Here is a 57,671-nt window from a genome sequence, read left to right on the forward strand (position 1 = left end):
GAACAATAATTGCGTAACCACATCGGTCTCCATCAGCATCTGAGCTTTCTGCCATTTATCTTTTAGCCGGAGTTCTTTCTCCAACTGCTCACGCTCTTTTTCAATATCTTCAATCACCCTTCCGATTGTCTGGACGATTTCGGAAGCCTTGCTCGGCTTTAATATATAGTCTCGTGCCCCAAGCTTGATCGCGGCTTTCATGTAATCGAATGTATCGTAGGCTGTCACCATGATGAACTGAGTATCCCTTTGCTCTCTTTGAATCTGTTCCATTGTTTGAAGTCCATCCATACCCGGCATTTTGATATCCATCAGGATCAACTCCGGGGCATGCTCCCTCGCCAAATCTACAGCCATATTCCCATTCTTTGCCTGGTAGAGGATGAGGTCGGGAAAATTCCTTTCAAGGATCGCCTTCACCCCATCCCTTTCCAGTTGTTCATCATCCACTATTAGAAGCTTGATCATATCTTTCCGCTCCTTCCCTTGTGATCCTCAACATAATATTGGTCCCTTCTCCTACTTTACTTTGAATCCGGAGTACATCTTCATATCCATAAAATAATTGAAGCCTTTTCACTACATTGCTGAACCCGATCCCAGTGGAATGTCCTTCCCGGGATACTTCTTCATGGAGGATTTCCCGAATTTTTTCCTGGGGCATTCCGGCTCCATCATCCTGGATTTCAATACAGATGTACGAATCTTCTTCATATACCCGAAACAGAATCGTCCCTCCATCCTCTTTCGGTTCGACTGCATGGATGACGGCATTTTCAATGATTGGCTGCAGTGTCAATGCCGGTATCCTTGCATCGAGGCAAGTCTCATCAATATCCGTATGGAGCTGAAGACGGTCGGTAAAACGTGCTTTCTGTATATGAATGTATTGCTCGAGCACCAGTATTTCATCCCGTAAAGTAACGGAACGGTTCTGGCGTTTCAGGTTATATCGAAGAATGCCTGCCACGCTTACAAGAAGATCGCTCGTTTCTTCCGACCCTTCCAGATATGCTTTCTTTGAGAGTGTGTTCAGTGTATTAAATAGAAAATGGGGATTGATCTGACTTTGAAGGCTGCGAAACTGACTTTCCTGCAACAGAAGCTTGCTTTCCTGCAGTTCCCTCTCCAATGTTGCCTTCTGTTTCATTTCCAGAATAAGATTATTAATGTTGATCCGCATCCGGTCGAAAGTTTTGGCTAAGAAGGCAATTTCACCGCTTCCTTCGACCCTCACCTGCCGGCTGAAATTCCCCTTGGACAATTCATTTGCCGCCTTCGTCAGCTGAAAGACCGGGCGAGTGATACCCAGTGAGAACCAATAAGAGCCCACGAGGAGGATGCACGTGATGAGAAGGAGAACCCAGATGCCAAGCTTGATGACTTCCGCCGATTGTTCCATGATTCCCCTGTACATCCCGTTATACGTCGTCAATTCTTTATCGATGAGGTTCAATGTCATTTCAGAAATATAGCTCGAGATCCGGTTCGCTTCGGCAAACTCTTGCGCCGAGGCTTCAGCATCCCGCTCTTTCTGAAAAAGTATGAAGCGGTCCGTCGTTTCCACGAGGCTGTCAATCAAATGAAGATAGTTGGTCAACGTAAAGTCATTGTCCACATTCCTTAAAGAATAGATTCCTGTTTTCGCCTCTATCAGCTGTTCCTTGCTATTTTCCAGTTTTTGAAGCGTATCATGATTGGTGTCCACCATATAATTATTCAAGTCGGTCACAACCTGCTGACTCGTCCTGGATGCTTCATTCATATCAAGGTAGCGATTCAGAATCTCATTATACTGTTCGTGAGTCCGGTAATTATAATAGGTAAGCGCAAGCCATATCGCTGACATGATGATCATGACCAGCGATGTCAAGGTAAGGATCTTTTTCTGGATGATCGTCATTGGTCCTTCTCCACTCTCATGATTTTCAATCCCGTCATATACCCATTTTCATGAAGGGGGACGGTCTCTCCGTTCAGCCACTCTTCCATCAGCCTGACGCTCCACTGCCCCATCTTCTCCGGCTCCTGCTGGACGACACCGTCGATCAACCCTTGAGACAGCAGCGTCATGGACTCAGGTCCATCATCAAATGAATAGATGTAGTACGCCTCTTCTTGTGAGCGCTTACTTATTTCGTCGATCATTGCCCCCAGATTCCCAGCATTGACGGAGATGAAACCGGTGATGTCTGGATAATGATTCATCACGTCCCTCGTTGCGGTGATGATCTGGTCACGCTCCCATCCGGTTTCCCCGACCACAAGCTCTATGCCGGCATGCCCCTTCATCACGTCCCTGATGCCTCTCACACGTTCCTCCTGATAGTACTCTGGTTCACGGTCCATCATCAGGACAATCCGGCCCTTTCCGTTCATCTTGTGGACGATTTCCTCTGCGATCAGCTTCCCTGCTTCATACTGATCTGATCCTATATATGTACGGCGCAGACTTTCCTCCATCGGCACATCATTGGCGACCGTGATCACCGGTATCCCGTTAAAAGAAGCCTTCACCTTTGTCAGCTCCTTGAATTCAGGTGTATCAAGACCCTGTATCAGGATCCCGTCGACCTTTGCATGAATGGCGACTTCGATATTTTTCAGGAATTCCTCCTGATTTCTGCCGAAGCTCCCCCATACCTCAAGGTTCACCCCTTCCTCTTCCGCCTGCTGTTTCGCCCCTTTGGCCACCTTGTCCCAAAACGGCGTCTGTGTATCCTGGGTTATCAGCACGATCCTGTGCCGGTCTTCACTTGCCGTCCATTTCACCGCGGGGAGGTGGACGTCTGCTTCCAACACTCTTTTCGCTGATAAAAATGTTAAATGACACAATATGAGCATGGCTATCAAAAGCCCTATCAAACGTATTTTACGCACCCTACCGTTCCCTCCCGACAGTGAAAACTCCTACTTTTATCATAGCACAGGGTTCATACCCGGAGTGATGCTGCCAACTATTTTTTCTGAACAAAAGGGAGACGGCCTTCCCGGCTGAAATACAACAAAGCCAGACTCCTTAGGAATCCGGCTCTATCCTATTATCTTTTCTTCCGAGTCATCACATCAAAGATGACCGCACCCGCAAGCACGCCTCCCCGGATCATATATTGATAAGAGATCCCTACACCAAGCAGGTTCATTCCACTCGTCAATGATGCCATGACGATGGCACCGATGATGGCACCTGTCACTTTTCCGACACCGCCGGCCGATGATACCCCACCGACGTAGGCGGCAGCAATCGCATCAAGCTCAAATAATGTACCGGCAGTGGTCGTGGCCGATTGAAGACGGGAGGTGAATAATATCCCTGAAAGTGCGGCAAGCATCCCCATCGAACCGAAGACGATATACGTGATTTTCTTGACATTGATTCCGCTCAGATGAGCCGCTTCCGGGTTGCTTCCAACCGCATAAATATGGCGGCCGAGAACCGTCCGGGATGTCAGGAAGTGGTACAGGATGACGACGATTAGGATGATGATGACCGTCCATGAGAAACCATGGTATCCAGCAAGGATCCATGTCACATAGCCGATGATGGCTGAAACGAATACGAGCTTCAAAGCAAAGATCGGCAGAGAGATGACTTCAAAATCATATTTGATCTTGTTCCGTCGTGTGGAAAATTCACTGTAAATATAAAGAATGATGCCAATTAGCCCCACGAGAAGGGATAGAAGATGCAGTCCGTTCACTTCCATGATGGAAGGGATGAACCCGTTGCCGATGGCATTGAAATGATCATCCTGGATGATGATTGTCCCCGTCTTTTCCGTTACCTGCAAAAGCGCTCCCCGGAAAATCAGCATTCCTGCCAACGTTGCAACGAATGATGGGATCCCGATCTGAGCCACGAGCAGGCCGTTGAACAATCCGACGATCGCACCGATAACAAGGATGATCGGAATCGTCAGCCAGGTTGAAAGTCCGGCCTGTGTGAGCAGAATTGCGGCAATGGCACCGAGGAAACCCGCAGCATAACCGACAGACAGATCAATATGCCTGATGACGATGACAAGGGTCATGCCGACAGCAAGCACTGCGATATAACCTGCAGAATCCAATAGATTGCTAATGTTTCTTGACGTAATGAATAAACCGTCTGTCATAAAAGTAAATGTCAGTATGATAACAAATAGTGCAATATACATGCCGTAATCACGGATATTATCGCGAATCAGCATTCTCGCTTCCTGAAAAATATTCATATGTCTTTACCCCCTTATTGCGTTGCAAGCTCCATTATTTTTTCCTGGTTGGCGTCTTCCACAGGCAGTTCCCCTTTGATTTCTCCCTGGGCCATGACGTACACACGGTCACTCATCCCAAGTACCTCCCCGAGCTCAGAGGAGATCATGATGATGCTTAGACCCTGTTCGATCAGCTCATTCATCACCGTATAGATCTCAAACTTTGCCCCGACATCGATTCCACGTGTCGGCTCGTCAAGGATGAGAAGCTTCGGTCCGACAAAGAGCCATTTACCGATCGATACTTTCTGCTGATTTCCCCCGCTCAAATTCCCGACGAGCTGTTCAAGGGAAGATGCTTTTATATGAAGAGAGGAGTGATAGCGTTCCGCCACTTTGATCTCCTCATTATCATTGATGATTCCTTTGGTAGAGATTCCGCCTAAGTTGGCAGCTGATATATTGCTTTTTATATCCTGAAGGAGGAAAAGGCCGTCATCTTTCCTGTCCTCTGTGACATACGCGATTCCCGCTTTAATGGCATCCTTCGTATGTTTCAGCGTGGTAAGACTGTTATCCCAGACAAGACTGCCTTCAAGCTTATAGGATTTCGCATTGCCGAAAATACTCAGTGCAAGCTCTGTTCTTCCTGAACCCATCAACCCGGCAATTCCGACAATCTCTCCTCTCTTCACGTGGAGATTTACGTCCTTGACCACCTCTCTGCCAAGCTGAGGATCATATGCAGACCAGTTTTGCAGTTCCAGAATAGTTTCGCCGTGGAATTTATTCGGCCGTTTCGGATAGATATCTTCAATATCCCTGCCCACCATGTTCTTGATAATGACTCCTTCTGACACTTCACCTTTTGATGCATCCAGGGTGCAAATGGTCAATCCATCCCGGAGGACGGTCGCCTTGTCAGCGATATGAATAACTTCCTTCAGCTTGTGTGAAATCATGATACAGGTGATGCCCTGCTTTTTCAGATCTTTTAACAATTCAAGGAGATTTTCACTATCGTCTTCATTCAGTGCGGCAGTCGGTTCATCGAGAATCAATAATTTCACGTCTTTGCTTAACGCTTTCGCAATCTCAACGAGCTGCCTCTTCCCTACGCTGAGGTCCCGCACGAGCGTGTCCGGATTCACATCGAGCTTCACCTTCTTCAGAAGCTTCTGCGCTTCCACAATGGTCCGGTTCCAATCGATGAATCCGCCTGCCTTCACTTCGTTTCCTGCAAATATATTTTCATATACTGTCAGATCAGGAAAGAGCGCCAGCTCCTGATAGATGATGGCAATCCCTGCGTTGACACTGTCACTGATTTTGTTAAATTGCTGAACGGACGCGTCGAACACGATGTCTCCCGTGTACGTCCCATAAGGATATACGCCGCTCAGCACCTTCATTAACGTAGACTTCCCGGCCCCGTTTTCACCTATCAAACAATGAATCTCTCCTTCTTCCACTTTGAAATTCACATCACTCAATGCTTTCACACCGGTAAATTCCTTGGAGATATCATTCATTTCCAGCAAATACTTATTCATTACAGTTAACCCCCTTTAACAAAAGCAATGACAATACGGAATGGCGGCGGACACTCCGGCCACCATTCCGCTACCTGTTATTCTTTTAAACCTGTAAATTCTTTCGCTTCGTAATATCCTGAGTCGATCAGCTCCGCTTTCACGTTGTCGCCATCAACCACGATGACTTCCGTTTGTTTCGCTTCCACTTCTTTCTCTCCGTTGTCATAAGATCCTGTCGTTTCAGGCGTTTTACCATCCAGTACGTCAACGGCAATACCCATTGCATCGGTTACGAGCGTACGGACATCCTTGAAGACTGTCATGGACTGCTTGCCATCGATCACATATTGAACAGACGCTTTCTCCGCATCCTGACCTGTCACGACGAAGCTTGTAACTGCCTTGTCGGAAGCAAATACATCGGCGATGGAACGGGCTGTTCCGTCATTCGGTGCAAGCACGGCCACATCACCCTTCATGTCTGCACCTGCGGCTGTCAAATGTGTTTGTGCTTTGTTTTTTGCTTCGTTTGGATCCCAGTTCGTTGTCACCTGACCAAGAATTTTACTCATCTCGTCACGGCTTAGCTCAGCTTTCTCTTTCAAGGATTCTGCTTCGCTTGAATTGGCGATTTTAAACGTTCCATCCGCTATTTTTGGTTGAAGGACGTTCCAGGCTCCCTCAAAGAACAAGAACGCATTGTTATCAGAAGCTGCACCTGCATAAAGATAAAGTGGTACATCCTTTCCTTCAGCGTGATCGATCAAGTATTGTCCCTGGGCTTCCCCAACGGCAACGCTGTCAAATGTGACGTAATAATCAACTGCATCTGTATTCGTGAGCAAGCGATCATAAGAAATGACCGTAATGCCTTCCTTCTTTGCTGATTCGACTGCAGCTGATGCTGCATCCCCATCCTGCGGTGTGATGATGAGCACATCGATCCCTTTGTTGATTAATGTTTCTACATTTTCTTTTTCCTTGGCAGAAGATCCTTGGCTGAATAGAATTTCAGTTGTATACTCTGAATCCTTCAGTGCATCTTTGAAGCGTTTTTCATCCTGCACCCACCTTGGCTCATCCTTAGTAGGCAATACAATTCCTACACTGACACCCTTTTTTCCACCCGTACTGTCGCTGCCGCATGCTGCAAGCAAGCCAATAAATAAAATGAGAATCATGAACATTGAAACCTTCTTCACTTCTTATTCCCCCTTTGTGATCAAGCTCAAGTTTAATTATATGAAGGATTGAAAGTGATTGTAATCGCTTTCACTAGCACTCTTTTGGTATCGTCTGTACTTTTTTGGTGTGGTGCATGAAAAAAAGGACGTTCCGTTTCGAGCCGGAACGTCCTTTTTTACTACAATTCATTGATTTGTTTTGTTAATTCGATAAACCTTTTATCCAGCGCTTCGTACCCTTCGTCACCCGGAAGCATGAAACTCAACCGCCCAAGCACTTCCTGTCTCTCCGTCTCGAGCTTCATCCGCCGATCTTCATGATCATTCCGTTCGGATGCCGGTTCTTCGAGTTGTTTCCTGACCGTCCGATTTTCGATCACAAGCTTCATCTCAGACGTTCTCTCAAGAAAGTAGCGGTCGTGTGAAACGATAATAAGCGTTCCGTTGTATGCGGAAAGCGTTTCTTCAAACTGTTCCCTTGAAGGAAGATCCAGGTGGTTCGTCGGTTCATCAAGGATCAACACGTCTTTTTCCCCGAGTATGTCTTTCATTAGCTTAATTTTCACCCGTTCCCCCATGCTCAAGTTCCCGATAGGCGAATGCCAATGGGAAGCCTGGAATCCAAGGTGCTTCATCAGTGTCTGGACTTTTCCTCTTTTCGCAAAGGTTTCACTGTAAAATAGATCCCCAGGCGTTTCATTGAGGGGAAGATCGAAGACTTCCTGTGTCAGGTATCCGATATGTGCGGAAGGTGACATCCATACCTCCCCTTCGGCGGCTTCCATTCCCAACAGTACCTTAAGAAGTGTCGTCTTACCGCTGCCATTCGGTCCTGTGATCGCAACCTTCTCTCCATGTTGTATGGTAAATTGAACATTTTCGAACAAGGTCCGTCCCTCGAAGCTTTTCTTTAGATTCTTTACTTCGAGGAACCGTTTGCCTGTCTTATGGGTGGCTGGGAGGGAGAATGTTACGGTTGGATCCTCCTCGACCTTGGTCACTTTTGTTTTCTCCAGTTCCTTTTCCAGGCGCTTTTGCTTCGATTTGATTTGGCTGTCCATGCGTTTTGCTTTGACGCGGTAATATTCTTTGTAGCCTTCCTGTTTTGTCGACTGAGCATGGGCTTTGTCTGACCAGGCAGAGAGCTCCTTCATCTGCTTCTCGATCCTCTCTGCCATTTTCTCTTGTTTTTCAAGCTCCCGCTGTTGCGTCAACCTTCGCTCCTTTCGCACTTTGGTATAACTTGAATAATTGCCTTTATGCTCAACCAGCTTCTTCCCTTCAATGGACCAGATCTTCGACACTGCTTCATCCAGAAAATATCGGTCATGGGATACGAGGAGGATTGTTCCCCTATATTCTTTGATCAACCTCGCCAGAAGCTCGAGACTCTGTTCATCCAGATGATTGGTCGGCTCATCAAGGAGGAGCAGATCTGCTTTCTCCGAAAAACCTTTTGCGAGTCTCGCCTTTAGTTTTTCTCCTCCGCTTAACAGCCGGAATTCGTGTTGAGGCACCTGCCATTTATCCAGTAACTTTACTTGCGAAGGGGTCATTCCTTCAGACGGATGGTTTTCGGTTTCCTGCTCCACAAGGATCTTCTTTGCATCATTCAGAAACCACTGAATCTGTCCCTCCGTCGGAATCCTGTTACCGGCAATTAATTGGAGAAGCGTCGACTTCCCTGCTCCATTCATGCCGATTAAACCAATGACATCCCCTTCCTGGATGCTTCCACTCACCTCATCCAATATCTTCTCGTCCATCACTTCATAGCTTACGTTCAATAACTTCATGATTTCTCGCAAAACATCTTCCCCTCTCTTTTAAAAGGGAGAATAAAAAAATCCTCCCAATGATGTTGGAAGGATCAGCCGGCAACGTACACAAAGAAAGCTATCTTGCATTCAATAGCTAACACGTTATTAAAAATGGGCAGACTAATCCTATTTAGGTTCATTTGAAATATGGAATTTCAAACATCTCGAAAATAAGATTAGTTCTTCATTGTCCACCCATCACTCCTGTCATATTCAGTAAATTCACCTTACCACAAATGCAGACTCCCTGGCAAAAGAAAAAAGCCGACACCATGTCCGGCTTCCTTCTTATGATGATTTACCCTTCGCTTGGAAAAATCCGCTTCACCATTTCTGCCATTTCTTCTCCGAATCCTGCTATCGGTTTTCCGTTTTCGGCTTTATCTGCATAATCCCTCATCCGATCGACAAAATCTGGGTTCGTGGAGACATACACTTTGCGGATGCTTCCATTTTGACTTTTCACCTGATCTGATATTTTTTTCTCGAGTGACTTTGTTACTTTCCCGTTCATGCGATCTTCAAGGTTCGCTGCAACATAGGCATGTTGATTCGTCGTCATGACATAAGCACTTTTCACTTCATTAAGCTCGGCTACCGCTTTTGCCTCCCGTTTGGCAAGGGAATACGCTCCATCCACCATTCCGTTATTGACGTAATCCCTGTTTGCCTGGTTATTGTTGTAGTTCACTTTTTCGAGATTCTGATTATTCAATTGCTGCCCTTCTTCAGTCGTATTGCTTGTGCCGCAACCTGCAGCGCTGATCATGACCATCAACCCTGTCACTGAAATCAATATAAACTTTTTCATAGACATACCTCCTGGATTAAAATCATCCTTACTTTCCCCTGCTTTTCAAAAAATATTCAGCCTATGATGTGTGTTTCATCCATGAGAAATAAAGGGAAAACTTGAAGGGCAGAATATGTTTGGAGGTGGAATGATGTTTCAGGCAGCTTTATGGGGAGGAATCACAAGTCTATCTCTCCTGATTGGAGCATTCATGGGGATATTTCTTCATATCCCAAAGCGTGCAGTTGCATATATTATGGCACTTGGTACAGGATTGATCATTGGTTCGAGCACATTTGATTTGTTGGGTGAAGCAGAAGGAAAAGCAAATCTGCTTCTTTTGATTTCAATGTTTTTGCTTGGTGCACTCATCTTCACTGTATTTGAGATTGTCATTTCAAAAAAAGGTGGCAGCGAACGGAAAAGGTCAAAGCAAAATCCCCATGGCCATTCAGGTTTAGCGATTTATTTCGGAACATTGATGGATGCGATCCCTGAATCGATCATTATCGGCGTCAGCTTCCTTGAAAGTGAATCCATGGGATGGATGTTCATCACCGCTATTTTTATCAGCAATCTACCGGAAGCGTTATCGAGCAGCATCGGCCTAAAGATGGATCAATACAGCACGAAGAAAATCCTTTTTTTGTGGGGAAGCGTCGTCATCTTGTCTTCACTCAGCGCGTTACTTGGATACACCCTATTAGAAGGGGCACCTGAAAGCACTTCATACATTATCGGTGCCTTTGGTGCGGGAGGATTGCTTGCCATGGTTTCGTCTACCATGATGCCGGAAGCCTTTGAAGAAGGCGGTCCAGTGGTGGGATTCCTTTCTTCATTAGGCATCATCCTGTCGTTTGTTTTCAGCACGTTATAAGCACATTTAAATCCGGACACACCCGTATTCTCTTTAAAAACACGGATGTTCGTCCGGATTAATGTGTGACGCCTTCATACCCTTTCTTTATTCTTCGTGGTCGATGGTCATGCCTTCAACAAAGCGTTTACCCATCACTTTATCTTTCTTTCTGTACGCTTTGCTCTTAAAGATGATATCAAAATCATACCCGTCCGGATAAAGCTCTTTCGCTGAAACATAAAGATTCAATCGTTTATGATTCACTGTCTTCTTCTCCCCTTTCACTTGCACAACATAATCGCCACGGTCATTTGGCCCTTCGAATATGATGCCAAACTCCCCTTCTGGTGAAACTTTCACATTATCCCCCATCTCAAAAAGCTTCGCGGAATCCATTGCTCTGTTCATCTGGGATTTCCCATGATTCCTCTTCTTATATTTGTTCACGATCACCTGCTTCTCCATTTCTTTCATAACATGATCATCGATTGGTTGAACACGATAGGTTTTCTTTTCTTTATAGGTGATTTCGTGTGCATGTTCGATGATCTCGGGATGCATCCCGAGCTTCAAGGCAATCGAAAATGCCTGGCTCTCCCCGCCTTTGCCAATGATGAGACGGTAAGTTGGCTGCAGCGTCTCGAGATCGAATTCCATGCTGCCATTGGTGAAACCATCGTGCTCTTCCGCGAAATATTTGATTTCACTATAATGGGTCGTGGCGAGGATGGTAGCCCCCTTCTCAAATAACTGATCAAGGATTGCAGTAGCTAGTCCCATACCTTCCAAAGGATCAGTCCCGGAACCCAGTTCATCCAATAACACGAGTGTACGGTCATTTGTTTCTTTTAGGATTTCAACAATGTTCTTGATATGGGAGCTGAATGTGCTTAAGTTTTGCTGAAGACTTTGACCATCCCCTATGTCTAATAAAATCTGCTGAAAGATGCTGATTTCACTGCCGGCTTCTGCAGGAATGTGGAGTCCGCACTGTGTCATGATGGTCAGAAGGCCGACCGTTTTAATGGTAACCGTTTTACCCCCTGTATTCGGTCCGGTTATGACAAGGGCATGGTAGTCTTCCCCGATCTCCACGGATAATGGGACTGCCCCCTTTCCGAGCAAAGGATGGACTGCATTCTTCAACTTGATCCTGTGGTCTTCATTGACGATGGCACTCACCCCATCATAGGAACGGCTGAGTTTCGCCTTGGCAAACAAGACATCGTAGTGAACCATCGTTTCGACGGCGAGCCTTAGTTGCGGTTCATAAGACTGCACCATCCCTGTCAGCGCCCAAAGGATATTCTCTATTTCTCGCTCTTCTTCCACTTTATAAATCAGCATCTGGTCCTGTTGGTTAGCAAGCTCCTCCGGCTCTATATACAGGGTGGAACCGGATGCGGATGTATCCAGGACGGAACCCTTCAGCTTCCCCCTAAACTCTTTTTTGATCGGCAGCACATAGCGGCCGTTCCGTTGGCTCACAATCGATTCCTGCAGGAATGATTTATATTTCGCAGACTTTACGATTGACTGGATTTTGTCTTTCAGTCGTTCTTCCTGTATCGTCAATTGCTTCCTGATCCGCAACAGCTCTTTGCTTGCATCATCATCCACCCGGCCGTTTCTGATGCACCTGTTGATTTCATCCATCAGGTCGGGAAGGTCTTCAATGCTGTGTACATAGGATGAGACCCTGGGCGCCAGCCATTGTTTATCATCCATATACCTTTTTAATTTCTTGCATGCATCCAGAAAATAATACAGGTTCATCAGTTGATCCGGACGGAGGGGTACACCTTTTGTCAGATTCCCCATCATCGTGTGGACACCGTCTAGCGCATGTATCGGGACAGAGCTGCTTTTTTCGAGAATTCTTACGGCTTCTGTCACCTCATCAAGGCGCATGTCGATTTGCCGCTTATTCGTTGAAGGAGTCAGCTTCCACAACTCTTTCTTCCCCTCCTCTGTAAGGGCAAAATGACTCAATGCTTCCTTAACCAAGTGAAACTCCAATACCTGAAACGTTTTATCGTTCATTTTTTCTCCTCCTAATAAATAAAAATAGGCCGCAATGAACAATGTCCATTACGGCCTTCTATCACATGTATACGACTCCCACCGGGCTGCACGTCTTGATCGTTCCCCCCTGATATTTATGAACAGTGGGGAATGAACTTGGATTTTGCGCACAAAAAAAGAGCTGTGCACAAAGACACAGCTCTCCGGATTAAGGAAGTGAGTATGCTATGATCATTGTTCTTAACTACACTGTACAGACACAGCTAAATAAGCTGATCCAATAGCCGCGAAAGGCGATTGGTTGCACAATGTCCGTATTCATTTACGGTTAGTTAAGAACGACACCTAACATATAACATACTCCCTTTTGTATACGAGTTTAATATTCTATTTCAGTGTACGACGGGTACCATTCATTGTCAACAGGCTACTGCAAAGATCTTTTGTACTGGAACCTTTTCCATTGAAAGCGGATAAAGCACCCGATGCAGAATCCTGCAAGTGCAATGGATGCTGCAAGGAATACCATGCCGGAGAAAAGGAAGAATCCAGTGGCCCACCCTGCAAAAGCACTCATGAGGGCAGCGCCTAAACAGATGACTGCGATGATGTTGTTGAATTGCTGCTGATCCGCGTCTTCTGGCGGATACGCTGATAGGTCCTTTTTCAAGAAAGGTTTAGACACCTTCATGACCGGGTTGAACTTAAATATCAGAGCAGACACCCCTGCAAGAAATGGGAGAAATAGTATTGCTTCTATATTGGAAAACCATGAAGCAGCCACTGTTAATACTATGAACCACTGATTGACCTGGACTAACGGTTTGGGTATTGAATTGGGATTCACTTTAATTCATACCTTTCTGATTGGAATTAGTGTATTTATAGTGTAACGGAAAATTTTAATAAAATCAAAAGAAAAAACCGGTATGAGCCGCCCATTTTTTGGAGGATACCGGTTTTCTTCATTATAGGGTTTTCACCAATGCTGCATGATGCCCTTCAGGATTGGCAGCGCCCATAAACATACGTCATGTAAGGGACAGATGTGGTTCATTTTCACTAAGTGAGTCTGTACCTCTCCTTCATTTCAAGGGGAGCCATCTTCACGATCAGCTGTACCATCAATCCAAACACAGCCAGGTCGTCCACAATCCCCACCAAAACCAGCACATCAGGAATCACATCCAACGGAAGCCAAAAATAAAAAACCACCAATCCGATCGATAACAGTTTCTTCCACAGCACTACATCCCGGGAACGGAAGAATTCCACGAGAAATGGAACAGAACGGCGGATATTCAACAGAAACTTTACTCTTTTGATGAATTTCATCATATTCATTTCAACGCCTTTTTCATCCATCATATCATACCATGATGAAGGACCGAGTCACCATTTCTTTCTTATGATAGGAAAAAAATAGACCTTTAACATTGACTAACACAGCCCCACATCAGATTTCGTCTGTTTCCGTAAACACCCGGTAAATTTCGCACAGTTCCTGCCTATCCTCTATCTTTTTCACGCAGTCGCGTGTTATAATCTGTTAGATTGAGTATTAGGAGGTAATTCACACATGATTCAAGTTTCAGATGTAAGTCTACGTTTTGGTGATAGAAAACTATTCGAAGACGTAAATATAAAATTCAACCCAGGGAATTGCTACGGTCTTATCGGGGCAAATGGTGCCGGTAAATCTACATTCCTTAAAATTCTTTCCGGAGAAATCGAGGCGCAGACAGGACATGTTTCAATGGGTTCTGGAGAGCGTTTAGCTGTCTTAAAACAAAACCACTTCGAATATGAAGAACATGAAGTACTTAAAGTCGTCATTATGGGGCATTCCCGTTTATATGAAGTCATGCAGGAGAAAGATGCCATCTACATGAAAGAAGACTTCTCAGATGAAGACGGCATGAGAGCCGCTGAATTAGAAGGTGAATTCGCTGAACTTAACGGTTGGGAAGCGGAATCGGAAGCTGCCATCCTCCTTAAAGGACTTGGCATCAACGAAGATCTTCACAGCAAGCAGATGTCAGAATTGACCGGTGGAGAAAAAGTGAAGGTCCTTCTTGCACAGGCACTATTCGGCAAACCGGATGTCCTCTTACTGGATGAGCCTACCAACCACCTTGATATCCATGCGATCCAATGGTTGGAAGACTTCTTGATCAACTTTGAAAATACGGTCATTGTTGTATCCCATGACCGTCACTTCTTGAATAAGGTATGTACACATATCGCTGACCTTGACTTTGGTAAAATCCAGGTCTATGTCGGTAACTATGATTTCTGGTATGAGTCCAGTCAACTTGCACTGAAAATGGCGCAAGACCAGAACAAGAAAAAAGAAGAGAAAATCAAAGAGCTTCAGGCCTTCGTTGCCAGATTCAGTGCAAACGCATCTAAATCCAAACAAGCGACATCCCGTAAAAAGTCGTTGGAAAAGATCTCATTGGACGATATCAAACCAAGCTCCCGCCGTTATCCATATGTTCAATTCAAGCCGGAGCGTGAAATCGGAAACGATGTCCTCCGTGTTGAAGGCCTGACGAAAACAATCGACGGCGTCAAAGTATTGAACGATGTAAGCTTCATCATGAATAAAGAAGATAAGATTGCGTTGGTCGGTGCAAATGAAATCGCCAAAACAACTTTATTCAAAATCCTTGCTGGTGAAATGGAACCTGACAGCGGTTCTTATAAATGGGGCGTGACGACAAGTCAGGCGTATTTCCCGAATGACAACTCTAAATACTTTGAAGGCAACGAACCTACCCTTGTAGACTGGTTACGTCAATATTCACCTGAAGACGAAAGTGAAACGTTCCTTCGCGGCTTCCTTGGACGTATGTTGTTCTCAGGGGAAGAAGTATTGAAGAAGCCAAGTGTCCTTTCCGGTGGAGAAAAAGTCCGTTGTATGTTATCCAAAATGATGCTGAGCGGTTCAAACGTCCTTCTTCTGGACGAACCTACGAACCACTTGGATCTTGAATCCATCACCGCGGTAAATAATGGTCTGATCAGCTTCAAAGGCGCGATGATCTTTGCATCCCATGACCACCAGTTCATCCAGACGGTTGCCAATCGTATCATCGAAATCACTGAAGATGGTATTATCGATAAAGAAACTTCTTATGATGAATTCCTGGAAATGAAAGCTGCCACTAAAGCTTAATGGAATATCAGTCAAAAAAGCAGACGCCCGTGGGCATCTGCTTTTTTGTTATGGCAGTTTTCGTAAACATTGTTGCTTTATACAAGCGAGATGCGGTTGATTTCCGCTCCAGATGCTCGCTTTCCGCGGGGATGGCGGTGAGCCTCCTCGGACTTCGTCCTGCGGGGTCTCACCTGTCCATCAGTTCCCGCAGGAGTCGAGCATCTTCCGCTCCAATCAACCATCGAAGGTAAAAACCAATATTCACTGTATTAACTGCTTATTCATCTTTTGAATAGTAATGATCAACGTAATTCCAATACATTACCCTTGATCAATTGCTATTTCAATTTTTTTATTCCACAATCTCAAATTACCAAAGATGCTCACATTAACGTTTAATAATAGCAACAATCAATGCGAAAAGAGACTTTGTTATATTCAGGGTTCAATCACTCAAGCCGTTTTTCACTAAATATCCTTTTATTTGAAAATAGCTTATTTCTTTCGGTAATTCTTCTTTAATCGGTTTTAAAGGGGAGGGGCCGACCTTCGAAACGGCTTCACCGATTAAGATTTCCTCCTCCGGTGTAAAGAGAATGCCCCAGTCGTCCATCATTCCTTCCTGATACACACGGATAATGTGATTCTCAATCGTTGCCGTGCTCATCCCCCGCTCCTTCGCAATATCCTTAATTCCTTTATGGTCTTTGAACAATGCAAAGCTGATCAGGTATGAAGGTGTGTCTGAGCTCTGTGCCTTTCGTGGTGAGCTTTTTACAATTTCTGTATGGTGTTCTGGGTTTTCTTTAAGGAAAGCTGCAATCTCCTCTATGAAAATGTGTCCATACCGCTCCATCTTGCTTTCACCCACTCCGCTGACTCCAAGGAATTCTTCAGGCGTGTTTGGTTTCTTTACACACATGTCCTGAAGGGATTTGTCTGAGAAAATGACAAATGGCGGTACACCTTCTGAGTCGGCGATTGTTTTCCGGAGGTTCCGCAATGCCTCGAACAATCCATCTTCTTTATGGATGATACCAGATACGGCAGGCTGCACTTTCCTCATGACCCCACGCTCGCCGGTCAACACCTCTTTACCTTTCGAAGAAACCTTAAGGATCGGATAGCTCCCCCCTTCCACGTGAATGACTCCTTCAGAGATCAAGTAGTCGATGAACAATCCAACTTCTTTTTGGGATTGATCCTTCATCAGTCCGTAGGTGGAGAGTCGGTCAAATCCAAAGTCACGTATTTTCTTCCCTTTCGATCCGGTAAGGACACCGCTGATGAGAGAAGTCCCGAACCGTTCGTTCATCCGCATCATGCAGGAAAGGACCATCTGCGCTTCCCGTGTGACATCCTCTGACTCACGGTCATCGAGACAATTGCTGCAATGGCCGCACGGCTCGTCCACCTGTTCACCGAAATAGGTCAAAATATAGTTTTGCAAACAGGCTTCCGTATGGACAAAGTCGATCATATCCCGGAGCTTCTGCATTTCGTTTTGGTGGAGGTCGGGATTTACGATATTCTGGTCAATGATATAACGTTGCGTCTGGATATCCTGAGGGGAAAACAACAGGATACATTCACTGTCCACCCCGTCACGACCTGCCCTCCCTGCCTCTTGATAATACCCTTCCATATTCTTAGGTATTTGATAATGGATGACGTACCGGACGTTCGACTTATTGATTCCCATCCCAAATGCATTTGTCGCAATCATGATGGTGACCGAATCATTCAGGAAAGCTTCCTGCTCCTCTTGGCGAATGACATCATTCAATCCACCGTGGTATTTTCCGACAGCATACCCCTTTTTTTCAAGATATGCATGAAGATTCTCCACTTCCTTCCGGGTGGCACAATAGATAATGCCTGAATGCATTGCATTCTTCTTTACATAGCTGTCCACCCAGCGCTTGCGGTCTTCGCCTTTTACCACCTGAAAGAAAAGGTTCGTCCGCTGGAAACCGGTTAATACTTTATATTGATCAGGAATATGTAAATGATGAAGGATATCTGCCTGTACTTCCGGAGTAGCGGTTGCTGTCAGAGCAAGAATGGTAGGATTTGATTGCAGTTGATTCACTGCTTTGGATATTCCGAGATAACTCGGCCGGAAATCATGTCCCCATTGGGATAAACAGTGGGCTTCATCGACTGCTACAAGGGGAATCGGCAGTGTATTGAGAAAACGGATAAATCCATATGACTCTAAGCGTTCCGGGGCGATATATACGAGCTTGTAATCCCCTGATGCGATCTCTTCCATCCTCTTGTCTGCTTCACTGTTGGTCAGTGTACTGTTGATATAGGTAGCAGGTATTCCCTGGTGCACGAGCGAATCCACTTGATCCTTCATCAGGGAGATGAGTGGCGATATAACGAGCGTCACACCATCTAGCATAAGGGCAGGCACCTGGTAACAAATCGACTTACCGCCGCCTGTAGGCATGATCCCGACCGTGTTATGTCCCTGGAGTATATATTCTATTATGTCTTCTTGCCCTTCCCTGAATGTGTCGTAACCGAAGTATTGCTTTAAAACCATTTGCGCTTCTTTAATCACAAGCTTCCCTCCATCTGTATATTGTCTCCCTTTATTGTATTTCACAAAAAGGCACGTGCCAATACACTTGGCTGAATTTCCTTAGAGAGTGCCTTCCCTGCACGGTGATTTGCGTCTTAACGAAAAAGGCCGTACATGAGAATTTCATCATGTACAGCCACTTCATTAAAACCATTTAACCGTTTTTTCTTCTTTATTCACTTCAACGGGTTTTGACAGCTTCCAGAAGCTATCCCATACGGTATCCTTTTGATCGGCGGTGGTGTTTTTTGGCTCTTTCTCTTTTTTATTGGACATAGCGCTCCCTCCTTCATGCCTCATTCCCTACATACTATTCAATTTTCAAAAAAGAGTTTAAACAATTTTTAAAAGCGTAAGGCTGTTTTCGTAAACATTGTGGCTTTTAGACAATCGAGGTGCGGTTGATTTCCGCTACAGATGCTCGCTTTCCGCGGGGATGGCGGTGAGCCTCCTCGGCTTCGCCTGCGGGTCTCACCTGTCCATCAGTTCCCGCAGGAGTCGAGCATCTTCCGCTCCAATCAACCATCGAGGATAAAAACCATAAATTCACTGGGTTAAATGCTTATTTATCATCTAAAAAATAGTGATAATCCTAATTCAAGTGCATTGCCTTTGATTTATTGCTATGGCATTTTTTATTCCACAGTATGAAATCACCGAAGATGCTCACATTAACGTCTAATAATAGCAACAATCTATGCGAAAAGAGCCTTACAAAAAGATTCTTTTATAGAACCAAAAAAGAACCGGTCAGCTGACCGGTTCTTACAATCGATTAAGATGATTTCATCGTTGGGTGCGGATTGTCTACCACTTGCAGTACTTTAGTGGATGTGACCATATCTTCTTTACAGAGCGGGCATTTAGGTGTGTCTTCACTTTTGAAATTGTCCCGCATCCAGCCTTTACATCCTTCCGATGAACAGGCCCAGATTTTTGTTTCTTCTGTTTTGATTTCTTCCTCAACTTGATTTCTACGACCAAAAGCCATTGAACGTCCTCCTTTAAGGTAAGTAGGATTTTCTTGCTAAGCTTTCTAACAGGAAAATAATGTTGTGGTAATGTATGCTGCAGATCATATGTGGATATCATCGTTCGATAAATAAATCGGATGTTTTGCTTCGATTATTTCCATTATACCATACTTTTATCCATTTTAATATACGAACACCAAAGTATTGGCATTTATGTACCGTTCCCGATTTTGTTAATTTCTTGTTTGTTTTCTTGATGATGAAGCTTTCACGCCACCTTGAAGCTCCTCGTTAGTCGTTCCTTGTGCTTCCACTTCCGGAGAACCAAGTCCTGCTTTAGACGGATCTTTCTTCTTTTTACCCATCGATATCACCTCCACCCATACTTTTCCCAAATTTATACTTATTTATGTACCAAGTCCCCTTCTATTCTTGTGCTGAATGTGGATATAGCCATTGGTTTGTGGGAACTCTAATGACTAAATTGACATCCAGGGTGTTGAATACATTGTTTAAACGAAGAAAAGTGCAAAAGGAAATCGACGAGGGTCTTCCACACAGCTTCGACATACAAGAGTTCCATGAAGAACTTCTTTTTCTCGTCAGCAACAGTGAGGACTTGGTTTTACGCACCATTACGCTTGACGGGCAGGAAGTGGCGATTGCCTATTTCGAAGATCTGGTCAATGCTTCATTCATGCAGGACAGCATCGTACGGCCCCTTGAAGAATTCACCGGTGAAATTGATTATCGTGGGATCAAAAATACAATAAATATTGCAAAGCTGACCGAGACCAATTCCATCACTGATGTGGTGGATAATTTAGTGAACGGGACCGTTTATATTTTCAAACAAGGCGATACCCATGGCATACTTGCTGATATTGCCGATAAAGGTACACGGGCCCTGGAAAAGGCTGAAACAGAATCACTCGTCTTCGGACCAAAAATTTCCTTCACTGAATCCATTGCAAAAAATTTAAACCTGATTCGTTCCAACGTCAACGATCCTAAACTATGCGTAGAAACATTCATGATCGGGACCAGGACAAAAAAGAAGGTACAGCTGATTTACATAAAAGATATTGCAGAAGAAGACAACGTCAATACATTCCGTCAAAGAATCACCGATATAGAAGTGGACAGTATCATAGACTCGACTGTGCTTGCACAAATGATTGAGGATGACTCCTACACGATTTTCCCTCAATTCATCACAACTGAACTTCCAGACCGCTGCACCATTTCCCTCCTCCACGGGAAGATCGTATTACTGGTTGACAGAAGCCCGACAGCGATCATCGGGCCGTCGACTTTGATGAATTTCTTCGAATCAACCGAAGATATATATATGAGATGGAATATGGGCACTTTCTTGAGGATGATCCGCTTCGTTGCCATCTTTTTCTCGATATTGCTGACACCTGCATACGTGGCAGTGTTAACGTACCATTACGAAGTGATTCCATCCGCCCTGCTCGTATCCCTCGGTCAATCCAGATCCAATGTGCCATTCCCTCCCGTGTTCGAGGCACTGTTATTGGAATTCATCATTGAACTGTTAAGGGAAGCTGGGGCGAGACTGCCTACAAAGGTAGGTCAGACGATGGGAATTGTCGGCGGGATTGTCATCGGACAAGCATCTGTGCAAGCCGGCTTCACGAGCAATATCCTGATTATCATCATTGCCATTTCTGCCCTGGGCTCGTTTACAGCGCCGAGTTATGCGATCGGTACCGCTGTCCGCATCCTCCGCTTTCCGATCATTGTGATGGCGGGTTTATACGGAGGTGTCGGGATCATGTTCTGTTTTTGTTTCTTGTTGATTCATCTATTGAAGATCACGACGTTGGGGAGGCCATATTTGTCCCCTATTTATCCATTCAGGTTCTCTGATTTGAAATACAGCATTTTTCGCCTTCCCTATCAATTTTTAGATAAGCGTCCGGTATCGAACCGGCCGATCGATCAGGGTCGGATCCCGGTTAAGAAGGCACATATGAAGAAAGACGTTGATGAATGAAGGGTGAGTGTATGAATGTAAATGTGAATCCCCATGACCGGTTAATGTTCAATGCTTTTTTAATCATGTTCATCATTCACACCGCCCAGACAGGCGTGGGGATCGCAGGACTCCCACGTGTCATTTTCCTCGAGACGAACCGGGATGCCTGGATCTCTGTCTTTCTTTCCGGCTTCCTTGTGGCCTTCGTCCTTTTCATTATGGTGAAGATGCTTGAAACATACCCCAGTGCTGATTTATACGGCATCCACATGGATGTATATGGAAAATGGTTGAGCAAAGCCTTCAATCTTCTCTATATCCTCTATTATCTCAGCATCACCTATGTGATCCTTATGAACTACATTGAGATGGTACAGGCATGGATATTTCCCAAAATGCCCAATTGGCTCTTGATGGGACTATTGCTCTTTTTACTTGTATACGCCGTACTCGGAGGGATCAGGGTAGTGGTCGGAATCGCATTTCTTGGTCTCATTCTGGCTTTCTGGTTATTATTCATGATCTACACCCCCATAAAATATATGGATTTTAATCATCTTCAGCCGGTTTTGACGTCTTCGCCGAAGGAACTCATGATGGGGGTTTACAAAACAAGCTTTACAATCATCGGATTTGAAATGCTGCTGTTTACTTATCCTTATATAAAAGAAAAGAAACAAGCATTGAAATATGCCCTGTTCGGGACAGCTTACACCACGTTTCTCTACACCGTCGTGACCGTAGTTTGCATCGGGTTCTTTTCGGAAGATGCATTGACCAAGACAATTTGGCCTGTATTGTCAATGTTCAAGATTCTACGAATCCCAAACCTTGAACGCTTCGAATTCATCGCTGTATCATATTGGATGCTGGTGATTTTGCCGAATATCTGCTTATTTTTCTGGGCATCCACACGGGGTATGAAGAGGGTATTTAAGCTGTCACAGAAGAAAGCCATCTTTTTATTCGCCGGGATACTGTGGATATGTTCTATTTTGGTCAAGGACCGGATGACGATGAATATGATTACGGATAAGATCGGAACAACGAGCTTCATCCTCTCTTTCATCTATCCCTGCTTTTTATTCCTTCTTGTGAAAATAAAAAGATTGGTCAATAGGAAAGGAGCGGACATATGAAGAAAAAGCTCTCATGCTTCTTGCTCTGCCTTTCTGTTTTCTTTTTAAGTAGCTGTGTCGAAACCAAGTATCTTGAAAAACTTGGACTCATCACAGCGGTTGGCTATGATCAGGCTGACGGTGAAAGAATCAAGGGAACGATCGTCCTGTATCAGTTTAACCCTGCCATGGAAGATGTGGAGAAAATCCTCACAAGTGAATCCAAGACAAGCAAAGGGATTCGTCTTTCACAAAATTTAGAAACCGACCATAAGCTTGTGTCGGGTCAACTCAGGATCGCTGTATACGGTAAAGAATTGGCCAAGAAAGGCATCGCACATTTAGTGGATACGCTAGAAAGGGATTCAGCAATCGGGAATATGGTGTACCTGGGAATTGCCGAAAACACAGCAGAAGAAATCCTCTCCTATCAAATGGAGGAAACCCCTTCTAACAAAGGAACATATCTATACAATCTAGTGAGACAAAATGTTGAGTCTGAAATGCTTGTGTCTCCTACTTTACAAGAGTTCATCACTGATTACGGCAGTGTCGGGAAGGATCCGATCCTACCCTTACTAAAAGCAGCCGACGGCAAAGTCGGAGTAGACGGGTTCGCACTCTTTTCCAGGGATCGATTCATAAAAGAGATACCTAAAGAAAAAACTTTCTATATACGATCATTAATAGAAGATTATAAATCAGGAAGCGTAGAGGTGGAATTGCCAATCGAAAAGTTCAAGCCATACTTGGCAAGTCTTCACCTCGGGCAAGAAAATGATAAAGTGTTTATGATGATCGACAGCATCCATTCTTCACACAATATCAAAGTGACCGATAAGGAAAAGCCAGAATTCAATATTCAGCTAGATATGAAATCCAGGGTACTGGAGTTATCAGAGGAAATGAGCCTTTCTAAACCTGATGTTTTGCACCTGCTTGAACAAGAGGTAAGTGCGTACATTGAGAAAAATATCAAAGACATCGTCCTCATGCTGCAAGAGGAAGGGACGGATCCGATCGGTTTCGGATTGGAATTAAAAAGCCTCAGGGGAAACCAGCATATGACGAGGAAAGAATGGGATAAGAGATACAGTGAGGCGGTCTTCCATGTATCTGTGAAGAATGAAATCATCCGTACCGGTGTGATTGATTAATCATATGAGCGCCGAGCATTACTATTGATTCCAAAGCTGCGTCTCTCCATGATCAGTTAGTATTCTTTTAAAAAACGGTTATGTATAATAAAATCCGAACGAATGGGGTTTTCCTTGAAAATTTCCCAATTCGTTCGGATTTTTTTAACTGGAGCCAGCTATTTTCCCTCATACTTGGCCAACGGTTCTATTCACTTCAAGAATGATGTCTTCCTCATGGATGTCCATCGGCTTGTTTCCTTCAAAGATGACCAATCCGTGATAGAGCTGAAGGTCATCGTCACAAGCTTCACAAAAAGATATTTCCTCAGGATTCCAAAATGCAATGGTATTTTCACGTTTGCGCTTGGATTCCGGATATTGTCTCTTGAGTGCCTTCATTTCTTCCAAAAATGCATCGAGTGCTGCCTGCCTGCTTTCGAATTTCCGCTCAGAAACGATGTCACGCTCCCAACCTTCAAAAAACCACCATGGCTCCGCATCACTCTTTGTAGTCAGTACTGTCCAAGTCTGTTTCAATGCTTCACCCTCCTATCTTCCTGACCAAATTGTACAAAAAAATCAGTGGAAAGAAAAATATTTTAACCCTTCACCTATAAATGATTGACAAGATCGGCCCTGTACAAGCATAGGCTGAAGAAAAGACTATTTTTCTATACATCGTTGCATCACAAGCGAGAGGTGCTGGATTTCCCTTGTATAGGAGAGCCTTGCCCTTCTTTTCGCTTGATCAACATCCCGATATACTGACCGACATTCCGGGAGGGAAAATTCATGAATTTTATTGTACTCAAAAAAGGCTCCATCATTGCCATACTCGTTGCAGTGTTGATCATTACGGTCGGAACGCTGTGGTCACATTCTTCGAAGAACACTTATCCTACTGTCTCTTTGTCTGAGAAACCTGCCAAAAAGCAGGTTTTCGAGTTTGTGACCGGGGAATACTCATCCACATCCCCGACGGGAGAAAAAATCGAAGTCTACCGTTGGGATCCCGGGACGATCGTCGTGGAAAAGGGAATTGAGGTTGAACTTAGGATCCATGGTGTGAACGGGACCGAGCATCCGTTTTACATCGAAGGAACCGATGTAAAAGGCATCATCAAAAAAGGAAAAGAGACTGTTGTCACGGTGATTTTTCCTGAAGAAGGAACTTATCGGCTCATATGCGAAAGGCACGAAACCATCGAACAAAATGGTCCTATGATTGCTTATATTGTTGTTGACTGAATCATGCAGGTCCCCGTTATTGTAATATTATCGGGGACCTTTAAATTTTTTCAGCATGCAATGAAACCTTTTGTTCACAAAATCGTATAAAGTATTACCATGGATTCTCCAGGTGTTTAGCAGTATACTTGAAGGGTCATACCATGATTTACAATCTCCATATTACTACACGAACCATATAAGGAGTCATTTCCATTGTCTTTCATCTTACTACAAGATCTATTGGATCTTTATCTAAGTCCGATGTACATCAGCATGGTCCTTCTGTTTTTTATGGCATTGATATGGAATCAGCTCCCAGCCGGGTTTCAGATCTTTGCACATCCTCATGATGAAAAAATCGAAGGAACATCCTTACTCGTTAAGCATGTCACCAATCACGACCTGCCTCCTGTGAGGGTTTGGTTTACAACGTGCATGAAATGTCAATTCTATCATCATGATAATGATGAAGAAGCCTCCTCTATTCTTATCTAACCAGAAAGTATAGATACTGAGGAGGAAAAACATTGAAAAAAATATCATTCATATTCGCATTCATTTTAATGACCATGACGGGCTGTCAAAGCGCCACCACGGACGGCGCATTCTTTCATGACTATCTCGTGCAACCATTTTCATTCCTGATTCATGAAATCGGCACATTCCTTGGAGGTAACTTCGGAGTGGCCATCATCGTCATCACATTGCTCATCCGCCTCATCCTGCTCCCCTTTATGCTGAAAACGTATAAAAATCAGCAGGATATGAAAGGAAAAATGGCTCTGGTCAAACCTGAAATGACTGCCATCCAGAATAAAATGAAAGAAACAAAAGATAAAGAAGAACAAAAAAAGCTGCAGCAGGAACTGATGATGCTCTACCAAAAGCATGGCGTGAACCCACTGAATATGGGGTGTTTACCATTACTGATTCAAACGCCTATATTGATTGGATTGTATTATGCGATACGGTCATCATCAGAAATTGCGAGTCATTCCTTCCTGTGGTTCAACCTTGGGCAACCGGATCACATCATGGCAATCATTGCAGGGCTTGTGTACTTACTCCAGTCCCGGGTAACCTTGATGAATATGCCTGCTGAACAACAGGCACAGATGAAGATCATGGGCTTATTATCGCCGGTGATGATCTTTATCTTTTCACTGAACGCACCGGCTGCACTTCCTCTTTATTGGGCAGCGGGAGGAGCGTTCCTTATCGTTCAAACATTGATCGGCAAGACGCTTTATCAGGAAAAACCTTCGATTGGCAGGCAGGAAAGTCAATAACAATAAAAAAACCGAACCCATTCACCCATGAATGCGTTCGGTTTTTCATTATGTTCCATCAGACACTATGTTCAGAGCTTTTACTTGTCTATTGCTTTCTTTCGGAATCGTGTCAGTCCTGCTATCCCTAATAACATCATATAGATCATGAACGGATAATAGAGGATTTGCTGCTCCACGTCACTCCCGAATAATACACCCGAATGGTGACTGGAAGCCACTGCTTCCTTATGGTCTGCCGGTGACATTTTTTCCGGGATGAGGGTTGTCGTCAACATTTTTTGATGGTCTTCCCCCAACAGAGTCAGCATCCCATCTGGTCCTACCTCTTCTGTTATCTTCCCTGAAGCCGGCTGGGTATAGGGTAGATCTTCATGAAGTTCATAAAGAATGCCATCCCGATCGTAGACTGTCCCCTTTGGGATCACGCTCCGTACAAATCCGTTCAGCCCATAATCGAGGAGTTTCGTCGTGTCAGCATATATGGCCCGCTTTGATTGAGCACTCATCGTCACGACGACAACTGATAATTTTTCATTTTCAGCCGAAGTCACGAGTGTGTGCCTGGATTCATCAATGAATCCATTTTTCCCTCCGGTCACTTCTGGATACGGGATTTCCCCTTTCACCATTTTATGGTGATTATATAGGGTTGTATCCCAGCCTTCTGTCTTCCAATCAAGTGAACCGATGTCGAAAAGTGAACGGAACTGTTCATTTTTCAAAGCATAGCTCGTGATTTTGCCCATATCATGAGCTGTCGTATAGTGGTTTTTACCATACAGTCCATGGGGGTTCTCAAAGTGGGTATCACGGACCCCCACTTCTTCTTTCAGGAAGATATTGAGCTTTTCGACAAATTGCTGAACCGATTCTTCTGTATGCTCAGCGATGGCCACAGCAGCATCGTTTCCTGAATTGACCATCAATCCTTGAAGGAGCTGTTCCAATGAAAGTGTCTCACCTGCAGTCAAATAAACGGTGGATCCTTCAGTATTACTTGCTTTTTCACTGATCGTCACCTGCTCATCAAGCCCGCTATGCTCAATCGCATAAATTGCCGTTGCTATTTTGGTGATGCTTGCAGGATTCATCCGCTTTGACGGATTTTTTGCATACAGGACGCTGCCTGTATCCGAATCTATGATAATAGCCGAGTCGCTGTAAAGGTTTTTTGGCTTTTGAATCGTATTTGCTTGTACTGATGCACTGGCTGCAGTGAACCAAAGGCAAGCCAGCACGAAAAATATCCTTTTCATTTATCCACACACCTGTCTTGTCATTATCGACTTACTAACCCATTCTACCAAAAATCCTCCCCCCTTAATCAACGCTTCGACAATTGTTAAGAAATTGAAAGAATGATGTCAATTAATGACAGGTGAGTATCTGCAAATACTGACTATGTAAAGATTGTGGCATCTTCCGCTCCAATCAACGAACGAAGTTAAAAACCAAAAATTCACTGGATTAACTGCTTATTCACCTTTTGAATAGTAGTGTCAAGTAATTCCAGTACATTACGCTTGATTCATTGCTATGGCAATTTTTTATTCCGAAGTCTCAAGTTACCGTATTTGCTATTAATAACAACAAACAATGCGAAAACAGCCAAACAATTTACCTTACATCGTTTCCATTTTCCGTCTGTTTCCACTAAAATGAAGGTATAGGTATGAAACCTTTCGAATAATCAATCGTATGTATAGTAAGCATCTTTCATAAGGGGTAGATGAAATGAATACATTTCTGCAATTCATGTTACGATCGGTCATCGGATTCAGTATGGGGACCAGCAGTTTTATCGCCTACTTACTCCTCTTCGACCTGGGATTCCCGCTGACACTTCTTGCAAGTATCGGGACGGGTTTATTCTTTTACATCACGGTAAAAGCGGTCCAGAAGAAATGGTGGCTTGGTAAAAACGGTCTCTCTTCAAAGGAATTCCGGTATATTAATAGAAATTTAAAAGAAGCGAAAGAAAAAGTGAAGCGGCTTCAACGTCAGCAATTGAAGGTCCGTTCACTCGGTGCTTTTAAACAGATCCTTGAAATCAACCGGCTGAGCAGAAGAATATATGTCCTTGTCAAAAAAGAACCGAAACGCTTTTTTTCGGCAGAGTCGTTTTTCTTCTACCATTTGGATTCGGTTGTCGAGATCACGGAAAAGTACACGTTTCTTGCATCACAACCTGGAAAAAACAAAGAGGCGTTCCTTTCTCTCCAACAAACCCGTACGACGTTGGATGATCTGACAGATTCATTAGAAAAAGATCTGCATAAAGTTTTGGCGAATGATATGGATACGCTGCAATTTGAACTGAACTTCGCGAATCAACATCTTTCTCACAAAAAAGACTTAAAATAGATTTCGGAGGTAATATCATGGAACAACGCAATGAACAATCAGAATTGGATCTGCTCCTTTCAAATCCGTTCGGTGATGAAGTCCCTGCCGTCAGTGAAGGAACGAAATCGCCCCTGCTCCTCGACCGGTTACCCAAGGAACAGCAGGAAAAAGCAAGGCAGCTAGCCGAGCAAATCGACTATAAAGACTATGAGGCCATCTTGAAATACGGTACAGCTGCCCAAACACAGCTGTCCACCTTCTCCCATTCCATGCTTGATCATGTCCAAAAAAGAGATATCGGCCCGATCGGTGATGTGCTGGGGGACTTGATGAAAAAGCTTGAGCAGATGAATCCCGATGATCTTCAGTCTAAACAAAAAGGGGTATTCAAAAAGCTCTTTCGCAAAGTTTCTTCCTCATTGCAGGAAGTATTGTCAAAATATCAAAAAATCGGATCGCAAATCGACCGGATCTCTGTCAGGTTAGAGCATTCAAAGAAAACCCTTCTTGATGACAACCGCCTGCTTGAAACCCTGTATGAGAAGAATAAAGACTATTTCCAGGCCCTTAATATGTACATCGCTGCAGCTGAGCTGAAGCGGGAAGAAATCCAGCACACGCTTCTCCCCTCTTTGCGAAAGAAGGCGGAAGAAACCGATGATGAATTGATCTACCAGGAAGTCAACGACACGATGCAGTTCCTTGACAGGCTGGATAAGCGGATCCATGACTTGAAATTAAGCAGGCAAATGACAATTCAATCTGCCCCACAGATTCGTTTGATTCAAAATACGAACCAGGCACTGGCAGAAAAAATCCAAGCCTCTGTCCTGACTGCCATTCCTTTATGGAAGAACCAAATAGCGATTGCCCTCACCCTTCTCAATCAACAGAAGGCTGTAGCGGCGCAGAAACAGGTATCCCGTACAACAAATGAGCTGCTTCTGAAAAACTCGGAAATGCTCAAAACGAACAGCATAGAAACCGCAAAAGAAAACGAACGTGGCATCATCGACATTGATACATTGAAGAAGACCCAGGAAAACCTTATTACGACAATCGAAGAAACATTGGCGATACAGGCAGAAGGCCGCCAGAAACGTCAACAGGCCGAACAGGAAATGGTCACAATGGAACAGGATTTAAAACAAAAGCTGATTGAAATCAGAAAATAAATAGGTTATAAAGAGGCTCGTTCAAGGGAGCTTCCGCAAAAAAAAGAAAAATCCGAACGAGTGAAGAAATCTGACTCGTTCGGATTTTTCTCTGCCTTAAGGATTTCATCTGCCTTCAGTTTGCAAATCCTTATTTTCCTTCATTATGGACGATGCTGTTTGTAATGGCATCGTACTCCTTTTCTGCTATGGAACTGGAGATGATTTCTTCTTTCTCCAATTTAGTGATGGCTTCGTATTCTGCATACAGAGCGTGCTTCCTCAATGTAGAAATTTGATCTGCTTTTAGCTCAGGATTGCGTTCAAATAAATCATCCAATTGGGCTTTCAGCATATCAATTCTTTTCTTGTACGTATCAATAAGATCGTTGGACACGGGATCGGTAATATAAAGCTTCTGCTTTACCCGGTGTATTTCAGAAATCGCAGTTTCATACCTGTGAAGCTGACTTAACAGCTTCTCAAATTCTTCATGCCCCTCTTCCTTCGGCTTGACACCCAATACATTGATCAACGGCTTGATTGTCAATCCTTGTACAACAAGGCTGAATAACACTACGCTGAATGCAAGCACCAACACATCTTCCCGCCCGGGGAAATCCCTTGGTAAACTGAGTACAAGGGCAATCGACAGGGACCCTTTCAATCCGCCCCAGTTGAGGATATGCTTCCAAAGATGTGGGAAATTCCCGATCAAAGACAAGCTTGTGTAGACGGCTATACTTCTTGCCACCACAACAAGAAGGATCGCCGCAAAAATATACGGCCACTTCTCAATAAGATCGATTCTCGTTATTTCTAGACCGACCATCAAGAATACCAGTGAATTGGCAAGTAGGGCAGCAACATCCCAAAAGCTATTGATATTCAGCTTCGTTGTTGGACTCATGCCGATCTTGCCGCCAAAATTCCCAAAGATCAAGGCCGCGATGACAACCGCAATGACCCCTGAAGCATGAACACTTTCGGCAAGCAGGAAAGACCCGTAAAACAGGATGACGCTGAAGATGATCTCAAGCGGATAATCATCGAAGTACTTCGTTAGTATTGAAAAGCCGTAACCCAGTGATCCACCAATGATCACCCCTAACGAAACAACCCGGATGAACTCCCAAATGCCGCTCCCCAATCCAGCCCAACCGGCATCTATGTATGAGACAAGGTAAAATGCTGAAATATTAAATAATACAACTGCAAGACCGTCATTGAATAAGCTTTCTCCTTCAATGACAACGGCGAGGCGTTTCTTGACCCCGACACTCTTGAATATGCTCAAGACACTGACAGGGTCCGTCGCACTCATAAGCGCACCAAATACGAAGGCGGCCGGAATGGAAAAGTCAAAGAAATAATAAGCAGAAAATCCTATGATCAAAAACGAGATCAGTGTCCCGCCAAAGGCAAGGGCAAGGATAGGCTCCTTATTCTCCCGCAGGTGCGAGTAAGGGAGCTTTAATGCAGCTTCGCCTAATAGTGCAGGAAGGAATAATGTGATGATGACAAAATTAAACACTTCCCCTTCAGTAATGAAATCCTTTAATGGCCCCAATACAGGGATATTAAATAATCCAATCAGTGCACCTACAATGACGAGGGCAATCGGGTACGGCTGTTTGAATTTCTTGGCGACCGCTGTGATCCCGGCTGCGATCATCACTAAAAATAGACCCAGTTCAAAAATATGGTGCATATCCAACTCATGCATGCCTGTCAATTCCTCCCTTATGTGCTGGTTTCAATCATTTCTGTTTACTTACTAACCTTCCCCTACAAGGGCTCGAAGAAACAGAAAAAAATGACTTTTATTATTCAAAAGTCATTCTACTTCATTATACAATTTTTACCTCTGCTTACAAACCTTATCATCATTTGAGATGTACATACCAGGTAGTCCACCAGTATTTTTTCTTATATGGCCTCCCTCTCCACCCTTCTTGATTGATGCACCGATTCAACGTATGATATTCGATGATCCCGACGTGTAAATCAGATTGATTTGTCATCGTCCCCATCCCCTTTTATTTGGCTAACCTCAGTATATAAGAACTGCTTTCCTGCCGGATCGGGAGTATGGATGATTTCTGCTCAATCTTGGGGATGAATGGTTTTCCGGCTTTTGGATGGATGAGTGTCATTCTTTTCCATTAAAAAAATCCGAATTCAACCGACACTAATTCACAATGTCGATTGAAGATCCGGATTTACATGTTGCTAACACGAAAAATCAGATGCTTTTATACAGCAATTTTCTCAGTAGTGGAAACAGCACTTCGGGAAGTTCTTCTACATCCGATACCAGAATGCTGTAGTTTCCATAAATGTTTTGAATCGTCTTTCGTTGACCTTCGTCGATTTCTCCGTTTGCCAGAAAGACGTTGATCACTTCGATCCCTTGTTTTCTAGCGTCGAGGACTGCTTCGTGGGTATCGACGATTCCATTTTGTTCGTATTCCATCGCTGCAGGCTCTCCGTCTGAGAAGACGAGCAGGAACTTTTGTTTTTCATTCCGTCTCAGTATCCTTTCCGTCATTAAACGGATTGCAAATCCGTCACGGTTGTCTTCCTCAGGCTGAAGTTGCATAATTTCTGACCCGCTGTTCGGCTTCAAGGATGAGTAGAAATCCAGGACAGGGTTGAGATAATTTGGCTGACTTGTTTTCGTCGCCCGGTTCGTATCCTCCCAAAACCCTACTACTTCGTGTGGGACACGGACGGATTTTAATGATTCATGAAACAGGGTGATCCCAAGCTTTGTTTGATCCATTTTATCAAACATGGATCCAGAGCAATCCACCAACAGGGAGAAAACTGCGTCAATTTCAGAAGAAGGATTTTGCTTTTTATAGAACAGACGCGGATTGTCGTCAGTAAGGAATCTCAGAAGCTTTTTATTCAGCCTCCCAACATGCAGATCCGTTCTCGGTTGGATCCTTTTATGTTCCAACGTCTTTTCAATCATCTTCTGCAGCTTTTTCTGATAAGGTGCAATCATCCCTTTATATTGGGTGTACATATTCTTTTCATTTGCAGTGGGAATGGAAGGGGTAAGGAAATGAGCGACCGCAAATCGATTGTCTTTTCCATACTGCCCTTCCCCACCTGCAGGTTCATCCTTTTCCTGTTCCTGGGCTTTGACATTTTGATACTGCTCACGGTCTGATTCCTTGGCAGCGCCTTGAACCATTGCCAATGCCTGATCTCCGTCATCGCCTTCACGGACTCCTTCTCCCATGAGGTCAGATTGAGATCCCTGATCGAGATCAAATTGAAGGAAGGATTCCCCTTTTTCCTCTGATTCCCTGTGCCAGGTGCGGAATTCTTCATCAAACACTTCTTCTTCACCAGTACTCTCTTTCTCAAGAACATCCTGATTTGCAAGAGGGTCTTTCCTTTTCAGGTCTTCAAACGTATCACCAAGGGGCTCTTCTTCTTCATAAACATCTTCAGGTAAATGGAAATACTCATTGAGCATGTCTCTTCGGACGATCTCATCCACTACTTCCACGATTTCCAGACAAACCCCTACCACATCCTGGGTCGACCGGGTCTCGAAAAACCGGGTGATCTGTCGATGGATGAACGGCATCGCCAAATCAATTTCTTCGTTTATGTTTACCGGCTCCTCCAGTGGAGATTGTGCATGAAGCAATAGAAAAATTGAATTGAAGAGGGCATCTGTAAACACACTCTTGGTCAAATTCACCTTAAGCTGGGCTTCAAAGTGTTGCCGGTATAATTTCCTCCGGGTGTCAAACGGTTTCTTTGTGCCAGGACGCTTCGATTTACAGATTTCTTCCAATCGGGTTTCTTCACCGATAACAAAAAGCTGCTTTGCAAATTTCGGAACAGAGGTCCGTTTCACTCGATCGATATAATCGAGCACAGCCTCGGTCTCCGTTTCATGGTAATTCCCTATGGTTCTTAAATAAATATCACTTTTTAGACCGTGGACCTCTTCTTCTTTCCTTCTGTGATCCCAAAAATGACTCACATAGACTGCTTCCCCTTTGAAATCCAGGTAGGAGAAAGGTCCGTACTTCAACTCCATATCCCCGTTCTTTGTCAGGGTTTTCGTCAAATCGGCCATTTCCATCACTAAAAATGAGTCGACGGTTTCATCATTGAATTGAATAAAACGATGCATGGTTAATCCCTCATTCAAATAAGGTTTCTGCAATATTTAGGATGGCTGCTTTTTCACGTTCATCTTCAAGTTTATCCACGATCCCTCGTTGAATCGCACGCGTTGCCGGGAGATAGACAGCCAGATCACATGCATCAAGGAGCGCCCGAATCGAAGCGGCTTCTTCTGATATCTGTCCATTTTTCACTTGGACAAGTAAATCAGACGACAAAGCCACAAACTGTCTAATCAGCTTGGAGTCGGAAAGCTGGCTTTGATTTTCAATGACTGTCTTTAACGTTTCCCCTTCAATATAAGGGACGTCAATCACGACAAATCGGTTCTTCAATGCTTCATTGAGCGGGACGGTCCCGACATAGCCTTCATTGATGGCCGCCACCACACCAAATGTCGGAGCAGCCTTGATGACTTCCCCGGTAAACGGGTTGGTGATGCTTCTGCGATAATCCAATACCCCGTTTAGAATCGGCAGTGTTTCAGGCTTCGCCATATTGATTTCATCGATATATAACAGATGACCTTTCTTCATTGCTTGTATGACTGGTCCTTCAATGAATTCAATCGTACTTTTCCCTTCTTTTTCACTGATCGTTTTATACCCCAATAATGCTTCTGCATCAAGGTCGACAGAACAGTTGATGCTGTGCATCGGTTGAGAAAAAATTGAGGACAATGTGTCGGATAGCTTGGTTTTTCCAGATCCGGTCGGTCCTTTTAGGAGAAGATTTTTTCCGATCGACAAGGAGATGATACTGTCTTCGATGATATGATCTTCACTCGCCGTATAACCTCCTTCTCCGATCATGGAAGCGTACGTGCTCCCGGAAAATTGCTGCTTTCTTTCATTTATTATAGCCGTTACCGATTTCGGTAATTGATTTTCCACATTCATCATTTGACATCCTTTCCATTTCACATACTAGTCATTCTACATGTAATAGGGCTTACACTGCAAAGGGTCTGTTCCATTTCTCTATATTAATGAAAAAGACACCCTGTTCGGGTGCCTTCTACACGTTCAAATCATACCTGGTATATCCCCGGTACACGTACATACCGGCTTTTTGATACACAATCGTCGCTTCTGTCGGACTGCTGCTGTCCACTGCGAGGGCTGCAGTTGTCATCCCGTAATCCTTTAAAGTCTGAAAGGCTTGATGGAGCAAGTCATGGGCCAACCCGTTTCTTCGCCAATTTCTGCGAATTCCGATATGGGTGATTTCCCCCAATTTTGTTTCTTCATTAACCGCAGAAAAGGCAAATCCGACCAAGGTATCGCCCTTCCATAAAAGGTACCATAGATTCGGATCAAACGCCGGTGTTTGAAATCGCTTCTTAAAGTCTTGAAGAGTTGAAGGATGATAATCAAAGTGGTCAGAAAATACTTCCTCAAACGCTTCATGGAGCTTTTCCGTATCAGAGGCAGGTTGAAAGCTTGAAATGCGGTAAACAGCCGGCAAGGTTGGATCGGGTAAGCTTCCGAGTTCTTTTTTCATTTGGAACCAGTAGCGGGCAGGTGTGAAACCGCATGTTTCAAATGACCGCTTCTCTACTTCAATGTTTGCGGACAGGATGATGATCAAATCCCCCTGGCCATCCTTTTTTTTCGCCTTGGCTGATGAAATCAACTCATTTAACAGCATCGTGATATACTGACCCATCTTCTCATTGGGTTCCGCGATGACCAGCGCAGGAAGACGATGATCTTTCACAGTCAGGATGGAAGCGGCTGAAAGGTCCCCATTTTGAAACAGGCCGATCCGATCTGTTTCAGGAATGCCGTTTAGCATGTTCCGGATTTCATCTTCACCCGTCTGAATTTCTCCAAACACTGATGATTCATATCGATTGAACAATTCAATCATAGCAGGCAAATCACGTATTGTGATGACTCTTTTACTGATTCCAACCAACATTATTCTCCTCCATTTGTTTGCTGTACAATGGTATAAAAAAAGCTGATTTCTTCATTCAAGAGAAGAAATCAGCAGTGGCATTATACTTCTTCAAAGTATTCTTTGTAGAAGCCGCCCATCTTTCCACTTTCATCGATCACGAAGTAATAATCTTCAGATTCATTCTTCACTTCGTATTCTTTGCCGATGGTAAGGACATTCTCCACCGTGTATTTTTTTGCATCTGTATGTACACACTTAATTTTCTTTCCAGTTTTGCTTTCGGTCCAATTTTGATGGATCATTTCAACAACCTCCTTAGTGAATAGAACTATGCTACTAGTATATTCCTCGAGCGCCATTAGTTCAACCACATTTGTATGTCCATGGTTAGATGAAACTTTCCCACCCCTTCATTCGTATATATATATGGAAATGATGAAAAGGAGTGGTATATAGGATGAAGCATGATAAAGGGTGTATGAAATGTGGTGGAACCGAAGCCGGCACGAAGGATATTTCCACATCCGGTACCGGCCTGTCCAAGATGTTTGATGTACAGCACAACCAATTTACCGTTGTCTACTGCAAAAATTGCGGCTATTGTGAGCTATACAATAAACAGAGCTCAACCGCTTCAAACATTCTGGATCTGTTCTTGGGATAAGGCTCTTTTCGCATAGGTTGTTCCTATTATTAGACGTTAATGTGAGCATCTTCGGTAATTTGAGACAGAGAATAAAAAATGCCATAGCAATGAATCGAGTGCAATATACTTGATTGACGTTGATCACTACTATTCAGAAGATGAATAAGTAGTTAATCCAATGTATTTTTGGTAGTTATCTTCGATGGTTGATTGGAGCGGAAGATGCTCGACTCCTGCGGGAACTGATGGACAGGTGAGACCCCGCAGGACGAAGTCCGAGGAGGCTCACCGCCATCCCCGCGGAAAGCGAGCATCTGCAGCGGAAATCAACCGCATCTCGCTTGTCTAAAAGCCACAATGTGTACGAACACAGCCTAGGATTAACAATTTGTGAAGATTGGGAGAAAATTGTCTTTTTTTCAATTATTTTGTCACACCACCCTGTATATATGGTATATTATAGGAGGTTAAGGGGTGGAAATGAAATGGAAACAGCTAAATATTTACACAGATTGGGCATGTTCCTCACAGCCCTACTGATTATTTACATGTGTTCACACCGTCCGAGTGAAGCCGAGTTTTATTCCTGGCTCCTGGATAAATACCATATAGAGTGCCATGACTCCATCACCTGCACGAAGGTTGATGAAGGTCACTCCTATACAACGATGATTGAGACCGGTTCTAATATTAAAAATGGTTATCTGCTTTTCAACACAATCGGAAAAATTTACGAAGATGAACACGGTACCCGAACAACCGTGAAAGCGATGGGGATGTTTGGTAAATATTTCACCATCATCGTGGATGAACAAGAGAAATAGACTGTCGTTGGCACACAGCTTCCGGCAGTCTATTTTCTTGCTCTTACCTTTTTCCACCATGGCACAAACCGCTTCTTCCTTACAGTGAGTACAATGGCTGTACTGAGAAGGAAAACGGCACTGAGTGCGGCTGCCTTCAGGTTGAAATCAGATAACATCCTGTGAAAGCTTCCAGGGAAAAAACGTCCTATTTGAAAATAAATAAGAGCCCAAATGAACGCCGAAGGTAATGCATAGAGAAGGTATTTCCAAAGAGATATGGCCTTGGAAGCCCCTGCGATATAAGGGATGAATAACCGGACGCCGGGAATGAAATAACTGAAAGATATCGCAACGGCTCCATATCTGTTAATCCATGCTTCACCACTTCCAATGAGGCTTGTTGACTTTTTCCCTTTCATAAACCGGGAGACGAGCTTAGTACCGAAAAAACGGCCATTTACGAACGCGAAGATCCCGTAGCTCATTAAACCGCTGTAGAGGAAGAAAAAAGAAGTATACGTATCAAAATGTCTCCATTCCGACAGATAACCTGCCAGCGCCGCCGCTAATTCATTCGGCACCGGTAAACCGAAGAATACCATCCAGCTGAACAGAAACATGGCTGCATAGCCGAATTGATCAACCAGTCCCAGTAAAAGATCCATGCTACACCCCATTTCTCAACAGAAACGATTACTCCCCTTATAGTCTCTGTAAATACCCTTCCCTCTTAACTTGAAAACAACTGATCTCTTTCTATCAAGAAAGCAGGTCTCTCACCTGTGTTTCGGTCATGCCGATGTCGATCAATTGCTGCTGTAGCTTTTGATGATAGGCTTGGCTGACATGTGGCATGCTCCCCCTTAGTATTTCCCTTGCATAGTGTTCAGGTGGGCAGACCTCTTCTACCTTGTGCTTCACAATAAAAGTCAAAACGTCCCTGTAAACTTTATGACCAATGGTAATATCAACAAAAGCAGGTCTGTACCAGCCAGGTGTAACCCCTTCCCTCGTAAACAAGTATTCTACTGCCTGCTGAGGGACGTCATAGACCACCCCTTCCATTTTTCCTCCATCTTCTATGATGTCCCCCCTTCCGCCATCATGGACTTTGAAAAGGTATTTCATCGAGTAACCTTCCAACTCACCTGCACCAAGGCAGTTCGTGAAAAGATGATCTACACGGGCCAATTTGAAACGGTCATCGTCCATGCAGGATCCATAGGCAAAATACAGCGTCCTCTCAGGCATCCTCTGTAGATATTGATGGACCTTCCAGTCTCCTGAAGGAATTTCTGTCTGACAAAGTGCCTCGCTTCCCGTTTCATATACAAAAGCTTCGATCAGCCCTTCATCGGTTGAGATCTGCTTTGTCTTGCGGATATATAAATTTTCTTCCCTTCCTTCGAGATATCCTTCAAGTTCGTCTAAAGAGGGAAGAATGTCCGGGGTAATCCGATAAATTTCCCCGTAAATGGTTCCTTTTCCTTCTTTCAATACGGGATAGCCCTTCCCTGAATCAAAGAGTATGCCTTCTGTCCACGCCTGCTCTTTAACGGGTTCAGCTTCCTTTAGTAAATGATGGTTCTTTTCGTTCCTTCTTAACGTTCCATACACAAATACATACACAAAATGACCCCTTCTCATACCTTTATATGTTGATAACTTGTATTTATATCAATCTTGCATTCTTCTATTTTATCAAAACCTCTCTGAAATTTCAGTCATTTGTCCCGATTTCCGCTCGTCCTCTCATTAGTCAGCAGTGAAGCTCATTTCCCTTCATGCAATCTTCCTGATCATTCAAGACTTGTAAAACAAAAAACCGAATGAATTCGACCCTCATAAAAGGACGTCGAATATCATTCGGTTTTTTCATCACCTAAGGATCACCTTTCAGGAAAACGGTTACATTTTACCGGTTGCTCGCAGCCTCTTTTGCCTGTTCCCTTAACCGGAATTTTTGTATCTTACCTGATGCGGTCATTGGATATGAATCAGTGAATTCTATATATCTTGGGATTTTATGACGGGAAATCTTCCCCGTGCAATATTCCCTGATCTCTTCCGGTGAAGCACTCTGACCTTCCTTTAATATGATCCAGGCCATCACTTCTTCACCGTACACTTCATCAGGGATGCCGATAACCTGGACATCCAATACTTTAGGATGGGAATATAGAAATTCTTCTATTTCTCTAGGGTAAATATTTTCACCGCCCCGAATGATCATATCCTTCAGCCTGCCTGTGATCCGGCAATAACCGTGTTCATCCATGACTGCAAGATCGCCCGTATGCAGCCATCCATCATCATCAATCGCTTGTCTCGTTGCTTCCTCGTTCTTATAATATCCTTTCATGACGTGATAGCCCCGTGTGCATAATTCTCCCTGGACACCATATGGCACCTCACGATCTGTACCAGGTTCCACTATCTTGACCTCTACATTTGGTAATGCTCTCCCGACTGTTTCCACCTTCAATTCAATCGGGTCATGGGTCCGGGTCTGGGTGATGACAGGGGAGGATTCGGTCTGTCCATAGGCAATTGTGATTTCATCTGCCCCCATCTTCTCCATTACACCTTTCATCACTTCGATCGGGCAATTGCTTCCCGCCATGATCCCGGTACGTAAATGGGAGAGGTCAAATTGATCGAAGTCAGGGAGATTCAATTCTGAAATAAACATGGTCGGCACCCCGTGAAGACCTGTACATTTCTCATCCTGTACGGTCTGAAGCACGTTCCTCGGTTCGAATTCCTGTAAAGGCACCATCGTCGCCCCGACAGAGACACATGCAAGGACACCCAATACACAGCCGAAGCAATGGAAGAATGGAACCGGGATGCATAAACGGTCTACATTTGTGAGACGCATACATTCGGCAATGTTATAACCGTTGTTCACGATATTGGAATGGGTGAGCATGACACCCTTGGGGAAACCGGTTGTGCCGGACGTATACTGCATGTTGATGACATCATCCGGTGAAAGACTTGACAGCCTTGCATCCAGCTCCTTCTCGCTGACATTCCTTCCCCTTGCAATGATTTCAGCCCAGCTATATGTACCCGGAAATGATTTTTCACCAAGGACGATGACATTTTTTAAATTAGGAAGCTTTTCGCTCTTTAATTCCCCTGGTTTGGATGACTTTAATTCGGGGCAGATTTCATACAGCATGTCTATATATGAGGCACCTCTGAATTCCTCCATTAAAATGATTGTACTGCTGTCCGACTGTTTGAGCAGATACTCAAGTTCAGCGGTCCGATAATTTGTATTCACGGTCACAAGGACCGCCCCCATTTTACCTGTGGAGAATTGGCTGACGAGCCATTCAGGTGTATTTGAAGCCCAAATTGCGATATGGTCCCCTTTTTGGATGCCAAGATCCATCAACCCTTTTGCAGCTTGCCTGCACAAATCATTAAATTCATGATAGGACCATCTAAGGGCCCTGTCAGCATAAACAACTGCCTCCACTTCCGGCTGACTCTTCGCTTTGTCTTCCAGAAGCTTCCCTACAGTCGTGTACAACATTTCTGACAAAAGACATTCCCCCTTTTTCAATCTTCCTGGACACGAAACTTAATGGTGATAAAGTACATTGTGTTTTTAGTCCCTTATGGAAGTATATTATCACAAAAGTTAAAATTTTCAAACTTATTAAAAGGGATTCCTCTGTTATTTTAGTGATCGGATAGGAAGGTTTTCAATGTAAGGACGAAATTGTCCTAAACAAGCCCAACTACATTATTTAGACAAATTTCATGCAATCTAAACCTTTTTTCAGCAAAATAACAAAAAATCCAACTTAAGAAGGAATTTTTCAAAATCCTCTTTTCAAAAGACGGATTTCTATGTAGAATAAATAGAAAATATAGAAAATTCTATATTTTATACATTTCCTAGGAGGTTGGTCATGAAAATCTTAAGTAATGAACAGTTGGTGGCAGCTTATCGTGATGCTGAGAAACAAGGGAATGATCAAGACTGGATTTTGCTTCTTAAGAAAGAAATTCGTAACCGAGGATTAAAGCCTTTTAGGAAATCATGACAATGATAACTAGGTAAATTGGAAGAACGATCTCGCCCCCCTGAGATCCTTATCTTTGGCAGACTCATAACTGTGAGTCTGTCATTTTTTTTCTTCATTCTCGTTGTATTGAGGGGAACTTCACTTGATGAATTCACTTCAGCCTGACGGGCCAAGGAGTCCCCCTTCACTCCTTCAATACTTCTTTTTTTCTTTTAATCCATGATATTCCTCGATTTGTTTGTATTGTTCGTCATCGAGTATTCCTATTTTATGAAACAAATAGGAATACTGAATCACTTTTTTTGAGTTGTGTGCTTTCATCTTTCCCACCCTTTCTCTTCGTCCTTAAGTTTCCTTAAGTAAACTTTATTTTAGTTATCCATATTTTATGTTAAGAGTAAAAATTCGTGAAAAAAAAGCTGATCCACCATCCAAAATTGGATGTATGAATCAGCTGAACATTCATCTATTCTTGTCATTCAGAGGTGGCTTAACCTTCAAGAAGCAAGTCTTCAGGATTTTCAAGTAAATCTTTTACCATGGCAAGGAAACCGACAGCCTCTTTACCATCAATGATTCTATGGTCATATGATAATGCGATATACATCATTGGACGATTTTCCATCGTATCCTTATCAATTGCCACAGGGCGAAGCTGGATTTTGTGCATGCCCAGGATTCCGACTTGCGGTCCGTTCAGAATCGGAGTGGATAAGAGAGAACCGAATACACCGCCGTTTGTAATCGTGAATGAACCTCCTTGCAGATCTCCAAGGGACAGTTTGTTGTTTCTCGCCTTCGTGGCAAGCTCCATGATTTCCCCTTCGATTTCTGCGAAATTCTTCCGCTCACAATCACGTACAACAGGTACAACCAATCCATCATCGGTCGATACTGCTACACCGACATCATAAAACTTCTTAAGGACGATTTCATCTCCATCGATTTCTGCATTCACATATGGGTATTTCTTAAGGGCAGCTACGACCGCTTTTGTAAAGAAGCTCATGAAACCAAGTCGTACATCGTGGTCTTCAAAGAATTTATCCTTTTTGCGTTTACGGAGCTCCATTACTTTACTCATATCGATTTCGTTGAATGTTGTCAGCATCGCTGCCGTTTGTTGAACCTCGACTAAGCGTTTCGCAATCGTTTGACGACGGCGGGACATTTTCTCACGTACTACTGGCTTTCCATCATCTTTCTTAGCAGGGGCCTTCTTTTCTTCTAAAGCAGGTTTAGAAGGGGCTTCAGCCGGTTTATTTCCATAAGCTTCAATATCCTGTTTGCGCACCCGGCCCAGTGGGTCAGTCGGTACCTCCGACAGGTCGATACCTTTTTCACGTGCAAGCTTACGGGCTGCAGGTGAAGCGATCGGACGATTTTTCTTATCCTCTTTCGAAGGAGCTTCATCTTTCACTTCCGGTTGTGAAGCTTCCTCAGTCTTCTGCTCTTCCTTTTCTGGTTGAGCAGGTGCTTTTGCTTCTCCGCCTGCACCGACAATTGCAATGACCTGTCCGACTTCGACAGTATCTCCTTCACCGGCTTTAAGCTCCTGAATCGTACCTGCTTCTTCAGAGATCACTTCCACATTTACTTTGTCAGTTTCAAGCTCGACGATATATTCGCCTTTTTCCACATAATCCCCAGGCTGTTTAAGCCATTGTGCAATTGTACCTTCTGTAATAGATTCTGCTAATTCTGGAACTTTAATTTCTGCCACTGTGATGTCCTCCTCTTTCTTATCGGGTTAACGCTTCGTTTATGATTCGTGATTGTTCTTTTTTGTGTACGGTCGGTTCACCTTCTGAAGGGCTTGAACGTCTCCGTCTGCCAACATAATTCACTTCGACACCATTTGGCGCAATGGAGCGTAAACGGGACTCCACAAACGTCCATGCTCCCATATTCTTAGGCTCTTCCTGGATCCATACAAGTTCTTTCAAGTTTGGATATCTTTCCAGGATGGTTGAAATATCCCCGTTCGGGAACGGATAGATTTCTTCGACCCGAAGGATGTGCAGCCAATCTTTATCATCAAGACCCTGGAGTTTTTCTTCGAGGTCAATGGCAATCTTCCCGCTGCACAATATGATTCGTTCAACGGCTGACTGATCTTCCCCAAGTCCTTTTTGTTCCAGTACAGAATGGAATTCCCCGTTGGCAAGTTCTTCAGCCGTAACTGCTGCAAACTGGTTTCGGAGCAGACTCTTTGGCGTCATGATGACAAGCGGGCGTACTTCTTCCTTCTGCAGGATCGCAGCTTGGCGTCTTAAGATATGGAAGTACTGTCCTGCTGTAGAACAATTGGCAACCGTCCAGTTGTACTCACCGCCCAGTTGAAGGAAACGCTCTAAACGTGCACTTGAATGTTCCGGTCCCTGACCTTCATATCCGTGAGGCAAAAGCATGACCAATCCTGTCTTTTGTCCCCATTTCGCACGGCCGGCCGAGATGAACTGGTCAAACATCACCTGAGCCATATTGGAAAAGTCACCAAATTGGGCTTCCCACAGTACCAGTGTTTCAGGTGCAAAGACATTGTATCCGTATTCGTATCCGACGACCGCCGTTTCGGTTAACGGGCTGTTAAGGACCACAAATGACGCATGGCTGTCGTCCAGATTGTGTAATGGAATGTATTCTTCACCGGTTTTTTCATCATGGAGAACAAGGTGTCGCTGAGCGAACGTTCCACGCTCAGAATCTTGTCCTGCCAGGCGGATTGGTGTACCATCTTTCAAGATAGATGCAAACGCAAGCGTTTCTGCATGCGCCCAGTCAATCTTGCCTTTGCCTTCGAATACCTGGCTTCTTCTCTGAAGGATGCGTTCTAACTTCTTGAACACATTGAATCCTTCCGGCCATTGAAGAAGTTCATCATTCAAACCTTTCAGCTTATTGATTTCAACGCTAGTATTGATTTCAGGCAGGCCATTGGCCACATATTCAGGCGGGGCCATAACAGTATCAGGATCTTCGTCTTTAGACGGGACCTTCTCATAGGCCGATTTTAATTCAGCTTCTATGTCTGCATCCATTTTATCCACTTCTGCTTGTGAAATAATTCCTTCTGACACCAACCTGTCTGCATACTGTTTTTTCACATTTGGATGGTTTTGGATGACTGAATACATCAATGGGTTTGTCACCATTGGTTCATCCATTTCATTGTGACCGAATCTGCGATAACCGATTAAGTCAATCACAAAGTCTTTTCCGAATGTTTTACGATATTCATAGGCAAGAACTGCAGCAGCAAGACATGCTTCAGGATCATCTGCGTTCACATGGACAATCGGTACCTCAAATCCTTTTGCCGTGTCAGATGCATACTTCGTTGAACGTGAATCACGGCTTTCAGTTGTGAACCCGATCATATTATTCGCGATCAGGTGAATGGAACCACCGGTCGTATATCCGCGTAATTGACTCATATTCAGTGTTTCGGCAACGACACCTTGACCCGGGAACGCTGCATCCCCATGAATCATGATAGCGTAGGAGGATTCTGGAGTTTGGACAGGATAGCCATTTTCTTCTCTTACTTCCTGTGCAGCACGTGTGTAACCTGCCACAATCGGACTGACTACTTCCAGATGGCTCGGGTTATTGGCAAGGGTCACACGGGCTCTTGCTGTTGGCGATTGCTGCGGAGCGATTTCACGATCTGCCCCAAGGTGGTACTTCACATCGCCTGTCCACCCGAAAGTGATGCCGATAGAGCCTTCTGAAGGAATAAGATCTTTGCTCGGTGCATGCTGGAACTCAGCAAAAATCATTTCATACGGCTTTCCGATGACATGGGCAAGGACGTTTAAGCGGCCCCTGTGTGCCATGCCGATATTCACCGTTTTCGCACCGGTTTCAACCGAGTAACGGATCATTTCATCCAGCAATGGAACCATCGTATCCAAGCCTTCAATAGAGAAGCGTTTTTGACCTACAAAAGTACGGTGAACATACTTCTCAAATCCATCCACCTGCGCAAGCCGTTTATACAAAGCCAATTTCTTATCTTTTGTCAGAGGGGTAAAGTAAGATTCCGACTCAATCTTCTCCCTTAACCAATTCTTCTCTTCCAGCTCATGAACGTGAGCATATTCAAAAGCTAATTTATTCGTATAGACCTGTCTTAAGTGTTGAATTGCCTGAAGTCCATCCTTAATGTGTGAGGGTGCGTTCGGACAAAGGAAATCGACAGGGATCTGCTTTAAATCCTCTTCAGTCAGATTGAATTCAGAAAGCTCAATCCTTCTTGTATCTTTATTTCGGTCATTTAAGGGATTAATATCCGCAGCCAAGTGACCATATGTACGAATATTATCTGCCAATTTCACCGCAGCCACCATTTTGCTCAGAGCAGTGGGCTGTTCAGGTAATGTAAAGGATGAGTCTCCGTGCTGGGCACTTGCAATGACCTTCACATCCTCAACTGTAGGAGGACCCCATTGTTCGAATAATTCTTTCATATCAGGATCCACGCCTGTTGGATCCTCAAGGAATTGTTCGTATACCTCCATTACATAGCCAAGATTGGGGCCGTAGAACGATTGCCATGGTTCCCCTTTTGCCGATTGTTTTTTCATCGTGAAAAACCTCCAACTATTTTGCCAGTTAGTATAATTTGGGTATCATGTATTCTTGCATCGATTAAAATAGGTTTCATTATGCAAGAATAGTAATTTTTACTACATAAAAACGCTTACAAGGACATTTTATCACTGTGAAGTAGTAAGATAAAGTCTTTATGACAAATTTCTTAAAATTTTGTTTTTCGGGATTTGTCTGTCGATATTACTTATATTCCCATAATAAAATGCAAGAAAACCTTTTAGTAAATAGACTATTCTGAAATAATATTTTATTAAGCGCTTTCTCGTCCACCCTCTTGTAGCCCTCCTACGAGGGTACTTTTTTCATAAACCATCTTACTACTGTTACCTAAAAAAACCAAATATTTTTTGCTGATTTGTTGGTTTTTTTCTGGAATGGCATTTTTGTAGAGTGATAGGAAGGCTGGGTTCAAGTTCCCGATATGAACTTAACGCCCAGTCACTGCATAGGATAGAACAACAGCCGGTATGATCCTATATTGTGAGAAGTGAGGTGGTTCACATGTTCCCATGGAGTTTATTCCCTTTCAACAAAGACATGAAAGATCAAATGAACCAAATGAATCCAAAGGAAATGGATACCTATATCCAAGGCATGATGAAAAAAATGTTCCCGGGCGGATGGGAAAGTATGTTAAATCCGAATGACATGATGAATGGGGCCCAAACGTTCGCAAGCCCAATGGGGATGATGGGGAATCAAGGTCAGAAACCTCAGCGGAACGAAGCTTCTTCTTCATCTCCAAACGTACCGACGACTCTGTTTGAAACGTTCGAAGATGTATATATCCGTTTTCAGGTCCCGGATGAAGAATGGATGAAATCCTTGAAGATTTTCCATACGTCGAATCAGGCCATCATTGAGAACATACCGGGCAGTGAAGAGCGTCAGGTGATCACACTCCCCTGCCTTGTGAAGAAAAAAGGGGCGGTTGCCCAGTACAAAGATGGGATCTTAGAATTGAAAATACCTAAGAGCATTGATATGCAGTACACAGAAATAGACGTCTCAGAAAAGTACTGAGACGTCTTCATGTTAGTGGACAGAACGAAGGGAAAGTCTGATGATGGTCCCTTCCGGGTGATTCCTGGACGCAGTGATACGGCCATTATAATTTTGTACAAGCTTGGAAGCGATGGCAAGTCCCAACCCATATCCGCCTTTTTCCCGGCTTCTGGCTTTATCGACACGGTAAAAACGGTCGAAGATCTTAGGGATGTCTTCTTCAGGAATGCCAATCCCTTCATCCTTGACCTCGATTATCACGCCATCTTCATGCTGAACAAGGAGGACTTCGGTCGTCGAGTACTGGTCTGAATACTTCACCGCATTATCCAATAGAATGATCATGATCTGTTCCAGATGCCTCGGCATGATACATACGACTGCTTCCTCCTTCAATTCATCCCTCCAAATGAAGGTATGGTCTTTATGGAGGAACCTGAAGTCCCTGATCACCTTATCCACCACCTGCTGTACATTTGCGCTGGCGTTCTCAAGGTCGAAAGTTTCCCTGTCGGCCCTTGAAAGCTCTAACAACTCTCCCACAAGCCTTTTAACACGTTCAAGCTCTTCTAATGAAACCTCCAGCGATTCCTCAAGGATCGTCGGATCTTTCTTGCCCCATCTGTTCAGCAGGGCAAGATGTCCTTCCAGCACCTGAATCGGCGTTCTCAGCTCATGGGAGGCATCCTCCACAAATTGCTGCTGCTGCTGAAAGGACTTCTCAATCTGACTCATCATTTTATTGAAAATTTGGGATAGCTCACTGATTTCATCATGAGCCTTTACGATTTCAACTCTCTCATGGAACCCTTTCCGTTCAATCGATCTCATCGTTTCAGAGAGCTTATTCAAAGGCCTTACAAACCTTTTTGCCATGTAGTAGCCTACAACGGCACTGATCAACAATGCAAGTACCCCTGTGAGTGTCATCATCCAGAAGAGATTCTTCATGATCTTTTCATATCGGTTAAGAGGCTGGATGATCTCTACGTACCCGTTGAAATGGCTTGACCTGATCGGGGAGTTGCCTATGAGCATTCTCTTCCCCTCCGTCTCAATCAACGTCACCGATTTTTCTCTGACAGGCTGGAAAGGCACATAAAAGGAAGATTCATTTTCACCCCTGATTTCCAACACCTGATTTCCTTGTCGGTCCAATATCCGGATGGTCTGGTCTTTTTCTGCGATTTGTTTCATCAAGTCCCGGCTGTCATATATATCCTGCAATTGGATATTCGGACCTCTTTGTTTAAAGAAGACGGTGATTTCATCCAGGACACGTCCGAAGTTATTCTCTTCCTCATCAAGCATCCATTTGCTGATGGCGTGGTATTGAAAAAAACTGAATAGAAAAAATGCCAGGAATATCGCTGAACCTGCAGCAAAAGCCCACTTCACCTTGAGGGAAGAAGGCTTGAAGCGATCGATGAATGCTTTCATGTCCTCATCACATATCCTGTTCCACGTACAGTCTGGATATAGCTCTCTTCATCAGGTGCATCGATCTTATTCCGCAAATATCTCACATACACATCCACTACGTTCGTTTCAACTTCTGTGTCATATCCCCAAACCTTATTCAATAGGACTTCCCGGGTCAAGACGATATTCAGGTTCTCCAAAAAGGCAATCAAAAGGTCATATTCCCTCTTCGTTACTTCTATTTCCTGCTCGTGTTTAAACACTTGCCTGGATTCTTTGTGAACGACAAGGTCCCGATATTGAAAGGAAGTCTGCCCTGAACCTGCTTCTTCATTTATGCCCCTTCTGAACACTGCCCTGAGTCTCGCCAACAGTTCTTCGATCGCGAAAGGCTTGACAATATAATCATCCGCCCCGCTGTCAAGTCCTGATACCCTGTCCATTACGCTGTCTCTGGCCGTTATCATCAGAATCGGGGTGTTTTTAAGCTGACGGATCCTCCTGCACACTTCCAGTCCATTCAAACCCGGCAGCATCAGGTCCAGGAGGATGATGTCCCACTCCCCGTTCAAGGCTTTCTCCAATCCTTCTCTTCCATCATAAGAAAGCCCCACATCATATCCTTCATACTTCAATTCCAATTCAATGAATCTGGAAAGGTTTTTTTCATCTTCTATGACTAAAATCCTTTTCATTCAATCACCTGCTCCAACGCTTAGTACCTATTATTTTAGTTTACTTTTATTGAAAATAAAATCATTAAGGGCGTGAAATATTTCGACCCCCTGATAGGTCATCAAGGTAATGGCCGTAAAACTGAAAAATAAAACAGGAATAATGCGAATCCACATGGTTTCAACCTCCCTTTTTCATTTACTTCATTTTCCTCTTCTTTCATTAAAAGAACATGAGAATCGGGTGAGTTTTTATTAAGAGATTATTTGTTTACATAATAATATTATTGATGAGTAAATTTTGCGTATGAAAAGAATCGCTTGGAGGGAAATTATCTTGGAAGATTAAAGAACGAGGTGCACTCAATGGACAGCAGCAAGAAACGATCAGATTTATTTGCCCTTTCATCCATTCCGTTGGTAATGACCCTGGGGAATTCCATGTTGATACCGGTACTCCCACAATTACAGAAAGAACTTCATATTTCCGGGTTTCAATCAAGCCTCATCATTACCGTTTATTCCATTTTCGCGATCCTCTGCATACCGATGGCGGGATTCTTATCAGATCGTTATGGACGAAAAGCGATTTTGATCCCAAGCTTGCTCATCGCCGGGATAGGGGGGCTCATTTGTGGATTTGCTTCAATCATTGGGTCTCATACTTTTTTATTCGTTCTATTGGGAAGGGTCATTCAGGGAATCGGTGCAGCAGGTGCATTTCCTGTGGTGATCCCGACCGTGGGTGACTTGTATGAGGACGATAATCAAATCACCAAGGGACTGGGACTGATTGAAACGTCCAATACGTTCGGTAAAGTCCTGAGCCCGATTATTGGCGCAATCCTTGCTGCATGGATCTGGTTCGTCCCCTTCTTCTCGATACCGGTCTTGACATCCCTGTCTATCTTGATGATCATCCTATTTGTCAAAGTGCCCCCTAAAAATAGGGAGGAACATAAACAAAGCATCAGGGAATTTGTACATGAAGTAAGAATCGTCCTTGGAAGGGAAAAAAATTGGATTGTCTCCATCTTTGCGATCGGCATGATTTCCATGTTCGTCTTATTTGGTTTCCTCTATCATCTTTCCACCAGATTAGAAACGGCATATGCCATTGGAGGGATATTAAAAGGTTTGTATTTGGCCATCCCACTTCTCTTTCTATGCATGACCTCTTATATTACGGGGAAAATGATTGGAAAAAACAAAGAAAAAATGAAGTGGGTAATCGTATTCGGGGCACTCATCTCTTCAATTGCTTTCATCCCATTTCTTTTCAATGAAGGAAAATGGGTCATGATTTTATTGTTGTCCGTTGCCGGGATCGGTCTCGGGGCTCTATTACCTTGCCTGGATGCCCTCATTACCGAAGGCATCGACAAAGAACACAGGGGGACGATCACGTCGATTTATAGTTCTATGCGCTTCACCGGGGTTGCGTTAGGACCGCCTGTCATCGCCCTGATGGCCCCGGTCCCCATCTTCATCACATTCATCATCCTCGGCCTATTTGCGGCACTGTCCGGAATGTTTTTCATTAAATTCCCTGCTTCCATCTCTCATCCCGAGCCAGCGAAAAAATAAAAAAAACATTATACGAAAAAGAAGCAGGGGCATTCTGCTTCTTTTTCGTTTTCCATACGATTTCTGGAGCATGTTTAACTTACAGCATAATGAGGTAGATATATCCATACACATGATATAGACAAGGAGGAATCGACATGACCTGGTTGATTGTTAGTGCTTCGCTCTTTATTCTTCTAATTGTTGCTGAAGAAATGATTTACTACTATTTAAGATCAAGGATCATCAAGAACCCTCCAAAAACGGAAAGAAGAAAATGGAAACTTCCTTCTTTGTTTTCAAAAGGAAAAAACGGGCAGGATTCACCATCCTTATAGGTTGTCTATTTCACACTTGAAATGACGTGATGAATGTCATTCGACCGTCCTTCAAGCAGAGTTTTAGCCTCTACTGGATAAAGCTCTACCTCGTTCAGTTCATCGATCGGGTACCATTTGTAAAGGAGACGGTCCCCTTCCATCCCTTGAAATTCGCCCTCCTGAAAGAGCCTGTTGTTTTCTGTGCTCACCTCATAGTACATACCCATTTCGTGAAAATTCCACTCTTTATATGGAAAGAAGTTCTCATTCACCATCAGTAATCGGCCAACGTCCACATGCACGCCCAGTTCCTCCAGCATTTCCCTCTTAAGACTCTCCCTCGATGGTTCACCCAACACAACCCGCCCACCAGGTAATGCCCAATAAGAATCTTCACGCTGTCTATGTAATAAAATATGCTTATCCTCGATCCATACAGCCGCAACCCTATAATTGAAAACATCCCCATCGTTTTTAAACACAATATCCATAAAATCCCTCCTTTTTAATTTCATTCTACATGAAAGGAAGTTTTTTTTTATAACAATTTTATTTTTATTTGGCTGTTTCCGTAAACATTGTCGCTCTAAAAAAGCGAGGTGCGGTTGATTTCCGCTGCAGATGCTCGCTTTCCGCGGGGCTGGCGGTAAGCCTCCTCGGACTACGTCCTGCGGGGTCTCACCTGTCCATCAGTTCCCGCAGGAGTTGAGCATCTTCCGCTCCAATCAACCATCGAAGATAAAAACCAAAAATTCACTGGATTAACTACTTATTCATCTTCTGAATAGTAGTGATCAACGACAATCAAGTAAATTGCACTCGATTCATTGCTATTGCAATTTTTTATTCCGCAGTCTCAAATTACCGTAGATGCTCACATTAAGCCTATCAATAACAACAATCAATGGGAAAAGAGCTTTTTATTTAAAGTTTTTTTGCATAGTTTGTTATTATTCATAGACGATTTTGTGATGCTCTATGGTTATTTGTCCATAAAAAAAGAAGACAAAAGCTTCAGCATACTTTTGTCTTCAAAGGAAAGAAATTAGAATGGGTCTTACATCATAAGAATTTCAAACGAAAAAAAACAGCTACCCCACCGTTTTTTTCGTTCAGGGAGTGATCAATTCTTATTCATAAGCAAGATCATTGTATCTAGTAAAAAAGTGAACTCTATTAAAAGAAGATTAAAATTTGATGAGAAAACAGATTTTCATACTTTCTGGATTGAAAGACCAAAACACCCGTCCCCAAAATATGATATGATGAATAATAATTCAGAATGTTTCAAAACCACTAGCAAGGAAGGATGAAATGATGAAAGTCGACTTAAACTGTGATTTAGGAGAAAGTTTCGGTTCTTATACAATTGGAAAAGACGAAGAAATGATGAAATATGTAACATCAGTCAATATAGCCTGCGGATTCCATGCCGGTGATCCCCTCGTGATGAAATCAACGGTTGAAAATGCCTTGAAGCATCATCTAAAGATTGGTGCTCATCCCGGCTTACCGGATCTGCAAGGTTTTGGGCGTAGAATGATTCAAATCTCCCCTGAGGAAGCATACGCCATGGTTCAATATCAAACCGGAGCGCTGCTTGCATTCCTCACCGCACAGGGCGGGAGCTTATCACACGTCAAACCCCACGGGGCGTTGTATAATATGGCCGCTAAAGATGAAAAATTAGCGAATGCCATTGCCCAAGCGGTCTATGATCTTGACCCCAGCTTAACACTATTCGGCCTATCCGAGAGCGAGCTTACCAAAGCAGGGGAAGCCGCCGGTTTATCCGTCGCACATGAGGTTTTTGCAGATCGGACTTATCAATCTGACGGCTCACTGACTCCCCGTACTCATCCAAATGCCGTCCTTCATGATGAAGGAGCCGTAATCAAACAGGTGCTGCGAATGGTCGAGAAACAGGAAGTGGAGTCGACAGACGGACACATCATTCCAATCAAAGCTGATACCATCTGTCTCCACGGGGATAACGAAGCGGCTTTACTTCTCGCTGAACGCTTACATAAATCTTTTTAATAACTGCATCAGGGCTCTCTTTTGGTCCCTGATGCCCATACCTTCATTTATCCAAAAATACTGGAAAGAGGGTTTGTACCATGAGGAGAAGTGTTATTTTAAATGGGTTCCGCTGGACCTTCATCATACTTGTGGCATGTATGATCGTCCTATACGGATATCAACGCCTTTTACTCCATAAAGGGATTGATGACTCGGTCCAACGGATTTCCCCGAATTCAACGATCATCGGCATTATCCAGACCCACACGACTGAAAGCAAGGAAAAAGTATATCGGGCGCTCTATAAAACCTCCGAGGGAAAATGTTTCAGGGCAACATTCGAGCGAGGTTCCTATTCACTCATCCTGAACAAAGAATCATCATGCAATTAAAAAGGAGATACCTATGCAATTAGCCGTTCATCTATTTCCCCGTGCTGAACAAATCGCAAACATCCAGGAGATAAGAAGGCAATATGCTCCACTATCTGATAAAATCCCCCCTCACGTCACCCTCGTATTCCCTTTCACACCGCACCATTCTGCAGCCGATATTCTTTTGCACGTCCGGTCCGCAGCCGACCGGACACCTCCTTTTCATGTTACTTTCGAGGGAGTCAGCCCATCCGATGGAGGGTATATCTTCTTGAATGTCATAAAAGGAGCCGATTCCATTATCTCTCTCCATGATGAGCTATATAGAGGGCTGCTTTCCCGGTTCCTGAATCATCAGTATCCATACACGCCACATATGACACTTGGAAGACTGGAAAGTGAACTGGACTTCCACCGTGCCCTCCTGGACTGTAAGGACAAAGTGGAAAGCTTTTCTGTTCTTGTGGAGGATATCATCGTCGAAGAAATTGATGATGAAGAATATAGCAACGTGATCGGCAAGTTCAGCCTGAGGGTGTTTTAGGCACAGCAGTTTGTGGAAAAGAATGATAGTACAAAGCAGATGGAAGGAGAAAAGGATGGAAATTTTAACGATTCATACAAATAAAAGAGATGAAATGATAGACATTACCAGTAAAGTACAGGCCATCGTGACGGATGAAGGTTTGAAAGAAGGCTGCGTGATTGTCCAGTCTTTACATACTACCGCAGGGATCACGGTGAATGAAAACGCTGACCCGGATGTCAAAACAGATTTCCTCCGCAGGTTCGATGAAGTATATCCCTGGGAACATACTTTGGACTTGCATGCTGAAGGGAATACTGCTGCACATCTAAAGACCAGTACCGTCGGCCATTCCCAAACGATTATCGTGACGGAAGGTAGATTATTACTCGGGACCTGGCAGGGAATCTATTTTTGCGAATTCGATGGACCTCGCTCAGGTAGGCAGGTAGTGGTCAAAACGGTTTCTACCGGCTGAATATGAACAGATATAATGACGAAGAGGGTGAGCCATCATCATCCCCTCCTACTCAAAACAGCCGGAACCTGCTTAATATATGTGATGTGATGGCACACAAAAAGTCCGAACGAAGTAGATTTTTGACAAATCATTCGTTCGGACTTTCCATTGGCGGGCACTGTTTTTTCCCAACCGCTTTTTAGCTCTATTCTAAAAAGCGGTCAGAGATATTTTTAGACGGAAGCATACATGCGTCTCTCTTTCCGAACCACTTATACCGGTTGTTGGCTATCAGCTTATATACACCGTCCCTCAATGGTTTCGGAACAACCCGAAATACAGTCAAAAACTTCAGCGGTCCAGATAACCGGGAACAAACCTTGAGGGCCGCTGTCGACTCGGTAAATGCCCGATTTCCCTCAATTAACACGAAGCTGTCCATCGTAACTGGCAGGTCATGGGTTTTCAGAAGCTGCTGACCGATATCACTTTGTAAGGAAGCAAACTGATAGGCAGCTTCAGGATCCCTGTCGATGATAAAGCGAACGCTGCTGTTGCAGAAATTACACACGCCGTCAAATAAGATGATTCCCATTTTCACCATCACCCCTTGATGTAGTTTGATGAAGCGATTAGATAAAAGGGTACTCCCCCCCTGCTCATGCATGCTCTGACAGATGACTCACTTGATTATACTTACGCACCATCCATGATCCACCTTCGTAATGAATGTCAGTGAAGCATCCGTTAAACAGCTTCACATGGCCGTCCCCCACTTCATTTCCGTGAAATTGCTTTAATACGCTGGAGATGACTGCCCCGTGGGCCACAATCAGCACTTTTTGGCCTGGAAAATGAGTTTGGATGAAGGCCAATCCCTCCCCTATCCTTGCAACAAGGTCTTCATATGTCTCCATTTCAGGAAAAATAAAGTCAGGATAATCTCTCATTCTGTCTTCACGAAGCATCCCCTCCCCAAGACCAAAAGAACGTTCCTTAAATTGATCGCACTCTACAATGTTCAATCCGAGGGCTTCATTGATGATTTCAGCGGTTTCCCTTGCCCTCAAAAGTGAAGTCGTGACCAGTGCATCCCACTGATGGTGCTGTAAGAAGTCCCGGCACTCTCTTGCCTGACGCTTGCCTGTCTCATTTAACGGGATATCGGTTTGCCCCTGTAGTTTACCGACTAAATTCCAATCGGTCTGTCCATGACGGACCATGCATATTTGTGTCATGATGTTGCCCCCTTTTTTATCTTATTTTGCTTCTGAACCCATGGCCTGTCTTTATAATACGCTCCTTTTTCATAGATTGTGGCTATTATTAGACGTTAATGAGAGCATCATTGGTAATGTGAGACTGTGGAATAAAAAATACCATAGCAATGAATCAAGGCCATTGTACTTGAATGACATTGATCACTACTATTCAGAAGATGAATAAGCAATTAGTTCAATGGATTTTTGGTTTTTATCTTCGATGGTTGATTGGAGCGGAAGATGCTCGACTCCTGCGGGAACTGATGGACAGTACGAAATGCGGAGGCGGCTTGTTCAGCCCCGACAAGCATAAGATGAATGGGCTGTGAAGGCCGTCTTTGCCTTCATGGACCATTTAGCTTATGACCTCGAGGGCTAGCCGCCGTAGCTAGACAGGTGAGACCCCGCAGGACGAAGTCCGAGGAGGCTCACCGCCAGCCCCGCGGAAAGCGAGCATCTCTCGCTGCAATCAACCGCATCTCGCTTGTCTAAAAGCCACAATGTTTACGAAAACATCCTTATAATAAGATCCATCTCCGGTTGGGTTCTGTATAATTCTAGTAGTTTTTATGATATACTATATTACCATTAAAAGAGAACCTATTGAAATAGTTTTAAACCATGCAGTATAAGGAGTTGGCTGAAGAAGATGAGAGATGAATTATTATACTTGGCACAAGAGATCGTTTCCCATAAATCTGAAATCGCCCAAGGGGTCATCCGCTATCAAGAGCAGCGTTATTCGGATCAGATCACATTCTCAGGTGTGAATATGGATCAGGTGACTGAATGGCGGGTACAGTTAATTGAATTGCTGGCTGAATCCCTCAATGAAGAAACAGATGATTCACTTCACAAAATCAGGGAATGGACTGATAAGGTAGGGAAAATTGCACTCGAAAAAGGACTTCCCCTTAATGAAGCAGTCAAGACGCTGTCTGCATTCCGGACAGCCATTTGGGATATTTTCAAGGAGCAATTGGAAGATGAGAGCATTTCAGCCCCCCTTATGCTTCAAGTAAATAAGATGATAAATCCTTTATTGGATGAAGTCGCGTATCAGTTAAATGAAGTGTTCCGTATCCAGCAGAAAGAACAGCTCACACTGATCTATTCTGCCATGGATGAATTGTCTGCTCCGATCGTACCCATCAGTGACAAAATCGCAATCCTTCCTTTAATCGGCGATATTGACACCCACAGGGCCAGTGCAGTCATGGAAACAGCACTGAAGAAAAGCGCCGAGCTCCAATTGGATTATTTATTCATTGATATCTCCGGCGTAGCCATCATGGACACGATGGTTTCCCATAACATCTATCAAATCGTCAATGCCTTGAAGATGATGGGTGTGACATCCATCCTGACCGGAATAAGACCGGAAGTTGCCCATGCTCTGGGAAATCTCGGCATCACATTCGAAGAATTAAAAACCAGCTCAAGTTTGAAAAAAGCGCTTGAAGACATCGGCTACACCCAATATGAGGTCGACCTTCCCGTTTGATCTGTAAAAGACAAACCGGCTACAGCAACAAATGAGGCAATATAATCAGACCCATTGCATGAAACATTTCACATCATGCTAACATCATCACAAAAATCCGAACGTATTCGATTTCCTTTTAGGATATCGCATAATCGTTCGGATTTTTTGCTGAAGGCTCTTAAACTAAATATCGTTGCATTTAGATAAGAAGCCAGTGATTGATTTCTGCATGAACTGCGGGCACTCTATCCCCTGCCACTTCTGATTTTGTGATACAAAATCAGTTGCACACTCTGGACGGTCAAATATATGGGAATTGACCAATACATCCTGTAACCTTTATCGAAGTGGAAGAGACCGATTTTCACTGAACACCATTCCATCAGCATGGAAAAGGACGTCCATATCAATATATAGGGGAGAATCATGTTCCCCTTTATCTTCAATTTCTCATAGAGATAAATAAAGAAATAACTATAAGGTCCGTACATGATATAACTGATGAAGTCGATCCATTGATAAGCAGAAGAATCGTTCACATCATAAAAGTCCCATGGCGGGATACTGATGGTATGATCATAAAACATTCCGATTGATACGCCATATACAAAATAGCATAGCCCCTCCAGAAGCGAAAAAATTTTCGGCGTCACCCATATCAGGAAGAGAAGTCCGATCAGACTGAGAAGGATGAACCATTCATTGATGTCAAAAGCCCTTTCATATACTTTGTCCACGTCTTCTCTCCTCCCTCGACTGCAAATAGTACAGTCCCCGTCCAAGTCCGACGCAAATGATCAGATACATTGCATTGATCACCACGGTATTCATCAAGCTCCAATCCGGATACACAAGAGAGTGGAAATGAAGATGAAGGGCATCCAGTCCACTGATGAACAACCAGACAGAAGCAAAAACACTGAATCTTCCTATCCTTGTTTTTACACATA

At 43.9% G+C, this 57,671-nt stretch carries 57 protein-coding genes (2 of these 57 running past the window's edge); 21 read left to right on the top strand and 36 right to left on the bottom strand.

Annotated elements, in window-relative coordinates:
* The 8 genes from KH172YL63_RS12050 to KH172YL63_RS12085 all read right to left on the bottom strand — a co-directional run.
* Positions 1 to 468 carry the 5' end (the start) of a response regulator gene (locus tag KH172YL63_RS12050; protein ID WP_173106332.1) on the bottom strand. Its footprint begins 1,056 nt before the window's first position, so 468 of the gene's 1,524 nt are visible here — the first part of the coding sequence; the start codon lies at positions 466 to 468; its stop codon lies beyond the left edge, outside the window.
* Complete coding sequence (locus KH172YL63_RS12055) at positions 443 to 1,903, bottom strand: sensor histidine kinase (RefSeq protein WP_173106333.1); 1,461 nt, start codon at positions 1,901 to 1,903, stop codon at positions 443 to 445. Before KH172YL63_RS12055 ends, KH172YL63_RS12050 begins: the two co-directional genes overlap by 26 nt.
* Positions 1,900 to 2,880: a sugar ABC transporter substrate-binding protein gene (locus tag KH172YL63_RS12060; RefSeq protein ID WP_173106334.1), complete on the bottom strand. Its 981-nt coding sequence runs from the start codon at positions 2,878 to 2,880 to the stop codon at positions 1,900 to 1,902. Before KH172YL63_RS12060 ends, KH172YL63_RS12055 begins: the two co-directional genes overlap by 4 nt.
* Before the next feature lie 161 nt (positions 2,881 to 3,041).
* Positions 3,042 to 4,214 (bottom strand): sugar ABC transporter permease, encoded by a 1,173-nt coding sequence (locus KH172YL63_RS12065; protein WP_173106335.1) that lies wholly within the window; start codon positions 4,212 to 4,214, stop codon positions 3,042 to 3,044.
* A 14-nt stretch (positions 4,215 to 4,228) separates the two neighbouring features.
* Positions 4,229 to 5,749: a sugar ABC transporter ATP-binding protein gene (locus KH172YL63_RS12070; protein ID WP_173106336.1), complete on the bottom strand. Its 1,521-nt coding sequence runs from the start codon at positions 5,747 to 5,749 to the stop codon at positions 4,229 to 4,231.
* 77 nt (positions 5,750 to 5,826) lie between these two features.
* Positions 5,827 to 6,918: a sugar ABC transporter substrate-binding protein gene (locus tag KH172YL63_RS12075; RefSeq protein WP_173108156.1), complete on the bottom strand. Its 1,092-nt coding sequence runs from the start codon at positions 6,916 to 6,918 to the stop codon at positions 5,827 to 5,829.
* Positions 6,919 to 7,094: 176 nt separating this feature from the next.
* Positions 7,095 to 8,723 carry a ribosomal protection-like ABC-F family protein gene (gene abc-f / locus KH172YL63_RS12080; protein ID WP_173106337.1) on the bottom strand — a complete coding sequence of 543 codons (1,629 nt, stop codon included), beginning with the start codon at positions 8,721 to 8,723 and terminating at the stop codon, positions 7,095 to 7,097.
* Positions 8,724 to 9,033: 310 nt separating this feature from the next.
* Positions 9,034 to 9,546 (bottom strand): YhcN/YlaJ family sporulation lipoprotein, encoded by a 513-nt coding sequence (locus KH172YL63_RS12085; RefSeq protein WP_173106338.1) that lies wholly within the window; start codon positions 9,544 to 9,546, stop codon positions 9,034 to 9,036.
* Between the two features lie 133 nt (positions 9,547 to 9,679).
* Here KH172YL63_RS12085 and KH172YL63_RS12090 point away from each other — a divergent pair, with 133 nt between their 5' ends.
* A complete protein-coding gene (locus tag KH172YL63_RS12090; protein WP_173106339.1) occupies positions 9,680 to 10,405 on the top strand; it encodes a ZIP family metal transporter in 726 nt (241 codons plus the stop codon).
* An 87-nt stretch (positions 10,406 to 10,492) separates the two neighbouring features.
* Here KH172YL63_RS12090 and KH172YL63_RS12095 read toward each other — a convergent pair whose 3' ends face one another.
* The 3 genes from KH172YL63_RS12095 to KH172YL63_RS12105 form a co-directional block, all read right to left on the bottom strand.
* Positions 10,493 to 12,430 (bottom strand): endonuclease MutS2, encoded by a 1,938-nt coding sequence (locus KH172YL63_RS12095; RefSeq protein WP_173106340.1) that lies wholly within the window; start codon positions 12,428 to 12,430, stop codon positions 10,493 to 10,495.
* Between the two features lie 409 nt (positions 12,431 to 12,839).
* Positions 12,840 to 13,259 (bottom strand): DUF4395 domain-containing protein, encoded by a 420-nt coding sequence (locus KH172YL63_RS12100; RefSeq protein ID WP_269475146.1) that lies wholly within the window; start codon positions 13,257 to 13,259, stop codon positions 12,840 to 12,842.
* A 215-nt stretch (positions 13,260 to 13,474) separates the two neighbouring features.
* Entirely contained in the window at positions 13,475 to 13,756 is a 282-nt protein-coding gene (locus KH172YL63_RS12105; RefSeq protein WP_232066009.1) for a YkvA family protein, read from the bottom strand.
* A gap of 235 nt (positions 13,757 to 13,991) precedes the next feature.
* Here KH172YL63_RS12105 and KH172YL63_RS12110 point away from each other — a divergent pair, with 235 nt between their 5' ends.
* Positions 13,992 to 15,593 (top strand): ABC-F family ATP-binding cassette domain-containing protein, encoded by a 1,602-nt coding sequence (locus KH172YL63_RS12110; protein ID WP_173106341.1) that lies wholly within the window; start codon positions 13,992 to 13,994, stop codon positions 15,591 to 15,593.
* Positions 15,594 to 16,020: 427 nt separating this feature from the next.
* Here the strand turns inward: KH172YL63_RS12110 and recQ are convergent, their stop codons facing one another.
* The 4 genes from recQ to KH172YL63_RS12125 form a co-directional block, all read right to left on the bottom strand.
* Entirely contained in the window at positions 16,021 to 18,147 is a 2,127-nt protein-coding gene (recQ, locus tag KH172YL63_RS12115) for a DNA helicase RecQ (RefSeq protein WP_173106342.1), read from the bottom strand.
* Between the two features lie 165 nt (positions 18,148 to 18,312).
* Entirely contained in the window at positions 18,313 to 18,444 is a 132-nt protein-coding gene (locus KH172YL63_RS21735) for a hypothetical protein (protein WP_269475147.1), read from the bottom strand.
* Between the two features lie 499 nt (positions 18,445 to 18,943).
* Positions 18,944 to 19,159: a cold-inducible protein YdjO-related protein gene (locus KH172YL63_RS12120; RefSeq protein ID WP_173106343.1), complete on the bottom strand. Its 216-nt coding sequence runs from the start codon at positions 19,157 to 19,159 to the stop codon at positions 18,944 to 18,946.
* Between the two features lie 216 nt (positions 19,160 to 19,375).
* Positions 19,376 to 19,507 (bottom strand): YuzL family protein, encoded by a 132-nt coding sequence (locus KH172YL63_RS12125; RefSeq protein ID WP_173106344.1) that lies wholly within the window; start codon positions 19,505 to 19,507, stop codon positions 19,376 to 19,378.
* A gap of 110 nt (positions 19,508 to 19,617) precedes the next feature.
* On the opposite strand from KH172YL63_RS12125, the gene KH172YL63_RS12130 reads away from it, so the two are divergent.
* The 3 genes from KH172YL63_RS12130 to KH172YL63_RS12140 are packed head-to-tail and all read left to right on the top strand — an operon-like array spanning position 19,618 to position 23,422.
* On the top strand, positions 19,618 to 21,165 hold the full coding sequence (locus KH172YL63_RS12130) for a spore germination protein (RefSeq protein ID WP_173106345.1): 1,548 nt from the start codon (positions 19,618 to 19,620) through the stop codon (positions 21,163 to 21,165).
* An 11-nt stretch (positions 21,166 to 21,176) separates the two neighbouring features.
* The gene (locus tag KH172YL63_RS12135; RefSeq protein WP_173106346.1) at positions 21,177 to 22,286 is read left to right on the top strand and encodes a GerAB/ArcD/ProY family transporter; all 1,110 of its coding nucleotides are present in this window, start codon (positions 21,177 to 21,179) and stop codon (positions 22,284 to 22,286) included.
* On the top strand, positions 22,283 to 23,422 hold the full coding sequence (locus tag KH172YL63_RS12140; protein ID WP_173106347.1) for a Ger(x)C family spore germination protein: 1,140 nt from the start codon (positions 22,283 to 22,285) through the stop codon (positions 23,420 to 23,422). Before KH172YL63_RS12135 ends, KH172YL63_RS12140 begins: the two co-directional genes overlap by 4 nt.
* 168 nt (positions 23,423 to 23,590) lie before the next feature.
* Here the strand turns inward: KH172YL63_RS12140 and KH172YL63_RS12145 are convergent, their stop codons facing one another.
* Positions 23,591 to 23,941, bottom strand: a complete 351-nt coding sequence (locus tag KH172YL63_RS12145) for a DUF1033 family protein (protein ID WP_173106348.1) — start codon at positions 23,939 to 23,941, stop codon at positions 23,591 to 23,593.
* 255 nt (positions 23,942 to 24,196) lie between these two features.
* Here KH172YL63_RS12145 and KH172YL63_RS12150 point away from each other — a divergent pair, with 255 nt between their 5' ends.
* From KH172YL63_RS12150 to yidC, 3 genes are all read left to right on the top strand, one after another.
* On the top strand, positions 24,197 to 24,652 hold the full coding sequence (locus tag KH172YL63_RS12150; protein WP_173106349.1) for a cupredoxin domain-containing protein: 456 nt from the start codon (positions 24,197 to 24,199) through the stop codon (positions 24,650 to 24,652).
* A gap of 195 nt (positions 24,653 to 24,847) precedes the next feature.
* Positions 24,848 to 25,129, top strand: a complete 282-nt coding sequence (locus tag KH172YL63_RS12155) for a hypothetical protein (RefSeq protein ID WP_173106350.1) — start codon at positions 24,848 to 24,850, stop codon at positions 25,127 to 25,129.
* Between the two features lie 32 nt (positions 25,130 to 25,161).
* Entirely contained in the window at positions 25,162 to 25,923 is a 762-nt protein-coding gene (gene yidC / locus KH172YL63_RS12160) for a membrane protein insertase YidC (protein WP_442858729.1), read from the top strand.
* A gap of 80 nt (positions 25,924 to 26,003) precedes the next feature.
* On the opposite strand, the gene KH172YL63_RS12165 is transcribed toward yidC, so the two are convergent.
* Positions 26,004 to 27,182, bottom strand: coding sequence for a D-alanyl-D-alanine carboxypeptidase family protein (locus KH172YL63_RS12165; protein ID WP_173106351.1), 1,179 nt, complete (start codon positions 27,180 to 27,182; stop codon positions 26,004 to 26,006).
* Positions 27,183 to 27,660: 478 nt separating this feature from the next.
* Here KH172YL63_RS12165 and KH172YL63_RS12170 point away from each other — a divergent pair, with 478 nt between their 5' ends.
* Entirely contained in the window at positions 27,661 to 28,290 is a 630-nt protein-coding gene (locus KH172YL63_RS12170) for a 5-bromo-4-chloroindolyl phosphate hydrolysis family protein (protein WP_173106352.1), read from the top strand.
* 17 nt (positions 28,291 to 28,307) lie between these two features.
* The gene (locus KH172YL63_RS12175; RefSeq protein ID WP_173106353.1) at positions 28,308 to 29,447 is read left to right on the top strand and encodes a toxic anion resistance protein; all 1,140 of its coding nucleotides are present in this window, start codon (positions 28,308 to 28,310) and stop codon (positions 29,445 to 29,447) included.
* A gap of 130 nt (positions 29,448 to 29,577) precedes the next feature.
* Here KH172YL63_RS12175 and KH172YL63_RS12180 read toward each other — a convergent pair whose 3' ends face one another.
* The 6 genes from KH172YL63_RS12180 to KH172YL63_RS12205 form a co-directional block, all read right to left on the bottom strand.
* Positions 29,578 to 31,152: a cation:proton antiporter gene (locus KH172YL63_RS12180; RefSeq protein WP_173106354.1), complete on the bottom strand. Its 1,575-nt coding sequence runs from the start codon at positions 31,150 to 31,152 to the stop codon at positions 29,578 to 29,580.
* 160 nt (positions 31,153 to 31,312) lie between these two features.
* A complete protein-coding gene (locus KH172YL63_RS12185) occupies positions 31,313 to 31,450 on the bottom strand; it encodes a hypothetical protein (protein ID WP_173106355.1) in 138 nt (45 codons plus the stop codon).
* Between the two features lie 221 nt (positions 31,451 to 31,671).
* Positions 31,672 to 33,591 (bottom strand): vWA domain-containing protein, encoded by a 1,920-nt coding sequence (locus KH172YL63_RS12190; protein WP_173106356.1) that lies wholly within the window; start codon positions 33,589 to 33,591, stop codon positions 31,672 to 31,674.
* Positions 33,592 to 33,601: 10 nt separating this feature from the next.
* Positions 33,602 to 34,483 carry an ATP-binding protein gene (locus KH172YL63_RS12195; RefSeq protein ID WP_173106357.1) on the bottom strand — a complete coding sequence of 294 codons (882 nt, stop codon included), beginning with the start codon at positions 34,481 to 34,483 and terminating at the stop codon, positions 33,602 to 33,604.
* 118 nt (positions 34,484 to 34,601) lie between these two features.
* Complete coding sequence (locus KH172YL63_RS12200; protein ID WP_173106358.1) at positions 34,602 to 35,507, bottom strand: GNAT family N-acetyltransferase; 906 nt, start codon at positions 35,505 to 35,507, stop codon at positions 34,602 to 34,604.
* Positions 35,508 to 35,587: 80 nt separating this feature from the next.
* Positions 35,588 to 35,791 carry a DUF6501 family protein gene (locus KH172YL63_RS12205; protein ID WP_173106359.1) on the bottom strand — a complete coding sequence of 68 codons (204 nt, stop codon included), beginning with the start codon at positions 35,789 to 35,791 and terminating at the stop codon, positions 35,588 to 35,590.
* 155 nt (positions 35,792 to 35,946) lie between these two features.
* Here KH172YL63_RS12205 and KH172YL63_RS12210 point away from each other — a divergent pair, with 155 nt between their 5' ends.
* Both KH172YL63_RS12210 and KH172YL63_RS12215 read left to right on the top strand, forming a co-directional pair.
* Positions 35,947 to 36,153 carry a zinc ribbon domain-containing protein gene (locus KH172YL63_RS12210; RefSeq protein WP_173106360.1) on the top strand — a complete coding sequence of 69 codons (207 nt, stop codon included), beginning with the start codon at positions 35,947 to 35,949 and terminating at the stop codon, positions 36,151 to 36,153.
* A gap of 467 nt (positions 36,154 to 36,620) precedes the next feature.
* On the top strand, positions 36,621 to 36,959 hold the full coding sequence (locus KH172YL63_RS12215; RefSeq protein WP_173106361.1) for a hypothetical protein: 339 nt from the start codon (positions 36,621 to 36,623) through the stop codon (positions 36,957 to 36,959).
* 29 nt (positions 36,960 to 36,988) lie between these two features.
* Here KH172YL63_RS12215 and KH172YL63_RS12220 read toward each other — a convergent pair whose 3' ends face one another.
* From KH172YL63_RS12220 to KH172YL63_RS12230, 3 genes are all read right to left on the bottom strand, one after another.
* Positions 36,989 to 37,606 carry a DedA family protein gene (locus tag KH172YL63_RS12220; protein WP_173106362.1) on the bottom strand — a complete coding sequence of 206 codons (618 nt, stop codon included), beginning with the start codon at positions 37,604 to 37,606 and terminating at the stop codon, positions 36,989 to 36,991.
* 94 nt (positions 37,607 to 37,700) lie between these two features.
* Entirely contained in the window at positions 37,701 to 38,570 is an 870-nt protein-coding gene (locus KH172YL63_RS12225; RefSeq protein ID WP_232066010.1) for a gamma-glutamylcyclotransferase family protein, read from the bottom strand.
* A 286-nt stretch (positions 38,571 to 38,856) separates the two neighbouring features.
* Entirely contained in the window at positions 38,857 to 40,488 is a 1,632-nt protein-coding gene (locus tag KH172YL63_RS12230) for an AMP-binding protein (RefSeq protein ID WP_173108160.1), read from the bottom strand.
* A 382-nt stretch (positions 40,489 to 40,870) separates the two neighbouring features.
* On the opposite strand from KH172YL63_RS12230, the gene sda reads away from it, so the two are divergent.
* Positions 40,871 to 41,005 carry a sporulation histidine kinase inhibitor Sda gene (gene sda, locus KH172YL63_RS12235; RefSeq protein WP_044336757.1) on the top strand — a complete coding sequence of 45 codons (135 nt, stop codon included), beginning with the start codon at positions 40,871 to 40,873 and terminating at the stop codon, positions 41,003 to 41,005.
* A gap of 174 nt (positions 41,006 to 41,179) precedes the next feature.
* Here the strand turns inward: sda and KH172YL63_RS21740 are convergent, their stop codons facing one another.
* The 3 genes from KH172YL63_RS21740 to KH172YL63_RS12245 all read right to left on the bottom strand — a co-directional run bounded on the left by KH172YL63_RS21740 (position 41,180) and on the right by KH172YL63_RS12245 (position 45,576).
* Positions 41,180 to 41,308 (bottom strand): hypothetical protein, encoded by a 129-nt coding sequence (locus KH172YL63_RS21740; RefSeq protein ID WP_269475148.1) that lies wholly within the window; start codon positions 41,306 to 41,308, stop codon positions 41,180 to 41,182.
* 169 nt (positions 41,309 to 41,477) lie between these two features.
* Positions 41,478 to 42,710, bottom strand: coding sequence for a 2-oxoglutarate dehydrogenase complex dihydrolipoyllysine-residue succinyltransferase (odhB, locus tag KH172YL63_RS12240; RefSeq protein WP_173106364.1), 1,233 nt, complete (start codon positions 42,708 to 42,710; stop codon positions 41,478 to 41,480).
* Positions 42,711 to 42,729: 19 nt separating this feature from the next.
* Positions 42,730 to 45,576 (bottom strand): 2-oxoglutarate dehydrogenase E1 component, encoded by a 2,847-nt coding sequence (locus KH172YL63_RS12245; RefSeq protein ID WP_173106365.1) that lies wholly within the window; start codon positions 45,574 to 45,576, stop codon positions 42,730 to 42,732.
* A 529-nt stretch (positions 45,577 to 46,105) separates the two neighbouring features.
* Between KH172YL63_RS12245 and KH172YL63_RS12250 the strand changes: the two genes are divergently transcribed.
* On the top strand, positions 46,106 to 46,627 hold the full coding sequence (locus KH172YL63_RS12250; protein ID WP_173106366.1) for an Hsp20/alpha crystallin family protein: 522 nt from the start codon (positions 46,106 to 46,108) through the stop codon (positions 46,625 to 46,627).
* A 12-nt stretch (positions 46,628 to 46,639) separates the two neighbouring features.
* On the opposite strand, the gene KH172YL63_RS12255 is transcribed toward KH172YL63_RS12250, so the two are convergent.
* Both KH172YL63_RS12255 and KH172YL63_RS12260 read right to left on the bottom strand, forming a co-directional pair.
* Entirely contained in the window at positions 46,640 to 48,049 is a 1,410-nt protein-coding gene (locus KH172YL63_RS12255) for a HAMP domain-containing sensor histidine kinase (RefSeq protein ID WP_173106367.1), read from the bottom strand.
* Complete coding sequence (locus KH172YL63_RS12260) at positions 48,046 to 48,726, bottom strand: response regulator transcription factor (RefSeq protein WP_173106368.1); 681 nt, start codon at positions 48,724 to 48,726, stop codon at positions 48,046 to 48,048. The genes KH172YL63_RS12255 and KH172YL63_RS12260 overlap by 4 nt, the downstream gene beginning before the upstream one ends.
* A gap of 345 nt (positions 48,727 to 49,071) precedes the next feature.
* Here KH172YL63_RS12260 and KH172YL63_RS12265 point away from each other — a divergent pair, with 345 nt between their 5' ends.
* Both KH172YL63_RS12265 and KH172YL63_RS12270 read left to right on the top strand, forming a co-directional pair.
* Entirely contained in the window at positions 49,072 to 50,292 is a 1,221-nt protein-coding gene (locus KH172YL63_RS12265) for an MFS transporter (protein ID WP_173106369.1), read from the top strand.
* A 137-nt stretch (positions 50,293 to 50,429) separates the two neighbouring features.
* Positions 50,430 to 50,609 (top strand): hypothetical protein, encoded by a 180-nt coding sequence (locus tag KH172YL63_RS12270; RefSeq protein ID WP_173106370.1) that lies wholly within the window; start codon positions 50,430 to 50,432, stop codon positions 50,607 to 50,609.
* Positions 50,610 to 50,614: 5 nt separating this feature from the next.
* On the opposite strand, the gene KH172YL63_RS12275 is transcribed toward KH172YL63_RS12270, so the two are convergent.
* Positions 50,615 to 51,082, bottom strand: a complete 468-nt coding sequence (locus KH172YL63_RS12275) for an NUDIX hydrolase (protein WP_173106371.1) — start codon at positions 51,080 to 51,082, stop codon at positions 50,615 to 50,617.
* An 823-nt stretch (positions 51,083 to 51,905) separates the two neighbouring features.
* Here KH172YL63_RS12275 and KH172YL63_RS12280 point away from each other — a divergent pair.
* The 4 genes from KH172YL63_RS12280 to KH172YL63_RS12295 all read left to right on the top strand — a co-directional run bounded on the left by KH172YL63_RS12280 (position 51,906) and on the right by KH172YL63_RS12295 (position 53,991).
* Entirely contained in the window at positions 51,906 to 52,631 is a 726-nt protein-coding gene (locus KH172YL63_RS12280) for a 5-oxoprolinase subunit PxpA (RefSeq protein ID WP_173106372.1), read from the top strand.
* Positions 52,632 to 52,711: 80 nt separating this feature from the next.
* Entirely contained in the window at positions 52,712 to 53,005 is a 294-nt protein-coding gene (locus KH172YL63_RS12285; protein ID WP_173106373.1) for a hypothetical protein, read from the top strand.
* Between the two features lie 13 nt (positions 53,006 to 53,018).
* Positions 53,019 to 53,531, top strand: a complete 513-nt coding sequence (locus KH172YL63_RS12290; protein ID WP_173106374.1) for a 2'-5' RNA ligase family protein — start codon at positions 53,019 to 53,021, stop codon at positions 53,529 to 53,531.
* Between the two features lie 55 nt (positions 53,532 to 53,586).
* Positions 53,587 to 53,991, top strand: a complete 405-nt coding sequence (locus KH172YL63_RS12295; protein WP_173106375.1) for a secondary thiamine-phosphate synthase enzyme YjbQ — start codon at positions 53,587 to 53,589, stop codon at positions 53,989 to 53,991.
* 187 nt (positions 53,992 to 54,178) lie between these two features.
* Here KH172YL63_RS12295 and KH172YL63_RS12300 read toward each other — a convergent pair whose 3' ends face one another.
* Both KH172YL63_RS12300 and KH172YL63_RS12305 read right to left on the bottom strand, forming a co-directional pair.
* A complete protein-coding gene (locus tag KH172YL63_RS12300; protein WP_232066011.1) occupies positions 54,179 to 54,568 on the bottom strand; it encodes a thiol-disulfide oxidoreductase DCC family protein in 390 nt (129 codons plus the stop codon).
* 64 nt (positions 54,569 to 54,632) lie between these two features.
* Positions 54,633 to 55,211: a histidine phosphatase family protein gene (locus KH172YL63_RS12305; protein ID WP_173106377.1), complete on the bottom strand. Its 579-nt coding sequence runs from the start codon at positions 55,209 to 55,211 to the stop codon at positions 54,633 to 54,635.
* 673 nt (positions 55,212 to 55,884) lie between these two features.
* Here KH172YL63_RS12305 and KH172YL63_RS12310 point away from each other — a divergent pair.
* A complete protein-coding gene (locus KH172YL63_RS12310) occupies positions 55,885 to 56,739 on the top strand; it encodes an STAS domain-containing protein (RefSeq protein ID WP_173106378.1) in 855 nt (284 codons plus the stop codon).
* A gap of 227 nt (positions 56,740 to 56,966) precedes the next feature.
* Here KH172YL63_RS12310 and KH172YL63_RS12315 read toward each other — a convergent pair whose 3' ends face one another.
* Together KH172YL63_RS12315 and KH172YL63_RS12320 are read right to left on the bottom strand one after the other, a co-directional pair.
* Complete coding sequence (locus tag KH172YL63_RS12315) at positions 56,967 to 57,458, bottom strand: hypothetical protein (RefSeq protein WP_173106379.1); 492 nt, start codon at positions 57,456 to 57,458, stop codon at positions 56,967 to 56,969.
* Positions 57,442 to 57,671, bottom strand: partial view of a hypothetical protein gene (locus tag KH172YL63_RS12320; RefSeq protein WP_173106380.1) — the 3' end only. The gene runs 256 nt beyond the window's last position; 230 of the gene's 486 nt are visible here — the last part of the coding sequence; the start codon falls outside the window, past its right edge — the gene reads right to left on this strand; it ends in the stop codon at positions 57,442 to 57,444. The genes KH172YL63_RS12315 and KH172YL63_RS12320 overlap by 17 nt, the downstream gene beginning before the upstream one ends.

This window comes from Bacillus sp. KH172YL63, from assembly GCF_011398925.1.
GTDB lineage: Bacteria > Bacillota > Bacilli > Bacillales > Bacillaceae_B > Rossellomorea.

What these genes read in the sequence shown, in the direction of transcription:
- KH172YL63_RS12055 (WP_173106333.1), bottom strand. Translation starts at nt 1,903, where the DNA reads ATGACGATCATCCAGAAAAAGATCCTTACCTTGACATCGCTGGTCATG.
- KH172YL63_RS12065 (WP_173106335.1), bottom strand. Translation starts at nt 4,214, where the DNA reads ATGAATATTTTTCAGGAAGCGAGAATGCTGATTCGCGATAATATCCGT.
- KH172YL63_RS12070 (WP_173106336.1), bottom strand. Translation starts at nt 5,749, where the DNA reads ATGAATAAGTATTTGCTGGAAATGAATGATATCTCCAAGGAATTTACC.
- KH172YL63_RS12075 (WP_173108156.1), bottom strand. Translation starts at nt 6,918, where the DNA reads ATGTTCATGATTCTCATTTTATTTATTGGCTTGCTTGCAGCATGCGGC.
- KH172YL63_RS12085 (WP_173106338.1), bottom strand. Translation starts at nt 9,546, where the DNA reads ATGAAAAAGTTTATATTGATTTCAGTGACAGGGTTGATGGTCATGATC.
- KH172YL63_RS12090 (WP_173106339.1), top strand. Translation starts at nt 9,680, where the DNA reads ATGTTTCAGGCAGCTTTATGGGGAGGAATCACAAGTCTATCTCTCCTG.
- KH172YL63_RS12095 (WP_173106340.1), bottom strand. Translation starts at nt 12,430, where the DNA reads ATGAACGATAAAACGTTTCAGGTATTGGAGTTTCACTTGGTTAAGGAA.
- KH172YL63_RS12105 (WP_232066009.1), bottom strand. Translation starts at nt 13,756, where the DNA reads ATGAATATGATGAAATTCATCAAAAGAGTAAAGTTTCTGTTGAATATC.
- KH172YL63_RS12110 (WP_173106341.1), top strand. Translation starts at nt 13,992, where the DNA reads ATGATTCAAGTTTCAGATGTAAGTCTACGTTTTGGTGATAGAAAACTA.
- KH172YL63_RS21735 (WP_269475147.1), bottom strand. Translation starts at nt 18,444, where the DNA reads ATGTCCAATAAAAAAGAGAAAGAGCCAAAAAACACCACCGCCGATCAA.
- KH172YL63_RS12120 (WP_173106343.1), bottom strand. Translation starts at nt 19,159, where the DNA reads ATGGCTTTTGGTCGTAGAAATCAAGTTGAGGAAGAAATCAAAACAGAA.
- KH172YL63_RS12125 (WP_173106344.1), bottom strand. Translation starts at nt 19,507, where the DNA reads ATGGGTAAAAAGAAGAAAGATCCGTCTAAAGCAGGACTTGGTTCTCCG.
- KH172YL63_RS12130 (WP_173106345.1), top strand. Translation starts at nt 19,618, where the DNA reads ATGACTAAATTGACATCCAGGGTGTTGAATACATTGTTTAAACGAAGA.
- KH172YL63_RS12135 (WP_173106346.1), top strand. Translation starts at nt 21,177, where the DNA reads ATGAATGTAAATGTGAATCCCCATGACCGGTTAATGTTCAATGCTTTT.
- KH172YL63_RS12140 (WP_173106347.1), top strand. Translation starts at nt 22,283, where the DNA reads ATGAAGAAAAAGCTCTCATGCTTCTTGCTCTGCCTTTCTGTTTTCTTT.
- KH172YL63_RS12150 (WP_173106349.1), top strand. Translation starts at nt 24,197, where the DNA reads ATGAATTTTATTGTACTCAAAAAAGGCTCCATCATTGCCATACTCGTT.
- KH172YL63_RS12165 (WP_173106351.1), bottom strand. Translation starts at nt 27,182, where the DNA reads ATGAAAAGGATATTTTTCGTGCTGGCTTGCCTTTGGTTCACTGCAGCC.
- KH172YL63_RS12170 (WP_173106352.1), top strand. Translation starts at nt 27,661, where the DNA reads ATGAATACATTTCTGCAATTCATGTTACGATCGGTCATCGGATTCAGT.
- KH172YL63_RS12175 (WP_173106353.1), top strand. Translation starts at nt 28,308, where the DNA reads ATGGAACAACGCAATGAACAATCAGAATTGGATCTGCTCCTTTCAAAT.
- KH172YL63_RS12180 (WP_173106354.1), bottom strand. Translation starts at nt 31,152, where the DNA reads ATGCATGAGTTGGATATGCACCATATTTTTGAACTGGGTCTATTTTTA.
- KH172YL63_RS12185 (WP_173106355.1), bottom strand. Translation starts at nt 31,450, where the DNA reads ATGACAAATCAATCTGATTTACACGTCGGGATCATCGAATATCATACG.
- KH172YL63_RS12190 (WP_173106356.1), bottom strand. Translation starts at nt 33,591, where the DNA reads ATGCATCGTTTTATTCAATTCAATGATGAAACCGTCGACTCATTTTTA.
- KH172YL63_RS12195 (WP_173106357.1), bottom strand. Translation starts at nt 34,483, where the DNA reads ATGAATGTGGAAAATCAATTACCGAAATCGGTAACGGCTATAATAAAT.
- KH172YL63_RS12200 (WP_173106358.1), bottom strand. Translation starts at nt 35,507, where the DNA reads ATGTTGGTTGGAATCAGTAAAAGAGTCATCACAATACGTGATTTGCCT.
- KH172YL63_RS12205 (WP_173106359.1), bottom strand. Translation starts at nt 35,791, where the DNA reads ATGATCCATCAAAATTGGACCGAAAGCAAAACTGGAAAGAAAATTAAG.
- KH172YL63_RS12210 (WP_173106360.1), top strand. Translation starts at nt 35,947, where the DNA reads ATGAAGCATGATAAAGGGTGTATGAAATGTGGTGGAACCGAAGCCGGC.
- KH172YL63_RS12215 (WP_173106361.1), top strand. Translation starts at nt 36,621, where the DNA reads ATGGAAACAGCTAAATATTTACACAGATTGGGCATGTTCCTCACAGCC.
- KH172YL63_RS12220 (WP_173106362.1), bottom strand. Translation starts at nt 37,606, where the DNA reads ATGGATCTTTTACTGGGACTGGTTGATCAATTCGGCTATGCAGCCATG.
- KH172YL63_RS12230 (WP_173108160.1), bottom strand. Translation starts at nt 40,488, where the DNA reads ATGTTGTACACGACTGTAGGGAAGCTTCTGGAAGACAAAGCGAAGAGT.
- sda (WP_044336757.1), top strand. Translation starts at nt 40,871, where the DNA reads ATGAAAATCTTAAGTAATGAACAGTTGGTGGCAGCTTATCGTGATGCT.
- KH172YL63_RS21740 (WP_269475148.1), bottom strand. Translation starts at nt 41,308, where the DNA reads ATGAAAGCACACAACTCAAAAAAAGTGATTCAGTATTCCTATTTGTTT.
- KH172YL63_RS12245 (WP_173106365.1), bottom strand. Translation starts at nt 45,576, where the DNA reads ATGAAAAAACAATCGGCAAAAGGGGAACCATGGCAATCGTTCTACGGC.
- KH172YL63_RS12250 (WP_173106366.1), top strand. Translation starts at nt 46,106, where the DNA reads ATGTTCCCATGGAGTTTATTCCCTTTCAACAAAGACATGAAAGATCAA.
- KH172YL63_RS12255 (WP_173106367.1), bottom strand. Translation starts at nt 48,049, where the DNA reads ATGAAAGCATTCATCGATCGCTTCAAGCCTTCTTCCCTCAAGGTGAAG.
- KH172YL63_RS12260 (WP_173106368.1), bottom strand. Translation starts at nt 48,726, where the DNA reads ATGAAAAGGATTTTAGTCATAGAAGATGAAAAAAACCTTTCCAGATTC.
- KH172YL63_RS12265 (WP_173106369.1), top strand. Translation starts at nt 49,072, where the DNA reads ATGGACAGCAGCAAGAAACGATCAGATTTATTTGCCCTTTCATCCATT.
- KH172YL63_RS12270 (WP_173106370.1), top strand. Translation starts at nt 50,430, where the DNA reads ATGACCTGGTTGATTGTTAGTGCTTCGCTCTTTATTCTTCTAATTGTT.
- KH172YL63_RS12275 (WP_173106371.1), bottom strand. Translation starts at nt 51,082, where the DNA reads ATGGATATTGTGTTTAAAAACGATGGGGATGTTTTCAATTATAGGGTT.
- KH172YL63_RS12280 (WP_173106372.1), top strand. Translation starts at nt 51,906, where the DNA reads ATGATGAAAGTCGACTTAAACTGTGATTTAGGAGAAAGTTTCGGTTCT.
- KH172YL63_RS12285 (WP_173106373.1), top strand. Translation starts at nt 52,712, where the DNA reads ATGAGGAGAAGTGTTATTTTAAATGGGTTCCGCTGGACCTTCATCATA.
- KH172YL63_RS12290 (WP_173106374.1), top strand. Translation starts at nt 53,019, where the DNA reads ATGCAATTAGCCGTTCATCTATTTCCCCGTGCTGAACAAATCGCAAAC.
- KH172YL63_RS12295 (WP_173106375.1), top strand. Translation starts at nt 53,587, where the DNA reads ATGGAAATTTTAACGATTCATACAAATAAAAGAGATGAAATGATAGAC.
- KH172YL63_RS12300 (WP_232066011.1), bottom strand. Translation starts at nt 54,568, where the DNA reads ATGGGAATCATCTTATTTGACGGCGTGTGTAATTTCTGCAACAGCAGC.
- KH172YL63_RS12305 (WP_173106377.1), bottom strand. Translation starts at nt 55,211, where the DNA reads ATGACACAAATATGCATGGTCCGTCATGGACAGACCGATTGGAATTTA.
- KH172YL63_RS12310 (WP_173106378.1), top strand. Translation starts at nt 55,885, where the DNA reads ATGAGAGATGAATTATTATACTTGGCACAAGAGATCGTTTCCCATAAA.